45 protein-coding genes and 1 pseudogene (1 of these 46 running past the window's edge) are annotated in these 57,671 nt (G+C 33.7%); 21 read left to right on the forward strand and 25 right to left on the reverse strand.

Going from position 1 to position 57,671, the window contains the following annotated elements:
* Nucleotides 1–267: 267 nt before the first annotated feature.
* Complete coding sequence (locus ITJ86_RS15615) at nucleotides 268–1,500, reverse strand: ABC transporter permease (RefSeq protein ID WP_195872593.1); 1,233 nt, start codon at nucleotides 1,498–1,500, stop codon at nucleotides 268–270.
* A gap of 7 nt (nucleotides 1,501–1,507) precedes the next feature.
* Here ITJ86_RS15615 and ITJ86_RS15620 point away from each other — a divergent pair, with 7 nt between their 5' ends.
* Nucleotides 1,508–2,785, forward strand: a complete 1,278-nt coding sequence (locus tag ITJ86_RS15620) for an exo-beta-N-acetylmuramidase NamZ family protein (protein ID WP_195872594.1) — start codon at nucleotides 1,508–1,510, stop codon at nucleotides 2,783–2,785.
* 485 nt (nucleotides 2,786–3,270) lie between these two features.
* On the opposite strand, the gene ITJ86_RS15625 is transcribed toward ITJ86_RS15620, so the two are convergent.
* From ITJ86_RS15625 to ITJ86_RS15635, 3 genes are read right to left on the reverse strand one after another with little or no spacing between them, the layout of a single operon-like run.
* Complete coding sequence (locus ITJ86_RS15625; RefSeq protein WP_195872595.1) at nucleotides 3,271–4,113, reverse strand: sterol desaturase family protein; 843 nt, start codon at nucleotides 4,111–4,113, stop codon at nucleotides 3,271–3,273.
* 5 nt (nucleotides 4,114–4,118) lie between these two features.
* Nucleotides 4,119–5,018, reverse strand: a complete 900-nt coding sequence (locus ITJ86_RS15630; RefSeq protein ID WP_195872596.1) for a hypothetical protein — start codon at nucleotides 5,016–5,018, stop codon at nucleotides 4,119–4,121.
* 52 nt (nucleotides 5,019–5,070) lie between these two features.
* Entirely contained in the window at nucleotides 5,071–5,565 is a 495-nt protein-coding gene (locus tag ITJ86_RS15635; RefSeq protein ID WP_195872597.1) for a YkgJ family cysteine cluster protein, read from the reverse strand.
* A 71-nt stretch (nucleotides 5,566–5,636) separates the two neighbouring features.
* On the opposite strand from ITJ86_RS15635, the gene ITJ86_RS15640 reads away from it, so the two are divergent.
* Complete coding sequence (locus tag ITJ86_RS15640; protein WP_195872598.1) at nucleotides 5,637–6,335, forward strand: class I SAM-dependent methyltransferase; 699 nt, start codon at nucleotides 5,637–5,639, stop codon at nucleotides 6,333–6,335.
* 317 nt (nucleotides 6,336–6,652) lie between these two features.
* On the opposite strand, the gene ITJ86_RS15645 is transcribed toward ITJ86_RS15640, so the two are convergent.
* From ITJ86_RS15645 to ITJ86_RS15655, 3 genes are all read right to left on the reverse strand, one after another.
* On the reverse strand, nucleotides 6,653–8,269 hold the full coding sequence (locus ITJ86_RS15645; protein ID WP_195872599.1) for an amidohydrolase: 1,617 nt from the start codon (nucleotides 8,267–8,269) through the stop codon (nucleotides 6,653–6,655).
* A 208-nt stretch (nucleotides 8,270–8,477) separates the two neighbouring features.
* The gene (locus ITJ86_RS15650) at nucleotides 8,478–10,202 is read right to left on the reverse strand and encodes a TonB-dependent receptor (RefSeq protein ID WP_195872600.1); all 1,725 of its coding nucleotides are present in this window, start codon (nucleotides 10,200–10,202) and stop codon (nucleotides 8,478–8,480) included.
* Nucleotides 10,203–10,263: 61 nt separating this feature from the next.
* Entirely contained in the window at nucleotides 10,264–13,287 is a 3,024-nt protein-coding gene (locus ITJ86_RS15655; RefSeq protein ID WP_195872601.1) for a tetratricopeptide repeat protein, read from the reverse strand.
* Nucleotides 13,288–13,566: 279 nt separating this feature from the next.
* On the opposite strand from ITJ86_RS15655, the gene trpA reads away from it, so the two are divergent.
* From trpA to ITJ86_RS15680, 5 genes are all read left to right on the forward strand, one after another.
* Entirely contained in the window at nucleotides 13,567–14,337 is a 771-nt protein-coding gene (gene trpA, locus ITJ86_RS15660) for a tryptophan synthase subunit alpha (protein ID WP_195872602.1), read from the forward strand.
* A 96-nt stretch (nucleotides 14,338–14,433) separates the two neighbouring features.
* Entirely contained in the window at nucleotides 14,434–14,577 is a 144-nt protein-coding gene (locus ITJ86_RS15665) for a hypothetical protein (RefSeq protein ID WP_195872603.1), read from the forward strand.
* A 58-nt stretch (nucleotides 14,578–14,635) separates the two neighbouring features.
* Nucleotides 14,636–14,860, forward strand: coding sequence for a hypothetical protein (locus ITJ86_RS15670; RefSeq protein ID WP_195872604.1), 225 nt, complete (start codon nucleotides 14,636–14,638; stop codon nucleotides 14,858–14,860).
* Nucleotides 14,850–15,308 (forward strand): tRNA (cytidine(34)-2'-O)-methyltransferase, encoded by a 459-nt coding sequence (locus tag ITJ86_RS15675; protein ID WP_195872605.1) that lies wholly within the window; start codon nucleotides 14,850–14,852, stop codon nucleotides 15,306–15,308. The genes ITJ86_RS15670 and ITJ86_RS15675 overlap by 11 nt, the downstream gene beginning before the upstream one ends.
* A gap of 100 nt (nucleotides 15,309–15,408) precedes the next feature.
* Nucleotides 15,409–16,299, forward strand: a complete 891-nt coding sequence (locus ITJ86_RS15680; RefSeq protein ID WP_195872606.1) for a YitT family protein — start codon at nucleotides 15,409–15,411, stop codon at nucleotides 16,297–16,299.
* Nucleotides 16,300–16,336: 37 nt separating this feature from the next.
* On the opposite strand, the pseudogene ITJ86_RS15685 reads toward ITJ86_RS15680, so the two are convergent.
* From ITJ86_RS15685 to ITJ86_RS15700, 4 genes and pseudogenes are all read right to left on the reverse strand, one after another.
* Nucleotides 16,337–16,563: pseudogene (locus tag ITJ86_RS15685) on the reverse strand (VF530 family protein).
* Between the two features lie 86 nt (nucleotides 16,564–16,649).
* Nucleotides 16,650–16,862 (reverse strand): DUF6500 family protein, encoded by a 213-nt coding sequence (locus tag ITJ86_RS15690; protein WP_195872607.1) that lies wholly within the window; start codon nucleotides 16,860–16,862, stop codon nucleotides 16,650–16,652.
* Between the two features lie 3 nt (nucleotides 16,863–16,865).
* Nucleotides 16,866–18,164, reverse strand: a complete 1,299-nt coding sequence (locus ITJ86_RS15695) for a DEAD/DEAH box helicase (protein WP_195872608.1) — start codon at nucleotides 18,162–18,164, stop codon at nucleotides 16,866–16,868.
* 137 nt (nucleotides 18,165–18,301) lie between these two features.
* Entirely contained in the window at nucleotides 18,302–19,099 is a 798-nt protein-coding gene (locus ITJ86_RS15700) for a tryptophan-rich sensory protein (protein ID WP_195872609.1), read from the reverse strand.
* Between the two features lie 165 nt (nucleotides 19,100–19,264).
* On the opposite strand from ITJ86_RS15700, the gene ITJ86_RS15705 reads away from it, so the two are divergent.
* Nucleotides 19,265–19,831, forward strand: coding sequence for a hypothetical protein (locus ITJ86_RS15705; protein WP_195872610.1), 567 nt, complete (start codon nucleotides 19,265–19,267; stop codon nucleotides 19,829–19,831).
* Between the two features lie 319 nt (nucleotides 19,832–20,150).
* On the opposite strand, the gene ITJ86_RS15710 is transcribed toward ITJ86_RS15705, so the two are convergent.
* The 8 genes from ITJ86_RS15710 to ITJ86_RS15745 form a co-directional block, all read right to left on the reverse strand.
* Nucleotides 20,151–20,768, reverse strand: a complete 618-nt coding sequence (locus ITJ86_RS15710) for an SIMPL domain-containing protein (protein WP_195872611.1) — start codon at nucleotides 20,766–20,768, stop codon at nucleotides 20,151–20,153.
* Nucleotides 20,769–20,793: 25 nt separating this feature from the next.
* Complete coding sequence (locus ITJ86_RS15715) at nucleotides 20,794–21,213, reverse strand: hypothetical protein (protein ID WP_195872612.1); 420 nt, start codon at nucleotides 21,211–21,213, stop codon at nucleotides 20,794–20,796.
* Nucleotides 21,214–21,585: 372 nt separating this feature from the next.
* A complete protein-coding gene (locus tag ITJ86_RS15720) occupies nucleotides 21,586–22,227 on the reverse strand; it encodes a response regulator transcription factor (RefSeq protein ID WP_195872613.1) in 642 nt (213 codons plus the stop codon).
* A gap of 4 nt (nucleotides 22,228–22,231) precedes the next feature.
* Nucleotides 22,232–24,223 carry a tetratricopeptide repeat-containing sensor histidine kinase gene (locus ITJ86_RS15725; RefSeq protein WP_195872614.1) on the reverse strand — a complete coding sequence of 664 codons (1,992 nt, stop codon included), beginning with the start codon at nucleotides 24,221–24,223 and terminating at the stop codon, nucleotides 22,232–22,234.
* Nucleotides 24,224–24,467: 244 nt separating this feature from the next.
* On the reverse strand, nucleotides 24,468–25,187 hold the full coding sequence (locus ITJ86_RS15730; protein WP_195872615.1) for a TRAFs-binding domain-containing protein: 720 nt from the start codon (nucleotides 25,185–25,187) through the stop codon (nucleotides 24,468–24,470).
* 31 nt (nucleotides 25,188–25,218) lie between these two features.
* Nucleotides 25,219–25,977 (reverse strand): peroxide stress protein YaaA, encoded by a 759-nt coding sequence (yaaA, locus tag ITJ86_RS15735; protein WP_195872616.1) that lies wholly within the window; start codon nucleotides 25,975–25,977, stop codon nucleotides 25,219–25,221.
* Nucleotides 25,978–26,217: 240 nt separating this feature from the next.
* Complete coding sequence (locus tag ITJ86_RS15740) at nucleotides 26,218–27,252, reverse strand: RluA family pseudouridine synthase (protein ID WP_195872617.1); 1,035 nt, start codon at nucleotides 27,250–27,252, stop codon at nucleotides 26,218–26,220.
* Between the two features lie 9 nt (nucleotides 27,253–27,261).
* Nucleotides 27,262–27,810, reverse strand: a complete 549-nt coding sequence (locus ITJ86_RS15745; protein WP_195872618.1) for a PASTA domain-containing protein — start codon at nucleotides 27,808–27,810, stop codon at nucleotides 27,262–27,264.
* Between the two features lie 170 nt (nucleotides 27,811–27,980).
* Between ITJ86_RS15745 and ITJ86_RS15750 the strand changes: the two genes are divergently transcribed.
* Together ITJ86_RS15750 and coaD are read left to right on the forward strand one after the other, a co-directional pair.
* On the forward strand, nucleotides 27,981–28,958 hold the full coding sequence (locus ITJ86_RS15750; RefSeq protein WP_195872619.1) for a D-alanine--D-alanine ligase: 978 nt from the start codon (nucleotides 27,981–27,983) through the stop codon (nucleotides 28,956–28,958).
* A 63-nt stretch (nucleotides 28,959–29,021) separates the two neighbouring features.
* A complete protein-coding gene (coaD, locus tag ITJ86_RS15755; protein ID WP_195872620.1) occupies nucleotides 29,022–29,477 on the forward strand; it encodes a pantetheine-phosphate adenylyltransferase in 456 nt (151 codons plus the stop codon).
* 244 nt (nucleotides 29,478–29,721) lie between these two features.
* Here the strand turns inward: coaD and ITJ86_RS15760 are convergent, their stop codons facing one another.
* Entirely contained in the window at nucleotides 29,722–30,672 is a 951-nt protein-coding gene (locus tag ITJ86_RS15760) for a GSCFA domain-containing protein (protein WP_195872621.1), read from the reverse strand.
* A gap of 184 nt (nucleotides 30,673–30,856) precedes the next feature.
* Nucleotides 30,857–33,469 (reverse strand): alanine--tRNA ligase, encoded by a 2,613-nt coding sequence (alaS, locus tag ITJ86_RS15765; protein ID WP_195872622.1) that lies wholly within the window; start codon nucleotides 33,467–33,469, stop codon nucleotides 30,857–30,859.
* Nucleotides 33,470–33,600: 131 nt separating this feature from the next.
* Between alaS and ITJ86_RS15770 the strand changes: the two genes are divergently transcribed.
* Genes ITJ86_RS15770 through ITJ86_RS15790 form a run of 5 tightly spaced genes read left to right on the forward strand, consistent with a single transcriptional unit; the run spans nucleotide 33,601 to nucleotide 36,785 of the window.
* Complete coding sequence (locus ITJ86_RS15770; RefSeq protein ID WP_195872623.1) at nucleotides 33,601–34,572, forward strand: M23 family metallopeptidase; 972 nt, start codon at nucleotides 33,601–33,603, stop codon at nucleotides 34,570–34,572.
* A 1-nt stretch (nucleotide 34,573) separates the two neighbouring features.
* On the forward strand, nucleotides 34,574–34,903 hold the full coding sequence (locus ITJ86_RS15775; RefSeq protein WP_195872624.1) for a MerR family transcriptional regulator: 330 nt from the start codon (nucleotides 34,574–34,576) through the stop codon (nucleotides 34,901–34,903).
* A gap of 11 nt (nucleotides 34,904–34,914) precedes the next feature.
* On the forward strand, nucleotides 34,915–35,511 hold the full coding sequence (locus ITJ86_RS15780; RefSeq protein WP_195872625.1) for a LemA family protein: 597 nt from the start codon (nucleotides 34,915–34,917) through the stop codon (nucleotides 35,509–35,511).
* Nucleotides 35,512–35,523: 12 nt separating this feature from the next.
* Nucleotides 35,524–35,961 (forward strand): TPM domain-containing protein, encoded by a 438-nt coding sequence (locus tag ITJ86_RS15785; RefSeq protein WP_195872626.1) that lies wholly within the window; start codon nucleotides 35,524–35,526, stop codon nucleotides 35,959–35,961.
* Nucleotides 35,961–36,785 (forward strand): TPM domain-containing protein, encoded by an 825-nt coding sequence (locus tag ITJ86_RS15790; RefSeq protein ID WP_195872627.1) that lies wholly within the window; start codon nucleotides 35,961–35,963, stop codon nucleotides 36,783–36,785. Before ITJ86_RS15785 ends, ITJ86_RS15790 begins: the two co-directional genes overlap by 1 nt.
* Nucleotides 36,786–37,041: 256 nt before the next feature.
* Here the strand turns inward: ITJ86_RS15790 and ITJ86_RS15795 are convergent, their stop codons facing one another.
* The 3 genes from ITJ86_RS15795 to der all read right to left on the reverse strand — a co-directional run bounded on the left by ITJ86_RS15795 (nucleotide 37,042) and on the right by der (nucleotide 43,666).
* A complete protein-coding gene (locus ITJ86_RS15795) occupies nucleotides 37,042–39,822 on the reverse strand; it encodes an outer membrane beta-barrel protein (protein ID WP_195872628.1) in 2,781 nt (926 codons plus the stop codon).
* A gap of 88 nt (nucleotides 39,823–39,910) precedes the next feature.
* Nucleotides 39,911–42,346 (reverse strand): T9SS type B sorting domain-containing protein, encoded by a 2,436-nt coding sequence (locus tag ITJ86_RS15800; protein WP_195872629.1) that lies wholly within the window; start codon nucleotides 42,344–42,346, stop codon nucleotides 39,911–39,913.
* 15 nt (nucleotides 42,347–42,361) lie between these two features.
* Nucleotides 42,362–43,666 (reverse strand): ribosome biogenesis GTPase Der, encoded by a 1,305-nt coding sequence (gene der, locus ITJ86_RS15805; RefSeq protein ID WP_195872630.1) that lies wholly within the window; start codon nucleotides 43,664–43,666, stop codon nucleotides 42,362–42,364.
* A 361-nt stretch (nucleotides 43,667–44,027) separates the two neighbouring features.
* Between der and ITJ86_RS15810 the strand changes: the two genes are divergently transcribed.
* From ITJ86_RS15810 to ITJ86_RS15830, 5 genes are all read left to right on the forward strand, one after another.
* The gene (locus ITJ86_RS15810) at nucleotides 44,028–46,211 is read left to right on the forward strand and encodes a LysM peptidoglycan-binding domain-containing protein (protein ID WP_195872631.1); all 2,184 of its coding nucleotides are present in this window, start codon (nucleotides 44,028–44,030) and stop codon (nucleotides 46,209–46,211) included.
* A gap of 357 nt (nucleotides 46,212–46,568) precedes the next feature.
* On the forward strand, nucleotides 46,569–51,770 hold the full coding sequence (locus tag ITJ86_RS15815) for a gliding motility-associated C-terminal domain-containing protein (protein ID WP_195872632.1): 5,202 nt from the start codon (nucleotides 46,569–46,571) through the stop codon (nucleotides 51,768–51,770).
* A gap of 15 nt (nucleotides 51,771–51,785) precedes the next feature.
* Nucleotides 51,786–52,724, forward strand: coding sequence for a PorP/SprF family type IX secretion system membrane protein (locus ITJ86_RS15820; RefSeq protein WP_195872633.1), 939 nt, complete (start codon nucleotides 51,786–51,788; stop codon nucleotides 52,722–52,724).
* A gap of 10 nt (nucleotides 52,725–52,734) precedes the next feature.
* Nucleotides 52,735–54,618: an OmpA family protein gene (locus ITJ86_RS15825; protein ID WP_195872634.1), complete on the forward strand. Its 1,884-nt coding sequence runs from the start codon at nucleotides 52,735–52,737 to the stop codon at nucleotides 54,616–54,618.
* A gap of 26 nt (nucleotides 54,619–54,644) precedes the next feature.
* Complete coding sequence (locus ITJ86_RS15830) at nucleotides 54,645–55,145, forward strand: GTP-binding protein (protein ID WP_195872635.1); 501 nt, start codon at nucleotides 54,645–54,647, stop codon at nucleotides 55,143–55,145.
* Here ITJ86_RS15830 and era read toward each other — a convergent pair.
* On the reverse strand, nucleotides 55,136–56,017 hold the full coding sequence (era, locus tag ITJ86_RS15835; RefSeq protein ID WP_195872636.1) for a GTPase Era: 882 nt from the start codon (nucleotides 56,015–56,017) through the stop codon (nucleotides 55,136–55,138). The genes ITJ86_RS15830 and era overlap by 10 nt on opposite strands.
* A 143-nt stretch (nucleotides 56,018–56,160) precedes the next feature.
* Here era and ITJ86_RS15840 point away from each other — a divergent pair, with 143 nt between their 5' ends.
* Nucleotides 56,161–57,671: the 5' portion of a formate--tetrahydrofolate ligase gene (locus ITJ86_RS15840; protein WP_195872637.1), read on the forward strand. The gene runs 157 nt beyond the window's last position; 1,511 of the gene's 1,668 nt are visible here — the first part of the coding sequence; the start codon lies at nucleotides 56,161–56,163; its stop codon lies off the right edge, out of view.

The following is a 57,671-nucleotide window of genomic DNA, read 5'->3' on the forward strand; positions in this document are numbered from 1 at the left end:
TATAAATTAAAAAAATGCTCGCGAAGACGCAGAGACGCAAAGTTGGAATGCTAAATATTTTACGCGGAGGTGTGCGAAGTTGGCACGGAGATTCGCGGAGAGATTATTTTAAACTACAAACTGAATACTATTAATTTAAAAAATGCGTGAAAAATTGCAACGGCTAAAAAGCTCAAACAAGCATCGGTAAAAAACAAACCCCTTTTTTTCCCTTTAAGGAATAAAAATGATTTACCGACAATGAATAAAATAACTCAAAGGGGCTTTTTAATCAAATTGAATTGCCTTTACTGGTGAGATTTTAGAAATAATGACTGAAGGAATTAATAACATTAATAAACAGGCTATGAATGTCCCAATATTTAAGATAAAGATATAATCCCAACTAATGTAAACTGGTGCATTATTCACGTAATAGGTATCTGGATTTAACGGAAATAACTTAAAATATTTCTGAGCAAACAACAAACCTAAACCGATAGCATTTCCCCAAAGTAAACCTAATCCTATTAAATAAGAGGCGTTGTAGAGAAACACTTTTCTAATCGTCCAATTAGAACTTCCTAGCGCTTTAAGAATCCCAATCATGCTAGTACGCTCTAAAATTAAGACCAACAATGCCGTAATCATATTGATACCAGCAACAATAATCATAATAGCAATGATTCCGTAAGTATTATTATCAAAAATCTTAATCCATTCGAAAATGGTATAGTGTTTTCTAGTAATCGATGTGGCGTTCATCAATGATGGAACGGTTTTATAAATCTCAATAGTTTTTTCTTCTATCTGAGAAAAATCATCAATAAAAACTTCAAAACTCCCTATTTGATCTGATTCCCACTTATTAATACGTTGAATGTGTCTGATGTCTGCAATACAAAATTTTTCATCAAGCTCTTGAAATCCTGAATTGTAAACTCCTACAATTTCATAATTAATAATACGTGGTCTATCATTTAATGGGTTGCCGAATAAGGTTTGAAATGTGTCTCCTATTTTAAACCCTAAGCGATTGGCTAAATAACTGGAGATTAAAATGTCTTCGTTTCTATCTTTTGTATAATCTGGAAGTCGGCCTTCAACTAAAAATTCTTTAAAATAATCCCAATTATAATCGGCTCCTACTCCTTTTACAATGACGCCTTCAAAATCAGTTTCCGTTCTAATAATCGCAAACTTCTGGGCAACACCTTGTATGTGTTTTATTCCTTGAACATCATTAAAATTTGGATAAAACTCTTGATTTATAGAAATCGGCACTTGCGATTCATCAGAGGCATTGGTATCGTAGTTTGTAATTTCTACATGACCATTAAAAGCCACAACTTTATCTCTAATTTTTTGTTGCAAGCCAATTCCTGTGGCAATAGCAATAAGCATTACAATAATTCCAATAGCAATTGCCGCGATACCAATTTTAATTATTGGTGCCGAAACACTACTTTTATACGTTTTATTGCCTATTATGCGTTTAGCTATAAATAACTCAAAATTCACAATTATTATGCTTTTAAAGGTTTTCAAAAATACAGTTTTATTCTCTATAATTATTGGGATTTCCGCTGTAACATTTTCATGTAAAAATAGTGTTAGGCAAGACCCTGAAAACACAAAGCACGAGACTTTGGCTGTTAATGACACTTCTAACACACAACAGGACACAAGCGAAATAGATCAAACAATTACTGTTGCAGCTAATAGAACCTCACAATATTTACCCTTATTAAAAGGAAAGCGTGTTGCTGTAGTTGCTAACCAAACTAGTGTGGTATTTAAAGCTGAAGGTCATACCCATTTAGTAGATACCTTAGTGAGTTTGGATGTAAACTTAAAAAAAGTATTTGCACCAGAACACGGCTTTAGAGGCACTGCAGATGCTGGCGAATTGGTAAAAGATGGCAAAGACACTAAAACAGGTTTAGCTCTTTTATCGCTTCATGGTAGAAATAAAAAACCTTCGAAAGCACAACTTGAAGATGTAGATATTATGATTTTTGATATACAAGATGTTGGTGTCCGTTTTTACACCTATATTTCTACATTACATCATGTGATGGAAGCTTGTGCGGAACAAAATATTCCACTTATCATATTAGATCGTCCTAATCCTAATGGAAATTATATTGATGGTCCTGTTTTAGAAAAACAACACAGTTCTTTTTTAGGCATGCATCCTATTCCGTTAGTACATGGCATGACGATTGGAGAATATGCAAAAATGATTAATGGAGAATCGTGGTTAATTAACGGAATTACTTGTGATATTACTATAATTGAAATGAAAAATTACAATCATAACAGTACTTACAGTTTAGCCATAAGACCTTCTCCAAATTTACCAAACGACCAATCTATTGTGTTGTATCCAAGTTTAGGTTTGTTTGAAGGGACCAATATCAATGCTGGAAGAGGTACTGAATTTCAATTTCAGCGTTATGGAGCTCCGTTTTTAGATAAGAATCATTATTCTTTTAATTATACACCTGTAGCTAATTTTGGATCTAAACACCCAAAACATAAAAATGAAACGTGTTATGGTGTTGATTTATCTGAGGTGAACGCTGAGCGTAAATTCACTTTAAAATATGTTATCGATGCGTATAATAATGCAACCGATAAGACTAAAGTATTTAACACCAATAATTTTACTACACATGCAGGAACTGCAACATTGCAAAAACAAATTGAAGCTGGTTTAAGTGAAGCCGAAATTAAAGCAACATGGACAGATGGGATTGAATCGTTTAAATCGACACGACATAAATATTTAATCTATAATTAAGACGACAAAATGATGTTTTCACTCTTAAGAACAAGTATTTTTTGAAGTATTTAATCTGTGAATTAAACCATTTGTTTTACTCTTTCTGTTTTTCTAAGTTTTGCAAACGTCTCTTATGCCTTTAGTGTAACGCTCAATAAAAAAATGAGAAGGACAACGAGACCAATGCGTATTAAATTTTTCAAAATAGTATTAATTAAGTTTTACAAAATCTGTGCTAACTCAACAATATGTTATTAATCCCGACTAAACATAACGCGATTTTTAGTACAATTCAAAAGAACATCTACAAACTACATAAAAACCAGAGGAACTGTTTACTTTGTTAACAACACTGTTTTTCAATCATTTAAGTGAGCTTAATCGGCACACTTAAAATAATCCAACATACTTCACGTTAGTATTTCTTCTGCTTGATTTAATGCTTTGGATAAATAGAATTAAAGTTTCAGTATATAAGTGTCAAACGTTTAAAAGAAAGCCTTCTAATGCTCACTATCCGCCGAAAGTGTTTGTTTTTCATACTTTTGGAAAGGCTGTTTAAGTAGCTCTTTAATGTTTCCGTTTTTTACTTCATCTGGAAACACATCCACTCCATAGATCAATTTTTCACGATCCATATACCTATAAGTTCCTAACAACCGATCCCAAATACTAAAGATATTACCAAAGTTAGAGTCTGTATACGGTAATCTATAATGGTGATGAATTTTGTGCATATCTGGAGACACAATGACATAACTTAAGGCTTTATCTAAACCTTTTGGCATTTTAATATTAGCATGTGTTAATTGTGTAAAAATAAGCGACATCGCCTGGTAAATCATAACCAAAGCTATTGGAGTACCAACCACAAAAATACCTAATAAGGTAAACAGAAATCGAATTAAACTTTCTATTGGGTGATGTCTATTTCCAGTCGTTGTATCAACGTTATGATCCGTATGATGTACTAAATGCACCATCCAAAGTGGTTTTACTTTATGCTCGACATAATGTGCTAAATACGCACCAAAAAAATCGAGTAAAAACACACCTACTAAGACATATAACCATAACGGCATTTGTGGTAACCAATTTATGATACCAAAATCATTGGCCTTCACCCAATCTGATGACCACAACAATAAAAATGCGAGTGCAAAATTTATAATAATTGTGGTTAGTGTAAAGAACAGATTTGGAATTGCATGTCTCCATTTTTTGTATTTAAATTTAAACAGAGGAATACCACCTTCTAATAACCAAAAGAAAGTAAGTCCACCAACTAAGATAAGACTTCGATGCGATGAAGGAATAGTTTCAAAATATGTAAGAATACTTTCCAATAACTTTATGAGTTTAGATTGATAAGCAATTGCGCTTTCGTCAAATTTACTGAAGAAATTTTAGATTCCCATAATGCCGCATTGGTTTCATCTTTTATTGACTTGTATGCACTGTAATATAATAACGCTGCCAATGATTGATTATTCGTTTCGACGTTCTCAGCATCCATGCGTTTTAATTGTCTTAGCACTTTTTTTGGTCGTTTTTTTATTAAATATTGTTGAATTTCTAAAAGTGCCACTCGTTCTTCTAATACCTGTTGGTCTTTTGTTGGATTTGTTGCAATTAACTCAGAGGCTTCATCTAAATAAATTAACCCTAAATCGAGTACAGCAAGTCTAACATTTTCTTTTAAATACATAGAATAGTCGAAATACTTAGACGCTAAATAAAAGGCTGAATAAAAATCGCGTTCTATTTTATAACCTTTTAACTCTGGTGTAAGATAATCCGTATTTAAAGCGTAATTAGTAATTATTGTTGTGATGTTTTGAAAATTATCCGAATAACCTGAGACATTTAAGATATTCCCATTAACATCCATTATTTTAATACTGTCATCATTAAACTTGTCAATATACACCTGAGATCGTTTGCCGTCTATTTCTGCAAACAACTCCGCATAATTATGTTCTTTTACAATAACTGGCACAAAATATTCCCAGATTAAAGGACTTAGCGTTTCACTTTCAAACAAATTTTCTATAAAAATAGTTTTGCCACTATCATCGTTAACCAAAACACCATATGGATACTTGGTCGCTTCCTCCCAAACCATTAACACCATTTTATTTTGTGTAATAGCTAATTTTTGTGCAATATCTAGATTGGTCATCCAAGCTTGAGAATGTGATAGATTGAAAGCAAATAACAGAAATAGAATATTTACAACTAGTTTATTCATAGTTTATTTTTAATCAGTTAAGCATCAAAAATTATTCCGAAAATCAACCTATTTATAGTTGAATTCTCTTTTTCATTTCTTCAACAATATTATATGCTGCAGGACAAATAGCTACATTCTTAAGCGTTAAATTAGAGATTTGCTGAAACTTCTTTCTATCTGTATGTGGAAATTCGCTACATGCCTTTGGGCGCACATCATAAATAGAACAGTAATTATCGGCACCTAAAAATGTACAAGGTACGGATTGCAATACATAATCGTTTTCCTCATCTAAGCGCAAATAGGTTTCTATGAATTGCTGCTCTTTCATTCTAAAAAATTTTGCAATGCGATTGATATCTTTTGGTGTAAACAAAGGTCCTGTTGTTTTACAGCAATTGGCACATTCTAAACAATCTGTGCGTTCAAACTCATCTTCATGCAATTCTTGCATTAGATAATCTAACTGTTTTGGTGGTTTCTTTTTTAACTTCTTAAAAAAGGTTTTATTCTCCTTATGCTTATCTTTGGCGAGCTTTGGAAGATTATTAATTTGGTCTTGCATAACACAAATTTAATTAAAGTTCTCGATACAATTTCGATAAAAATCGAAATCAATCGGACTGACAACTGACTATGAAAAAAGATCTCTTTGGAAAAGCACTATTAGATTATCAGAATGGCAATTATTCTGAAGATATTATCACCTCGACCAATATTTCAGATGAAGATGCCTTACCGCTTCCCTATTTATTTAGAGCTTTTTCTGAAATGCCTAAGCTAGAACAAAAAGCATTAAAATTAGCCAAAGGATCTGTTTTAGATGTTGGTTGCGGATCTGGAAGTCATTCCTTATGGTTACAAAATAAAGCTCTGAAGGTGAAAGCCATAGACAGCTCTGAAGGTGCTGTAGAAGTTGCCAAAATGCGAGGTGTTTTAAATGTTGAATTGAAACCACTTTTAGAAGAAACAGAAACTTTTGACACCATTTTATTGTTAATGAATGGCACAGGGATTTTTCAAGAATTAAAAGACGTTGGAAACTATTTGAAACATTTGAAGCTGCTTTTAAATCCTGAAGGACAAATACTCATTGATTCTTCCGATATTTCTTATATGTATGAAGATGACGATGGTGGAATGTGGTTAGACCTCAACCAAGGATATCCTGGTGAGTTAGATTATTTTCTATCTTATAAAGGAGAAAAAGAAGCCCCTATGAAATGGTTATATCTCGATTTTGAAACGTTGAAAACGGCGTGTTTAACGGTTGGGTTAAAATGCGAAAAGGTTATGGATGGTGAGCATTTTGATTATTTGGCGCGGCTATATTAGGTGGTTACACTGAGTTTCTCGGAGGTTCGCAGAGATTCACGGAGAGTTTATTTGTCCATATAAAAAAAATTATGGCAGTTAAATATAAGTTCTGTTCTCGGTGTATCTCTGTGTTTTTTTACTCTGTGAATCATTGTGGAAAAACAAATTAGATAATTCATAATAATCGTATTCCAACTAACACTTTTACTGTTATTAAATAGAAAAAACAAATTTCGCGCAAAGACGCTAAGTCGCAAAGACTGAAACGCAAAAAAAGAACTCATAATTTTAATCAAAACATTGCGGCTCTACGACTTTGCGAGCTTCAAACGTTATCACTGCACCTCACCACCAACAACAGTTTTCAACACTTTAATATGAGGAATTTGCCTAGCATCGACCATCATGATGTCTTTATCTAAAATGATAAAATCGGCAAATTTTCCAACTTCAATACTTCCTTTTTCGTTTTCTTCAAAATTAGAATACGCTGCCCAAATGGTCATTCCTTTTAAAGCTTCTTCTCTACTTAATGCATTTTCCATTTGAAAACCACCTTCTGGATAGTGTTCCAAATCTTGTCTTGCCACAGCTGCGTAAAATGTTAAAAACGGACTCACCTGTTCCACCGGAAAATCAGTTCCTAAAGCGACTTTTCCATAAGCATCTAATAATTGTTTGTAAGCATAAGCTCCTTTTATGCGTTCTTCTCCTACTCTATCTTCTGCCCAATACATATCGCTAGTGGCATGTGTTGGCTGAATGGATGGCATTATATTTTTGTACAACTCAAAATCTTCATCAGATACGATTTGGGCATGTTCTACACGCCAACGTCTATCGTCTTTTCCTTCTAGTACTTTGTTATAGGTTTCTAAAACCGCTCTATTAGCAGAATCACCAATAGCATGTGTATTCATTTGAAATTCTGAATTTGCAATGCGCTCTGCTGATGTCTTTAAAGTTTCTAAATCCGTAACCAATAATCCCAAATGACCTGGTTTATCACTATATGGTTCTTTAAGCATTGCACCTCTAGAGCCTAAAGCTCCATCCGCATAAAACTTAAATGAACGCACATTTAAACGATCGGTTTTTGTAATTCCTTTATCTAAAAAGTAATCTAAATTCGCTTCAGAATGTGAAACCATCGCATAAATACGCATTTTTAAATCGCCTGTTTGCTGAAGACTATCTATAATTTCTATAGCATCTTTACCCAATCCTGCATCATCAACAGTTGTTAAACCCAAATCGAAACATAATTTTTGAGCCTCCAATAGCGCATTTGATATATCGGACCGCGTCGGTTCTGGCCAATAATTCATTACTAAACTTTCGGCATTATCAATTAAAATTCCGGTGAGTTGTCCATCTTCGACCATAACTTCACCTCCTTCAATTGTACTGTTCACTGTTACATTTCCTAAATCTAAAGCCGCCTGATTGGCTAATATAGCATGACCATCAATACGTGTTAAAGCCACTGGAGTATTAGGATATAGTTTATCTAATAGCCTTTTATTTGGGAATTGTTTGTCTTCCCAATCGTTTTGATCCCATCCTCTACCTAAAATAAAATCATTATTGTGCTCATTTTGAAAATTCAAAACACGTTTCATCATTTCCTCAAAACTTTTAGCTCCAACTAAATTGGCAACTTGCTGATTAAAACCTAAACCTAAAAAGTGACAATGTGCATCTATAAATCCTGGAACAATTGTTTTTCCATCAGCGTTGAGTGTATCCACAGTTTGATACTTATTAGCTATTTCAGATGTGGTACCAACGGCAATAATTTTCCCGTCTTTTACAGCAAATGCTTCTGCTTTACTAAAAGCATCATCTACTGTGTAAATATTGGCGTTAGTGACGATTAAGTCGGCTTGTTCCTTTTCTTTTTCACAAGAAAACGTTGTTATTAAAATTAGGATAAAAAGAAGTTTTTTCATTTTTGACATACTGTTTTTGTTAGGTCTTGGATGCTTCGACTATGCTCAGAACATACAATTTTAGCCTGATAAGTGATTGTAAAAATAAGAAAAGCGCTCCGAATTGGAACGCTTTTGAATTATAACAATCTGTGATTTCAATATTACAGTTAATTTCATTGCTCTCTCAATGACGAATTACATCATGAGATTCCCACTTTCGTGGAAACTAGAAATCAAACTGATAGGTTGCTCCGGCTAAAAGTTGAAGCCCTTGTACAGGGAAGTTTAACCAACGGTCATAATCTTGATTAGCGATATTGTTAGCTTTACCAAAGACTGAAAATTGATCGTTTATCTTATAACCAACATGCGCATTAAGATCAAAGTAACTATCTAATGACATTGTTGTTACTGTAGTATTTAATGGATTAAGTTCATCAACAAAAATTTCCTGATCCTTACGCTCGCCAACAAAGAACAAGCTTGACCCAGCAAACCATTGTTCAGAAATTTGATAATCTACGAAAAGAGATGCTGTAAGATCTGGTAAGTTCCATGCCTCAGCTTGGTTATCCGTATTATAGGCAAAAAATTCACCTTTTAAACCTAAGGTAAAATTTCTATTTACATCTACATTCAATTCACCTGCTATAGAAAAGGTCGTAACATCATCATAAGTGACGTTGAATGAATTCCCATATTGATATTCCGTTAATGGTGCATTTGAAGCCGGATTTGATTTGTACAACGCCTTATTCTGTTCTGAAGCATAATTTGCTTTTAAATTATACCCCATACTATTTGTCAGTTTTCCTTTTACACCAACAAAGGTTTTGTATTGCTGATCGGTTGGAGTAATAAATAAGGTAGGAGATACAAACGGATTTTCATTGGCAAAATCATAATAAGAATTCTGAATTAAATCGCCTTTAAGTCCTCCATAAGCAATTAATAATTCATCGACTATACGGTAAGACGCTTCAATATTTGGGTAGATAAAAAACTTACTTTCACTAAACTCTGTATCATTTAGATAAACCAATTTAACTCCTAAATCCAACGTTAAATCATCTCTAGTCATTTGGTAAGACGGTGCAAACCCTAAGGATACATTTCCATAGTTAATTTCAGCTGTATTAGCTAAATCCCTATCAAAAGTGCCGCCTATATAATCTATTGAAAGTTCTGCATTAATAATTTCAGCTTGCACAGGAAAATCGAAACTAGTTTTAGCAATTAATCTATTTTCTGCAGAATCATGATTATCTCCAAAACGTCTAAATCTAAGACTTGCGTCTTTAACTATAGCATCTTCAAAATCTATCTTACCACCAACATACAAATCATTATAGGTCTGGCCAGCATCAACCCCATCCAAATCGCTTTCTAAATAATAATCTTGAGAAACACCATACCAATTATAGGTTTGTAAATTAAACCCACCATCGACTTGCCAGGTAAAATCTCTATCGCTTTTTTTATAGTAAGCATTTAGTTTTGTTTTAGAAAAATCGTCATCTAATAGTACATTATCAATTCCTCCTTGTGAAGAATGGTGACTAAAATAACCACCTACATTTTCATCTCTACTTAACTCATGGTTAAGATACACTTCGCCCAAAATGGTTGTGTATGACCCAAAACCTACTGAAGCATAATTGTCATATAATTTCACCGCTTTAGCCCTATCTACTGTCGCTGCTTTTCCTTTCGCAGGTGTAAATGTTGACGCTACAGGAATGGAGAAAATATTATACTTAATTTCCTTTTTCTTTACCGCATTAGAATCACTCAATTTAGGGTTATCCTTAATCTTAAAGGCATCCGAAATTGTTGGTGTATATGGTTTTACAACGTTGACCGTTTGGTCTGCAATGGTGTCTTTTTCTTGAGCATAACTGAATGTTAAACTCAACGTGAAGATTGATAAGATGATATATTTAGTTTTCATGTGTATTTGTTTGATTGCAAATATTTTTACGATTCATAAGATCCCTTTTTTCAAAGGGATTCTAGTTATCGTCTGTTTCGATTGATGAATTTGTCTTAGCTTCTTCTGCTTTTATTTTGTTTAATTCCTCTGTTGCTTCGTTCACAACCTCTGTAAATTCGGGGAAATTACTAATTACACTTTCTAAAATATAAGTGGCTTGAAACGCATCTTCTAAAGCATAAAAATTCTTAGCCATAACCACCAAGCCTTTTGCGCTAAACAGTTTATAACTTCCGTAATCTTTAGCTAATTTTTGAATGGTTGTATTTGATGCTTCGTATTCTCCTGCTTTATTTTTAAAATAACCGTTATAAAATAAAGCTTCGGCAGCAACACTTCCTGTGGCTAGTTGTTCAACTTCAGCGTAAGCTGTTTTTGCTTTTGTTTCATTTCCTGTTTTAATGGCTGAACGTGCTATAATTAATTTAGCATCACTCTTTACTTTGTTATCTAATTTTGGATGGCTCAATACTTTTTCAGCATAGTTTTCTGCTTTTACGTAGTCTTCTGTTTGGTAATAAGCATTCATTAAATTAGACTGTGCATAAATGACGTTCTGCGGATAATCGGCTTCTACCTCTAGTCCTTGCAAGACAAGAATTGCGTTTTCCCAATCTGATTTACTTAAATAAATCTCACACAACTTTACTGTGGCTTGTTCTGAGTATTCCGATTTTGGTGCCTCAACGACTGTTTTGTAATGTGGTTGTGCATTATCGAACAAATTCTTTTTGTAATACAATTGTGCCAAATAGAAATGCGCTTTTAAACTGCTAATACCGTTTGGAAACTGGGATAAATATTTATTAAACTGACGAATTGCTTTATCTGTTTCATTATCTAAATATGGTTTTTCTGCCGCTAAATAGGTGGTGTTATCTAGCTCAACATCAGAAACCTCAACATAATCTAAAGTTCTTACCCAAGATGCGTACTCATCAACTTGACCTAAATCGATATAAATTAATCGAACCGTTGAAACCGCTTGAACTGCTTCACCAGAACCTGGAAAATCCGTTGCTACTTTTTTGAATTTAGTGAGCGCTCGCGAATTATCATTACTATTGTAATACACCAATCCTTGACGTAATAATGCTTTTGATGTAAACGCACTTGTTTTGTATTCGGAATTTAAACGATCATACATCTGCATGGCTTTATCGGTCTCGTTAGATTTCACATATGAATTTGCCAACTCATACATGGCATCATCTCGTAATGCCGATTTTGGATACGTATTTATAAACGATTTCAATTCCGTTATCTTATTGGAACTCTTCCCTAAATACCCTTGACTCATTGCTATTTGAAAAGCTGCATAATCTGATTCTATTTCATTAATCTGATTCGCTTTTTTGTAAGCATTAATAGCATCACTATAATTACTAGACACAAAATAACCATCAGCCAATCTTAAATAGGCATCATTCTGTCGCAACCTATCATTCGATTTATTGTTGATGAATTTTTCAAAATAACTTGAAGCGTTTGTGTAATCTTTTAACTTAAAATAGGTATAAGCCAAGTTGTAATTTAGATTTTCGTTTTCTGGTAAACTCGCCGATTCACTAAAACCATCAAATTGTTTAAAGCCTATTAAAGCATCGTTATAATTGGTTAAATTATATTCGGTTTCAGCTTTCCAAAACGTAGCTTTTGCGACAAAAACAGGGTCAATGGATTCTTTTAACGATCCATTAAAAAGCGTTAAGGCTTCGTTGTATTTATTTTCGTTATACAATTCTACAGCTCTAAAAAAAGCAACTTTTTGATATGCGGCTTTGTTCTCAAAACTGTTTTTGCCATTTAAAAGTTCTAAGGCTTCTTTATAATTCTTTGATGAAATGTAAGAATCAATTAATAACGTTTCTACTTCATCTTTATAATTTGTATCAGGATATTGATTTAAATAACCCGTTAAAACTTGAGGAACGGACTGATAAGGATTCCCAATATCATAACTAATTTTAGCATAGTTTAACCACGCATCTTCTTGAATTTTTAAATCGTAATCCATTTGCGAAGCATTTCTAAACGCATTTAAAGCTTCTTGTTTTTTGTCTAAGTTGATATAACTCTCACCCAAATGGTAATACGCATTTTGAGCCACAGGATTATTTCCTCCAATAATTTTATTAAATTCTGAAATGGCACTTTCAAAATCATTTTGCTTGTAATAGGCGTAGCCTAATTGGTAATAATCTGTATTGTTCCACTTTCGTTTTTTACCTTGGTATGCTTTTAAATATGGAATAGCTTCAGCGTATTTTTCAAGATTAAAATAACTTTCACCAATAATTTTTGACAATTCAGATTCTTCAATACCTCTCACTTTAGGCAATTGCTCTTCTGCAAGCTCAATAGCTTTTTCAAACTTTCCTAATTTAAAATTTAAATCAGCTTGATAATACGACAACTTCTCTTTATATTTTTCGTTATCGCTCACTTGATCAAAATATTCATTTGCCGTATCATAATCATCCCCTTGATACGCCATAAAACCAATATAATATTTGGCTTGTGAACCGTATTCTTTTGAATTTACAACACGGTTTAAATACTTGGTTGCCTGCTTTTCATCTTTGGTAGAATACAAGGAATACCCATAATTAAAATTGAAACGCTCCTTTTCTGCATGAGCCATATTACGTTCATCAACTCTATCGTACCACTTACGAGCATAAGCGTATTTTCCGTTGTTAAAATAATAATCAGCTACATCTAAAAATGCGGTATTTTTTTTAGTACTTGTTGGATATTCTTCCACAAATTCAGTAATAAGATGATCTGCATTATTCTGATTTAAACGTACTGCACAGTTAGCAATATAATAAGCACAGTCGGATTCTATAGTGGCGTCATTTGTATTCAACTTTACATCGTCGAATAAAGATTGTGCTGCTTTAAACTGTTTGTTATTATATAATGTTAATGCCTTTTGGTAATCCTGTAAGTCATTTGTATAGATGGCAGATTTTTGCGCCATACCAAATGAAGAAATTACAAGAAAAACGATGATTAACGGTCTTTTAAAGAACATCATTTATTAAGAGTTTTATTGATGATTTTATGTTGTGGCAAATATAATTCAATACCAAATCTATAACGGTAGAATTTGCTTATAATTATACACGGAGTTATTAAAAATAGTTGGTATTGGTCCGTACAGAAGGATTAATAGCATGAACTAACACCAAAGCGATTAGATTATTTAGATATTTTGTTGTTGCCTAACCCAAATATATCTCAGTTTTTCTGTAAATTGGCAGCTTATTTAGCATCTATAATCCTGATTAAATTTCAGGTTAATACCATATAAATTTTGAACAGAATACATCAAAAATTAAACGAAGACCACAAACTGTTATCTATATATTTCACAGCAGGTTATCCAAATATAAACGATACAGTTTCTATTATTGAAAACCTTGAAAAAAGTGGTGTAGACATGTTAGAAATAGGATTACCTTTTAGTGATCCGTTAGCAGATGGCCCAACTATACAGGCAAGTTCTACACAAGCTTTAGACAATGGAATGACCAGCGAGTTATTATTTGAACAACTCAAAGATATTCGGAAAACAGTTTCTATACCATTAATAATTATGGGTTATTTTAATCCGATGTTGCAATATGGAGTTGAAGCCTTTTGTAAAAAATGTCAAGACGTTGGTATTGATGGACTTATAATTCCTGATTTACCTGTAGATATTTATCATTCGGAATACAAATCGACTTTTGAAAAATATGGTTTAATCAATGTTTTATTAATTACTCCACAAACCTCTGAAGAGCGTATTCGTTATATAGATTCGGTATCGGATGGCTTTATTTATATGGTGAGTTCTGCAAGTGTAACAGGAGGTAGTTCTGGTTTTGGCGACGAACAAACGGCCTATTTTAAGCGAATTGCCGATTTAAAATTAAATAATCCTCAAATTGTAGGTTTTGGTATTTCAAATAATGAAACCTTTACACAAGCTACACAATATGCAAAAGGGGCTATTATTGGAAGTGCTTTTATTAAACATGTAACTAAGAATGGTATTAATGACATCAACTCGTTTATCACTTCCATTACGCCGACTTCTTAAGTAGTTTTAACATTTACCACAGGGATTTTATGAAAGCCTTGTGAAGAAAAGACCTCTTATTTTTTTATATTAAAGTGAACTAAAAAAAGAGAGATTATGGGAATTACAAAAGATAAAAAGAAATTTAAAATATCGAAAACTCAAACCACTCCAACAAATCCTTCGGGAAATGTTAATCAGAAAACAAATGCGTTTGATATTGACGAGAAAACAATAAAGAAACAACAATCTAAAAAGTAGTATTAATTCTTAAAATTAAAAAGTCTATTCATATCTTTGAATAGACTTTTTTTATACCATGAAATTACTTAACGACTGGAAATTAATACTCTTACTCTGCTTAACTTTAGGATTGGCTCCATTTTTTCCTGAGCCACATATTTGGGGTAAAATACAGTGGATTGCCGGTGGAGCAAATGGCATGGGATTTAAAGATTGGTTTGATGTGGTGTTTCATGGATTCCCATTTCTGTTGCTACTACGATTAATTATTATTAAAACAACACGTAAAAATGCCGCTTAATATTGTCCTTATTGAACCCGAAATCCCGAATAACACTGGAAACATTGGTCGGTTAGCATTAGCTTCTGGTTCTGTTTTACATTTAGTTAAACCTTTTGGATTTGAAATAGATGACAAACGCCTAAAACGTGCAGGGCTCGATTACTGGCAACACTTAGAAGTTATTTATTATGATAACATCGATGACTTTTTCTTAAAAAATCGAGATGCTAAAATGGTGTTTTTGTCTAGTCATGGCACAAAATCGCATTGGGATATCAACTTTACCGATGATCTATTTTTAGTTTTTGGCAAAGAATCCGTCGGACTACCAAAACCATTAATTGAGCAACACAAATCACAACTTTTTAAAATTCCGCTTTATAGCGAATCTATCAGAAGCATAAATTTAGCCAATGCTGTAGGTATTATAGTCTATGAAGGTCTTCGGCAAATAAAAGGTAATTGAAAGGCTACATTTAGGTTTGAAAATAAACTTCAAATAATTATTATAAATTAATCGCGTTTTAAATGGTTTTTGTAACTTTTCCAGAACAAAAACTAAACATTTGAGACACTCAAAAACGTATAATTTTTTTTCAGAATTTAGTCAAATCACATTTGGCATCGTATTAGCCAGTATCGGTTTAAAGGCTTTTTTATTACCAAATGGTTTTTTAGATGGAGGCGTTACAGGAATGGCGCTACTCGTTAACAATCTTTTTGGAATAAACATTTCATTATCACTAATTATATTCAGTTTACCATTTTTAGTTCTTGGATATTATACCGTATCTAAGCGTATTGTTATTAAATCTATCCTTAGTATTCTCGGTTTTGCTTCCTTAATTCATTTTGGGGATTATGGCACCATAACCGACGACAACCTGCTCATTTCTATATTTGGTGGTTTGTGTTTAGGTGCAGGAATTGGTATAGCGATTAGGAATGGATCGGTTTTAGATGGTTCTGAAATTTTAGGTATTTATCTCAATGATAAATTTGGATTGAGCATCGGAAAAGTTATTCTAATGTTTAATATTATATTGTTTAGTATCACAGCAATGGTAGTTTCCTTAGAAGTTGCCCTCTACTCCATTCTTACATATATTGTTACAGCTAAAGTCACCGATTTAACTATTGAAGGTTTTGAAGATTTTATAGGTGTCACCATAGTTTCTAATGATTATGCAAAAATTAAAAATGCTATTATGATGGAATTGGGTGTTGGTTTAACCACGTACAAAGGTTCTAAAGGCTTTGGAAGTACTGGTGCGCAACAAGATTTTGATATTATTCACACCATAATTAATCGTATTGACATTAAAAAAATGCATCGCATTATAGAAGACATTGACGAAAATGCTTTTATTGTAGAATTTGATGTCAACAATGTTAAAGGCGGAGTTTTACGACATTATTTAGACAAGAAAAAAGGTAAAACTTTGGGTAGAATTTAATCGAATGTTCAAATTCACCTGTTTGTTCAGCTGAAAACTAATTCTTATTCTTTTTTAGATAATCTAGATACATATGCTCTACCTTAGTTCTAGCCCATGGTGTACGTCTTAAAAACTTTAAGCTAGATTTCACAGAAGGATCGTGCGTAAAACAGCGAATGTTGATTTGATACCCATATATTCCCATCCATAGTGCGCTTGTAATTCAGTTATAATCTGTTCTAACTTTACTCCGTGAAGTGGGTTATTGGGTTGTGATGACATAATTCTGTAATTCCTATGAAAGCAAGAATATAATACTATTTATTTTTATAATGGACTCCTGCCAACGCAGGAATGACAACAAACTACTAATGTTGAACTAATTCCTTAATCTTAATAGCCTTTTCAAAATGATCTAATTGATGGGTTTCAATCCACCAGGTTGCGGCTTCCATTAATAACTCTGGATTATCATTTTTGTTTTTAAAAAACGCATAAAATGAGATGCCAACTTTGGTTCCTTTTTGAGCGATCTTTTTATCGCAAACCTCAATTATTTTATGTTTTAAAGCTGTAGTCATTATCTAACGTCTATTATCCGTATTCCGATTTCGGTTACGATTTCGATTTCTACTTTTATTTCGGTCTGAATTTGAGTTTTTAGACTTTCCAGAGTTTCTGCTATTAGAATTTCTGCCACGACCTTTGTTTCTATTCTGTCCAGGTTTTATGGGTTCTGTTGACGCATTTGGATCTGGCTCAAAACCTTCAACAATTTCCATTTCAATTTTTTCGCCAATTAACTTTTCTATACCTCTTAAATAGGCCGTTTCGTCTGCACTAACCAAAGATATCGCTTGCCCTTCGGCTCCTGCTCTACCTGTTCTACCAATTCTATGAACGTAATCTTCAGATATGTTCGGCAATTCAAAATTAACAACGTGTGGTAATAACGGAATATCTAAACCTCTAGCTGCAATATCTGTAGCTACTAAAACTCTAACAGTACCGTTTTTAAATCCGGCTAATGCTTTTGTTCGTGCTCCTTGACTTTTATTACCATGTATAGCTGCAGCTGTAATACCTGCGCTAATCATTTTTTTACAAAGCTTGTTGGCTCCATGTTTCGTTCTTGTAAAGACTAGAACCTGTTGCCATTCACCTTCAGAAATTAACTTTATTATTAATCCTGTTTTTTTTCCTTTTGCAACTCTATACACCTTTTGCTCAATAACCTCAACAGCTGTATTTTCTGGTGTGGCTTCAACTTGAGTTGGATTATTAAGAATTGAATACGCCAATTTCTTAATGTCTTTAGAGAATGTTGCCGAAAACATAAGATTCTGTCGCTTATTTGGCATTAGTTTCATCACACGTTCAATATCGCGTAAAAACCCCATATCTAGCATACGATCAGCTTCATCTAAAACAAATATTTCAACATGTTTTAAGGATAATACACCTTGATTTTCTAAATCGATTAGACGTCCTGGAGTGGCCACTAAAACATCGACTCCTTGACTTAATTTATTAACCTGTGGTTTTTGATTGACTCCACCAAAAATTACAGTACTTCTTATATTTAAGAACTCACTATACTCTTTTACATTCGCAAAAACTTGCGCTGCTAACTCCCGTGTTGGAGTTAAGATTAAGGCTCTAATTGGTCTGTGCCTTTGTGCTGTATTATTAGACAACAAGTGTAGCAATGGTAATGTAAAGCCTGCTGTTTTACCTGTTCCTGTTTGTGCTGATGCTAACACATCTTTTCCTTCTAAAACTGGAGGAATGGCTTTGGCTTGAATTGGTGATGGAGTTTCGTATCCTTTTTTTTGGATAGCTTTTAGTAAAGGCTCAGATAAGCCCAATGATTTAAATGACATAAATAAAGTTTATGAAGCAAACTCTATAATTGACTATTCCTTATTTGAAATCGTATTTAGGTCACTCCTTTAATTTGCTGCGAAGTTACAGCTATTTTAAGCCTGACTCTAAAAAAATGCCTATTATATTCTAAACCTTATGAATTCTTCTGTTCTTGAAGCTTAACAAATGGATTCGTGTCACGGTTTTTAAAAGCATGTATAGAACTACTAATTATTAATATCGCCGCACCTATAAAGGCGATATACATTATAGTGTCGTTAGTTAATTTATTAGCATTTCCTATACCAATTAAAGCCCAAGCCCCTACAAGGGCAAACTCTCTCATATTACGTTTCCAGGTCATCACTACATTAATAACCACTGCAATTATTATTAGTATTATTGCCCATGTTACATTAGACAAGCCAAAACCATCCCAACCCATTTTCACTAAATACGTCGATACATTAGCAATACTCGCCACAGTTACCCAACCCGAATATATCACGAAAGGCCACCAAACAAAAGCAATAATGGGTAATGGCTCATCGTCTAATTCCATTCTGTTGTTGACTACAATCTTTAATAATGAAAACAGTAATAAGAAAATAAAAATACAAGACACGCCTGTATATTCATAAATCCATGCAAATACCCAAAGTGAATTAAATAAACAAGTCAGCATAAACCACCAACCTGTTTTTAAAACAAAATCATCATTTTTAACTTTTACAAACAGACTTCTACCTTGATAAATTACGAAGCCTAATAGCATAACGTAAATGAGTCCCCAAATCGCAAACGTGTACCCTGCAGGTGTAAACAACGATCTATAACTATTAGACACCTCACCAATTGTTGTGTTATTTAAAAGGCCAGTATTAGAAAGGTAATTAATAACTATAGTAAAAATTAATGCTATAGTATTGCCAACTTGTAGTGTTTTTTTCATGATTACATTTTTCGTCAATTTAAAATTTAAGATGCATTAGATTAACTGATCCTCTTTATTCTTTAACCTAAATACAAATAAGATACTGTTTTTTTAAATATTATTTAACTTCAATAATTAAAGTATCTTAGCCCTTAGAAAAAACACTCATTTAGAACATTAATTATGAAGACATTACTCTATGTATTACTTATATTACCTGTAACACTCATAGCTCAAGAACAAACCAATTCAGAACACTTTTGGGAACAGCTAGAAGCACATTGTGGCAATGCCTACGAAGGTGAGATTATAGAAGGAGGAAAAGAAGGAGACGGATTTGTGGGTGAAAAATTGGTGATGCATGTACGATCCTGTGAAACGAACACCCTTAGAATTCCGTTTTTTGTTGGCGAAAACAAATCTCGTACTTGGGTTTTAAAAATGAATGATGATAAAATAATTAGTCTTAAACACGACCATAGACATGAAGACGGATCGGAAGAAGATTTAACCCAATATGGAGGCATAAGTTCTAATCATGGTTTAGCAAACCTTCAAATGTTTCCTGCAGATGAGCATACTTCAGAAATATTACCTCCTGCGTCTACTAATATTTGGTGGTTTACAATAGATGAAACGAGCTTAACATATAATCTTCGTCGTCTTGGAACTGATCGTTTATTCACCGTGCGTTTCGATTTAACTAAACCTATTGAAACACCTAGTGCCCCGTGGGGAACTGAGGACTAAAAGGAAAATACGCATAGAAAATAAAGACTCCTCATAAAACGTAAAAACACAATGTCGTTCTAAAATATTAGACACCAAACTCTAAGCCTCAATATTTACGACTTAAAAAAACAAAAAAGCACCTCTTTACTTACATAAAGAGGTGCTTAGTTTTAAAAAATATCACTGTTCTGTTTATAGTCGTTCTAATGGTTTTAGGGTCCACTTTCTTCTCAACTGAACTTTCAAACATTTTGAGTTTTTGAGCTTCTTCATTAAAAACACAACAGAAAAGCGAATACTGATAGTATTACTATTTGATTAACTTAAAGGTTTTTATTTACTTTAATTCAAAGGTCACTGTTACAATATGAGTTTGCGATGTTGAAGTCCCATAACTTTGCATATACTGTTCACTTGTATTTTGATCTACTATCGTTACAATTTCACCAATAGTTTTATCTATTTTTTTAGCTAAAGCTTCCGCTTTTTCCTCAGCATTATCTATGGCTTTTTTTGAAAGATCCACTAACTGTTCTTTAGATAATATATGAGCATCTATATCCGTGTTTGCAATAGACATTCCTGCAGATTTTAGCCGTGTTATTTTCCTAACCTCTTCTTTATTTGAAGTTTTTATATAATAGTATTCCGACGCTCTATTTGACGAATACGACGTCATAAACTCATAGTATGCATTTCTTTTAAACCTGCTAAAATCTATACCGATTGCTTTTAATTGTTTAATGTAATTTTGCCTGGCTTCAGCCAAAGAAGCAACCTCAACTTCTGTTTGACCTTCGTACACGAATATAGGTTGTAAGCTTATTAAAATTGTATAACTACTATTTCCTAAAGCGGCCTGTGTTTCCCCAACTACTGTAACGGTATTTCTGTGTTCTTGGGCAATTAACGGCACTGAAAATATCAATGCCATTAAAAAAATAATTTTTTTCATAATAATCTGATTTTATCGTTTTTGTTTAAAAGAATAAGATTGAAGCAACAATCATCCAACCTCCTACAAATAAGCCTACAACACCAAGCTTACCTTGTTTTGGTGCTAACTTCTCTCTAAGCACAATCGCTTTTTCCTTAGCGGCTGCATTTTTAGACAAAAAGAATTTGTTAATTAGGCTGAATCCTAACATGAATCCTAAAACAGCTTCAACAATACTTCCTGCTAATAAAGTTACCCACCAAATTGGGAATGTTGTCAACCAACCTAAGTTTAATATTGAAAAGATAATTCCCCAAACACCATAAAAGCAAAAAATGATTCCGATCCAACCTTGGTATGGTTCTATTTTTTCTAAGAGTTCTTTTGCATTAGGTTTTTTTGATAATAATAAAGATGGTACTGCAATGATGCTTAATAAGATTAATGTAATTCCGAAAGTCATAATGTGTTTTTTGATGGTTAATTTATATTTGTTATTTAATAATTGAAACACCTTTCCTTTTTTTTGGTGCCTCTCATATTCTAATACAAATTTAGACCGGTAAGCTTATCTGTATAACCCCTTTTATAGTAAAAACGAATACCCTGATAACAGGGTGATTACTACTAAAACTATTATTATCAATATCCTACATCTGCACTATGAGACTATTATTTATCAATAACACGATCTTTATATTAAGAAGACTAAAACAGATGCCATGTTTTAAAGCAGAAATGAATTTGCTTTGGGTTTAGCACAACGCATGAGAACAAAAAAGGGCTCTATAAAAATAGAGCCCTTAACGATTATGAGTATTATAGTTGAAACAAACTAAGACACATACCCTTTTTTTATGGCGTATTTAGTTAATCCTGCGAGGTTTCTAACGTTTAACTTTGTAATCAGGTTTTTTCTATAACTTTCAATGGTATGCTTGCTAAGAAAAAGCTTGTCTGCGATTTCTTGTGTAGTAAACTCTTCCGCGATAAGCGAAATCACCTCTACTTCTCGTTTTGTTAGTTTGATTTCCTTTTCCTTATTCTTTTCAAATTTATTTTGAAGGTAGATATCCTTAATTTCTTTAGAGAAATACTTTTCACCACCTAAAATCGTTTCAATAGCTCTTAAGAATTCTTCTTTTTGTGCATTTTTCTGTAGATAACCATCCACATTGTTTTCTATGAGGTCATCAATGATTTTTGCTGAGTTGTGCATACTCACCACTAATGTCTTTATATTTCTATCCGTTTTCTTTATCCACTTATTTAGAGCAATACCATCAACTTCTGGCATTGTAACATCAGTAATAACGAGGTCTATTTGTTCTTCGGTATTTATTGAAATATATTTTTTAACATGTCCGCCATGCTTCGCTGTAAATAGAATATTGTAATCGCTTTCAGTATCTAGAATACTTAGTAAACCGTCTAAAAACATTTTATGATCGTCGGCTATAATGAGGTTATACTTCATTTATTTATGATTTTAGTGGAATTTCTATATTAATGTTAGTCCCTCTATCGGGTTTAGAGTCGATATGTAATACACCATTATGAGTGTCTACCCTGTTCTTTATATTGGTTAATCCTATGCCTAAAGTCGTCATGGATACATCAAAGCCAACACCATCATCTTCATAAACAAAAAACAGACATTCGTTTAAAAGATCTAACTGCATGTCTATAGTGGTTGCTTTGGCGTACTTAATTGTATTGGTTGTTAATTCTTGAAAAATTGAAAATAACTCATTTTGTAAAATTTTACTTAAGGCGTTAATTTTCTCTTCGTCATAAAAAGAGACGTTTATGGTAAGTTCACTAGACGCTTCAACGGTATTAATGTATTCTTTAATTAAAAATATAAAATCGTTTTCTCTGATTTTTTTAGGCAATAAATTATGCGACAAATCTCTTACCTGTTCGTAAGTGTCATCTAATTGACTATAAATTAATTTTAGTTTATCTGGCTGATTGTAAAGTTGACTGAATTGTAATTTTATAGCTGCTAAATTGCCTCCTACACTATCGTGCATTTCTTGAGCAATCTTTTTACGCTCTTGATCTTGACCTCTAATTGATGCTTTAATTAACTTTAATTCTTGGTCTTTTTTTAATGAAATTACCTGTTGCTCATTTATCTCTTTCTCTTTTAAATTAACTAAACTTTGCGCTTGTAGTTTTTGATAATAAATAATTAAAAGTCCAACAATAGGAATTAATAAAATGAAGAAAGCGATAAGAACAATATATTTAATAGTCTTCTCTCTATCTAGCTCTAATGCCTTTAAAGTTTCTTTTTCTTTCAGTAATGCAATTTCATTTTTACGTTTTTCTACGCCATTTTGTAATTGTAATACCTGGTTTTCATTCTGTTTTGCAATTATTGCTTCTTGAAGTTTATACTTTTCTATATCTGCCTCCTTATTCTTAATATTTAAAGTTTTATTAAGGTTTTCTATCTGTAATTGTTTTATAGTTTTTTCCTTTTCAAGGGTTTTAAATTTTACTTCTAAACTATTAATCTCCTTTTCTTTTTGAGAATTCTCGATAGAATCTTTGATTTTGTAATAGTGTTTGCCATAATTATAAGCACTACGATAATCACCTTTTCTTTTAGAGAGTTTTTCTAACATTAGATAACTATTCATCTCAATATCTAAATTGCCCAAGTTTATCGCTTTAATTAAAGCATTAGAGAATATTAAAAGGGCTTCACTATCTCTTTTTTCATTGTATAGTATCGTCCCAATTTTTCCTAAAACAATAAGTTCTAAATTATAGGATCTATTTTCTGTGCTGATCTTTTTTGCCTCATCGTAAAATGAAAGCGCTTTATCCATATCTCCAATACTTAAGTAGTTATCACCAATATTGATAATTACATTTACTAAAGCCTGTTTTCTATGCGTATTTTTCTCGCACATTTCTCTTGCTTTTTGTAAATATGTATTGGATAATTTATATTTAGATTGCGACGAATAGATTGATCCTAAATTGATATAACTTCCTAAAATAAGTTCTTCATCATTAGAATTTTTAATACATTTCTCTAAAAGGTCTAAAGCTTCTTCAGTTTTACCTAATGTAATATATGTACTTGCCAAACCATGTAAATGCGTATAGTACAGATTGGTTTCATTATGTTTTTCACTTAATTCGGCTCCTTTAATATGCCATTTTTTACTTTCTTGATATAAGCCTTTGTTTGTGTTATTTAGCGCAAGTAATTGATAAGATAATATGGTCAACCTTACCCCTAAGGAGTCATTAACATTCTTTTTACTTTTTAGAGCTTGATGGGTATAATATATAGACGAGTCTATTGCAACATATTTATTATGGTAGTAAGCCAATAATAAATTGGTATTAGTTATTGCCTTCTTGGATTTAAAAGTTCGTAACGAATGGAGAGCTTCTTTATATGCTTTGGTATCATCCCCATTATTGAAATAGTAAAAAAGTTGATCCACCTTTTTGTCTTCAGTATCAATAGTAGCCGTAGTTTGGGCCTTACAAATTGACGTATAGCACAAAAAAAGAAAAACAAAAATGTTATGGGGCTTAATAAACATGTACAAATTTAGGGATAGTAGAACTTGTATTCATCCCAGAAAACAGGGATTTATGAACTTTATGAACTTCTAGTTAAAATAAAAAAAACTATATATCATAACACATGGTGGCTAATAAGTATAAGATTAGTAATAAAGCAAACTATAACTTAGCCAACAACTGCTCCACCTCAACAATAGTTGCTCCGTAAAGTTTTCGGTTTGTTTTTGTTAAACGTTTAGACTCTATAGAGATTTCAGTTAGCAATTCCTTTCCTTCCGAAGTTCTATTGTTTTCTATATAAAATTTAGCGAGTGCCAAACGTTCTGCATAATTAGAATATGGTCTGTCTATTTGTTTTAATTGGGCTTCAGCTTCGTTGGTTTTACCCAATTCATTTAAAGCTAAACCATAACAAAATTGTTGTTTTGATCCTTTAAATTCTGATGTGTCTTTTATTTGTTCCGCATGTTCAATAACGCCATTATAATCCTTTAATTGAAAATAACACAGTATAAGATTTTGACGCGCATACAAATCATCTTGAACCTTATCCTCTAAAGTTTTCTTGTAGTTTGCAATAGCATTAGGAAAGTCTTTATTCATAAAATACGCATCGGCTAACTCAATTCTATTGGTGTACGTATCTACAAACTCAATCTTACTTTCTAAAGCTTTGATTTTTTTTGTTGGATTAAGAACTGTTGTAATTTCTTCTTGAATTTTTTCGGCATCATCCTTATTATACACTTGCGTAATAATGTATATCGCTGAACCAATCGCAGGAATAAAGAATATGAGAAAATACCAATAATAAGGCTTTCTGTTTTTATAAGCATGATACAAACAATACACCTGAACCGCTATAAGTAAGTAATACATAAATTAATTTTTTAGTGACTGTAAGTCTCTTTTATCTCGTAAAAACCAATTCGTTTTCTGAAGATAATTCTTCACTAAAACCATAATTTTCGTAATTAAACCCTTTAATATCATCTAATGTTTTTGCATCAGTATCAATGATATACCTTGCCATTAATCCTCTTGCTAACTTTGCGAATATGGCAATTATTTTATATTTGTCGTTTTTAAATTCTTTAAAAGCTACGTTTATCACAGGCACTTTTAATGCTTTGGTATCTATAGCCTTAAAATATTCGTTACTTGCTAAATTGAGAAAAATCTCACCATCTTCTAATTCGTCATTTAAAGCTTTTGTAACTTTCTTCTTCCAAAACTCATACAGGTTTTTATTTTTACCAACTGGCATTTTTGTACCCATTTCAAGGCGGTATGGCTGCATTAAGTCTAAGGGTTTTAATACACCATATAATCCTGAAAGAATCCTAACCGTATCTTGAACCTTATCTATTTTTTTGGTATCAATAGTATAAGCATCCAAACCTCTGTACACATCACCACTAAATGCATAAATGGCTTGCCTTGCATTATCTTTTGTAAATGGTAATTCCCAATCTTGATTACGCTCATAATTTAATTGACTTAAATTATCTGAAATATGCATCAGTTTCCCTAAGCTTTTAACTGATTTCTTTTTCAATACTTTATTTAAACGCTCTGCTTCGTCTAAAAAAACACCTTCCGTTGTTTTAGAAGTTGGTAATTTAGTGTCGTAATCTAAAGATTTTGCTGGTGATAGTACTAGTTTCATACAAATGCCCACGAAAGTGGGTATCTTATTAAGGTTACAGATGCTCAAAAAAATGGGCATCTCATAAATGGTTAAACAAATTTTCTTTCTCAATGGTAAAAATACGATGTAAAAGAAAGAGTTTCAAATATTAGTGAGTACTAATCTTGATAGTGTTATAACCGATAACTATTTTGATGTGAAGCTTGAACAGAAAGACGTGTAATTCTTAATATTACAAGACACTAAATGTAACTGTAATTAGTCAACATGCTTAGCATACTGTCTCCACTTTTCTATGCATTGTGTCATATCTTCAGGAATTTCAGATTGAAACTGCATAAACTCACCTGTCGTTGGATGTACAAACCCTAAAGTTTTAGCATGCAAGGCTTGTCTAGGTAAAATCTTAAAACAGTTATCTACAAACTGCTTATATTTTGTAAATGTAGTTCCTTTTAAAATGCGTTCTCCTCCGTAGCGTTCGTCATTAAAAAGCGTGTGTCCTATGTGTTTCATATGGACACGGATTTGGTGTGTACGACCAGTTTCGAGCTTACAGCTCACCAAAGTAACATATCCTAAACGTTCTAAAACTTTATAATGTGTTACAGCTGGTTTTCCTTGTTCTCCGTCATCATCTAAGAACACGGTATTTTGTAATCTGTTTTTAGGGTGACGACCAATATTACCTTCAATCGTACCTTCCTCTTCTTCAACATTTCCCCAAACAAGTGCTACATATTCGCGCTCAGATGTTTTCTTTGCAAACTGATTAGACAAATGTGCCATGGCTTGTTCGGTTTTTGCAACCACTAACAATCCACTGGTATCTTTATCAATTCTATGCACTAAACCTGGACGTTCGCTTGAGTTATTTGGTAGGTTTTCAAAGTGAAAAATAAGTCCATTAATCAAAGTTCCAGAATAATTTCCATGTCCTGGATGTACCACCATTCCTGCAGGTTTATTGACCACAAGTAAATCGTCATCTTCGTAAACAATATCTATTGGTAAATCTTCTGCAATAAGCAAATTTTCATGAGGTGGATGCTCAAACTTAACCGTAATATAATCGTTTGGCTTAACTTTATAATTCGATTTTACGGGCACATCATTGACAAAAATACTGCCTTCTTTTGCTGCCGCTTGAATTTTATTTCGTGTGGCATTTTCAATAAAATTCATTAAATATTTATCGATACGAAGTGGTTGTTGACCTGCAACAACTCTAAACGCGTGATGCTCGTATAACTCGTTTTCTTCTTGGTCTGAATTTTCAGGAATATTTGGCATTATCTTAAATTATAGTTTACCGTTACCTAAAACCAAGTCTATCTTAGATGTTAAGGGCAATAATGTTCCAGGCTTTAACGATTCACCTTTATGTGACATCGAGATAACCCCTTCGCCAATGGCGTCTTTATACGTTATTTTACCTATTTCAAACTCTAAGGCTTCTAATTGAGGTTTGGCTTGTCTAAAAGTGCGCTTTAAAATATTTGGCACTTCAACTTTACGGTAACCAGAAGGGTTTAAGATTAAGTATATTTTTCTATTTTCCTTAACATGCGATCCAGCAGTTGGGTTTTGCTCTATCACAGAATATTTAGGATATTTTGGATTATAATTAGCAGAATCTTGTATTTCCATCGCCAAATCATGATCTTTTAATTCAATATTAACCGTTTCTAACGATTTCCCTTTTAAATCAGGGACGACTACAAATTCGCCATGATTAGTTGTTGAATCTAACCATTTCAAGGCTAGAAAACATAATACTACTACAGCTACAACGGCAATCGCCAATTGTTTAAAAAATACTTTACTGGTAAGAAACTTTACAAAACTCATATGCAAATAATTGTTGACAAAACTAAGAAATAATAACGACACAAAAATAAAATACGTATGATTTAGAGAATTAGATTCTTGAAAATAATTGATACTTTTACACAATCGCTTTTTAAATTAAAAAACGGCCTTTTTTTAGGTACAGATTCTGAAATAAGTTCAGCATAAAGATGAAGAAAAATATTGCAATTATAATGGGAGGCTATTCTAGTGAATATGAAATTTCCCTTATGAGTGGTAATTTGGTTTACAACACGTTAGATAAAGAAATCTATAACACTTATCGCATCCATATTTTCGAAAACAAATGGGTTTTTGTTAACGATATGGAAGAAGAGTTTCCTGTTGATAAAAATAACTTTTCGGTTTTAGTAAATGAAACTAAAATAGAATTCGATTGTGTTTTTAATGCCATTCATGGTTCGCCAGGTGAAGATGGCTATATGCAAGCTTATTTTGAATTGATAGACATGCCGCAAACAAGTTGTTCCATGTATCAAGCTGCATTAACTTTTAATAAGCGTGATTTATTATCTGCACTAAAGCCTTACGGTATTAAAACTGCCGAAAGTTATTACCTGAATCTTGGAGATTGTATTGATGAAGATGCCATCGTTGCTAAAGTGGGCTTGCCATGTTTTGTAAAAGCCAATAGAGCTGGTAGCAGTTTTGGAATTTCTAAAGTATATAAAAAAGACGGTTTAAAAGTTGCCGTAGAAAAATCCTTTAAAGAAGATAGCGAAATAATTATTGAACAGTATTTAGATGGTGTTGAAGTTTCTGTTGGTGTTATTTTATACAAAGGGGAAACACTGGTGTTACCAATAACCGAAATTGTATCTGAGAACGATTTCTTTGACTATGAAGCTAAATATCTAGGTAAATCGCAGGAAATTACACCAGCTAGAATTTCTGAAGATTATGCGACTAAAGTAAGAAGTGCTGCAAAAAAAATATACGAAAACCTTGGTATGAAAGGCTTTACCAGAAGTGAATTTATATTTAAAAATGACGAACCTTATTTGCTTGAAGTAAATACAGTACCAGGTCTTACCGAAGAAAGCATTTTACCAAAGCAAGCCAAAGAAGCTAATATTCCTTTGAAGGATTTATTTGGAAATGCTATTGAAGAAGCTTTGAATAAATAATAATTATATTTGAATCTATAAAAGTTTCCAAAAATTTATGACGGAAACCGCAAAACCTTTTTGATGAAAAGAGCACTTTTTCCTGGATCCTTTGACCCAATTACTAATGGGCACTTCGATATTATAAAACGTGGTATAAAACTGTTTGATGAAGTTGTTGTTGCCATAGGCATCAATGCGGATAAAAACTACATGTTTTCTTTAGAGGAACGAAAACGGTTTATTGAAGAAGCGTTTAAAGATCAACCTAAAGTAAAGGTGGTAACATACAAAGGTTTAACCATTGATTTTTGTAAAGAAATTGATTCAAAATTTATACTCAGAGGTTTGCGTAATCCTGCTGATTTTGAATTTGAAAAAGCCATTGCTCACACCAATAGAAGACTATCTAAAATTGAAACTGTATTTTTATTAACTGCAGCAAAAACATCATTTATTTCATCATCTATTGTTCGCGATGTTATTAGAAACAACGGAGATTATACCGTTTTGGTTCCAGACAGTGTTAGAGTGAAGTAATCATTGATTCACCTATTTTAAAGTACAAAAATTTCAGTTTTACAGCTCGTAAACATATTGAATAATTACAACTACTTAACCTTCAGATTAAGGATTGTAAGTTGTAGTACCACTTGTTGATTAATCGCTAGCATTGTACGAATATGCATTCGTAAAATCGTCTAAAAACGCAGCACTACGCGTATTAACATAGCTTAAAATCACATCTTAACTTAATTGTTAGCTACACTTTTTTTAAAAACTATTAAAAAGCAATATGCGGAAATTCAGCCTGAAGTTTTGCTTTTTTATCCGCTAACTTTTGAAGAAATTTTTCATGCGCTTCAGATGCTGAATTAAACGGTTTATGTTGAAGTCCTTTCTGAATGGTTTCAACCTCATCCATAGTTACAGAAGCTGATTCTGAAACCCATACCCTCTGAAACTTTTCCCAGATATACCTAATAGCAGTTTGATTTGGGTGAATCATATCCGCTGCGTAAAAACGATAATCACGAAGCTCGTCCATTTGTATTTCGTAAGACGGAAAATAATAGTTTTGATGTCTTGGCTCAACAACATTGTGAATGGCTGAAATTAAATGTGCTTTACTCTGCATATTTTCAACAAAACCATCTTTAATATGTCTAATAGGTGAAACTGTAAAAAGGCAACTCAGTTTAGGGTTCACACTTTTTAATAAGGCAATTATAGCACGAAGTGATTCGGTAATAGTGTCTACAGAAAGTAACTCTTTTAAAAATTGTTTTTGCGGAACTTTATGGCAATTGGCAACTATTGTATCTATCGCTTTTTCTCTATAAACCCAAGCTGTTCCTAAGGTAATTATAACATGAGTTGCTTCACTAATGTTTTGCTTTGTTGCTGTAATTTGATCATTTAAATTAAGCAACACCTCTTCTTTTGAAGCCGAACTTAACTGAGAATGCGCTTCAAAACAATGCCATTGTTCATTTTGAAAAAAAATATCCTTCTCTGTATATTCCTTTTTGTTTATGGCATTTGTAATTAAGCTTTCTATTGCCAAAGGTTGAAATAAAACACCGAAAGGATTAACCTCAGATTGAAACTTAAAATAACTAAACTTCTCACCTATATTTTCAGAAAAGCACGAACCCAATAACACCACTTTAGAGTTATAATCTATTTGATTGTGTTGTTGTGGTTTTAGTGGTATTTGTGTTTGTAGTTTCATGGTTTATTTTACACAGAGATTCGCTAAGTCTCACGAAGTTTCACAGAGAAACATGAGCCTATGAATACACATTATTCTTCAAAGTTACTAATTGATTTAAATTCAAAAACAGCACAAAAACTATAACCTTATTCTCTGTGAGTCTCTGCGTTTCTCCTCTGCGAATCTCTGAGTAATTTCTATACTATAAATACCCCTTAGCAGCCTCCAAAGCAGCCTCAATACCCTTAGGATTCTTTCCTCCTGCCGTAGCAAAGAACGGTTGTCCTCCACCTCCACCTTGGATGTGTTTTCCGAGTTCTCTTACTATTGTTCCTGCATTTAAGTTTTTACTAGCAACTAATTCCTTAGAAATATAACAAGACAAAATTGCTTTTCCATTATTTTCAGCTCCAAATAATAAGAACAGATTATCAAATTGGCTTCCTAATTCAAAACAAACATCTTTAATTCCTGAAGCATCTAAATCTAATTTTTTAGCTAAAAATTGAATGCCGTTTATTTCCGTTAATTCACTTTTAAGTTCTCCTTTTATGTTTTTCGCTTTATCCTTTAAAAGCCCTTCAATCTGCTTTTTTAAATCATTATTTTCCGCTTGTAGCTGCTCTAATGCTTTTACAGGTTCTTTAGCATTATTCAATAAGCCTTTCATTTCTAAGAAAGCTGAGTTGTTTTCAGAAAAATAATCTCTAACAGATTTATTTGTAATAGCTTCTATTCGTCTTATTCCCGCTGCAACAGCTCCCTCGGATATAATTTTAAAATGCCAGATATCAGCGGTGTTTTTCACATGAATTCCACCACATAATTCTATAGACTTTCCAAAACGAATCGTTCTTACTGTATCTCCATATTTCTCACCAAACAATGCCATGGCTCCTTCTTCAACAGCTTTTTCCATCGGAATATTTCGTTGTTCTTCTAATGGTAAATGCCCTTCTATTCTTGAATTTACAAAATCTTCTATTTCTTGTAATTGCTCATTAGTGACTTTAGAAAAATGTGAAAAATCGAATCGCAATGACTTTGGTTTTACCAACGATCCTTTTTGCTCAACATGCTCTCCTAGAACTGCTCGTAATGCTTGATGCAACAAATGCGTTGCTGTATGATTGCTCGACGATAATGCTCTATGTTCACTACTTACAACAGCCTTAAAACTATCATTAATATGGTCTGGTAATTCTTTTGCTAAATGAATAATAACATTATTCTCCTTTTTAGTATCTAAAATATAGACCACATCTCCTTGATTATCTTGAAGAAATCCCTTGTCTCCAATCTGGCCTCCTCCTTCAGGATAAAATGGTGTTAAGTTAAATACAAGCTGATACATTTCACCATCTTTTTTAGACGTAACTTTTCGGTATCTAGCAATTTTCACATTAGCTTCTTGCGTATCGTAACCAATGAATTCTTGAACGTCGTCTTCAAATAAAACCGTCCAATCTTCGGTAGATGTTTCACTTGCTGAACGCGATCTGTCTTTTTGCTTTTGAAGATGATCTTTAAAGCCTTTTTCGTCTAATTTTAAATGCTTTTCAGATAAAATTAAAGCGGTTAGATCTATCGGAAAACCGTAAGTATCATACAATTCAAAAGCTTTTTCACCAGAAACCGTATCGCCTTTTGTATCTTCAACAATACGATTCAGCAAAACCAAACCTTGATCTAATGTTCTTAAAAATGACGCTTCTTCTTCTTTAATGACGTTCTCAATCAACACTTTTTGTGCTCTTACTTCTGGGAATGCATCACCCATTTTTTTGCTCAACACATCAACCAAACGATAAATAAATGGCTCTTTTTTATCTAAAAATGTGAACCCATAACGAATTGCTCTTCGCAAGATTCTACGAATTACATAACCTGCACCTGTATTACTTGGTAATTGACCATCGGCAATTGAAAATGCTACGGCACGTACATGATCCGAAATTACTCGGATTGCGATATCAATGTCCTCAATATTGCCATATTTTTTATCGGTAATAGTTTCAATTTCACGAATAATCGGTGTAAAAACGTCAGTATCATAATTAGATTGCACACCTTGCAACACCATACATAAACGCTCAAATCCCATTCCTGTATCAATATGCTTATTTGGCAGTTCGTCTAAAGACCCATTTGCTTTTCGGTTGAATTCCATAAAAACCAAATTCCATACTTCAACCACATGCGGATGATCCATGTTTATTAATGTCTTTCCATCAACCTTTGCTTTTTCGTCTTCAGATCTTATATCTACATGGATTTCACTACAAGGACCACAAGGGCCTTGATCTCCCATTTCCCAAAAATTATCCTTTTTATTGCCTTTTAAAATGCGGTCTTCAGAAATATATTGTTTCCAAATATCGTAAGCTTCAGTATCCATTTTAAGGTTGTCGTCATCATCACTCCCCTCAAAAACAGTAACGTACAGTATCTCTTTATCTATTTTATAAACTTCGGTTAGCAATTCCCAAGCCCATGCAATTGCTTCCTTTTTAAAGTAATCTCCAAAACTCCAGTTTCCCAACATTTCAAACAAGGTGTGATGATAAGTATCATAACCAACCTCTTCTAAATCATTATGTTTACCAGAAACACGTAAACATTTTTGCGAATCTGTAATTCTATTCTTCTTTGGGTCTGAATTCCCTAAAAAATATTCTTTAAAAGGCACCATACCAGCATTAACAAACATTAATGTTGGATCATTCTTTAATACCATTGGTGCAGAAGGAACAATAAGGTGTTGTTTTTCTTCAAAAAAGTTTAAAAATTTAGATCTTATATCTTGAGACTTCATATATAAAAATTAGAGCTTGTTTCTATTAAATTAGCGCAAATGCAAAACATTTTTTTATCTTTGAACGTTACACTAGTTTAAGCCACTTACTTTATAGGCTTATTAGCTGCAAAAATAGCATAAATTCGAACATGGCTAAAGTAAAATATTATTATGATTCTGAAACGCTTTCTTATCGCAAAATACAGCGTAAGAAATCTACAACCTTTAAATATGTAGCTGCGTTTTTAACTGCTGCTGCTCTATTTGGGTTTTTAGCAGTTTTCATTGCTAGCCAATATATTCAGTCGCCAAAAGAACGCCAGTTAGCAAGAGAATTGCAAAATATGGAGCTGCAATACGAATTGATAAACAAGCGTATGGATGATGCCATTGCAGCACTAGAAAATGTTGAAGAACGCGACAACGCAATTTACAGACTTTATTTTGAAGCCAACCCAATACCAACCGAACAACGAAGAGCAGGTTTTGGTGGTATTAATCGTTATAAAAAATTTGAAGGCTTTGATAACACCAAATTAATTGCAGAAAGTAATAAACGCTTAGATATTTTAGAAAAAGCTATTGTAGTACAGTCTAAATCTTTAGATGAAATAGCAAAATTAGCGGAAGACAAAGAAAAATTCTTAGAAGCCATACCAGCTATTCAACCAATTAGCAATGAGAATATGACGCGTATGGCATCTGGCTATGGTTACAGAACTGACCCATTTACAAAGGTTAGAAAATTTCATTACGGAATGGATTTTACAGCTCCTCGTGGTACACCAATATATGCTTCAGGTGATGGAGTTATAAAACGTGCGGACAGCAGATCTACAGGTTACGGAAATCACATTCGTATAGATCATGGCTATGGTTATATTTCATTATATGCCCACATGTATAAATTTAATGTTAAAGTCAATCAACGCGTTAAGCGTGGCGATTTAATTGGTTATGTTGGTAGCACAGGGCGTTCTGAAGCTCCACATTTACATTATGAAATCTTTAAAGATGGTGAACGTATAAATCCTATCAATTTTTACTACGGTAATTTATCTGCTGAAGAATACGATATATTGCTTAGAAAAGCATCATTAGAAAACCAATCTCTCGATTAAGATGCATATAAATCTACCAGAAAAACGATATTACGGGATTGGCGAAGTGGCCAAAGCCTTTAAAGTTAATGCTTCGTTAATTCGGTTTTGGGAAAAGGAATTTGACGTTTTAAAGCCAAAGAAAAACGCTAAAGGCAATAGAAAATTCACACCAGAAGATATTAAGAACCTTAAATTCATTTACCACCTAGTAAAAGAAAGAGGATTTACACTTGAAGGTGCAAAAACACATCTTAAAGAAGAAAAAAAACAAGCTTTAGAAAAATTTGAAATCATCGAAAAGCTAGAAAGCATTAAAGCACAACTCAACAAAATTAAAACACAACTTTAAAACTAACTATCATGAAAAAATGGCTAATTCCTGTAATCGTAATTGCAATCATTGGATTCGGTTTTTATTCTTGGGGGAAAAACTTCAATAATACAGCGGTCACACTTAACGAAAACGTAAAAGAAGCTTGGGGAAATGTTCAGACGTCTTACCAAAGACGAAACGATTTAATTGGAAATTTAGTAAACACAGTAAAAGGTGCTGCTGATTTTGAAAAAAACACTTTAGAAGCTGTTATTAAAGCAAGGTCTGAAGCTACAAAAACAACCATTGATCCATCTAATATTACACCAGAACAATTATCACAATTCAACCAAGCACAAGGAGGTTTAAGTAGTGCATTGTCTCGTTTATTAGTCACTGTAGAACGCTACCCTGAACTAAAAGCCAATCAAAATTTCTTAAAATTACAAGACGAATTAACAAGTACGGAAAACACGATTCAAACAGCAAGAACGCGATATAACGAACAAATAAAACCTTATAATGTTCATGTGAATACGTTTCCAAATACAATTTTAGCTGGTTTTTTAAATTTTGATGAGAAACCATATTTTGATTCTGAAGCTGGAGCTGAAAAACCAGTGGATGTAGAATTTGATTTTTAATACCCACTAACCATGTCTAAACTGGAAGATTTTCTAAGTGAAGCAGATGAAAAGGAGATTGTAGAAGCGATTCAGGTTGCTGAAAGTAAAACCTCTGGCGAAATTCGTGTGCATATTGAACAAAATTGCGAGAGCGATGTTTACGAACATGCCTTAGAAGTTTTTCATTATTTAAAAATGGATAATACCGCACAACGCAATGGTGTATTAATCTATATTGCTGTTGAGAATAAATCTTTTGTAATATGTGGAGACCAAGGCATTAACAATATTGTTGGTGCTGATTTTTGGAATTCTACACGCGATAAAATTGCAGCACAATTCAAATCTAAGAACTTTAAACAGGGAATTATTGATGGTGTAATGGAATCTGGCAAATCATTATCAAAACACTTTCCTTGGCAACACAATGATACCAACGAATTGGACAACACGATTTCAAAAAGCTAATGAATAGGATCAAACGTTTCATATTAACTCTTTCTTTTGGCTTTATAATAAGCTTTAGTTTTACTGCGAATGCACAATATAACATTCCTGATAAACCCGATTTTATTCCAGCCGTAATAGACAGTACCAAGGTTCTTAAGCAACATGAATTTGATAACCTATCTCGAAAATTAGAAAGGTACAGTGATAGCACATCAACGGAAGTTATTGTCGTTATAATTCCAACAACCAAAGGTGAAAATATTGGTTTATTAGCTCCAAAATGGGGACAAAAATGGGGCATTGGGCAAGCAAAAGAAGACAATGGAGTTTTTATATTACTTGCTAGAGTTGATCGTGAAATATGGATTTCACCTGGTTATGGTGTGGAAGATAGACTTACAGCTGGAATTGTAGGAGAACTGACCAGAAATGTCATTATTCCAGAATTTAAAAAAGGGGATTATTACCAAGGTTTAGACAAAGGAACTGACGCTATATTTGACGTACTGAGTGGTGCTTATAAAAATAACAGACCGCAATCCTCAGGAGGAATGCCCATAGAGGTAATCATCTTTTTAGTTATCATTTTTATCATTTTTATCATTGCTATTTCCAAAACTCGTGGTGGAGGCCATGGTGGAAATAGAGGAAATCGCTCAGGAAGCGGAAGTCTTCTTGAAGCCATAATTTTAAGTAATATGGGTCGAGGAAGCTACTCTCGCGGTTCATCTTCTGGTGGTTTTGGCGGCAGCTCTGGAGGAGGCTTCGGAGGAGGAGGCGGTTTCGGAGGCTTTGGTGGCGGAGGTGGTTTCTCTGGTGGAGGAGCTGGCGGAAGCTGGTAATCGTCAACTTATACTCTCAGTGTTCAGTACTCAGTACTCAGTACTCAGTGTTCAGTGTTCTGTACTTAGTGTTCGGTGTTCGGTGTTCGGTAAAATAAAATGGTTCTTAGTATCGCCTTCTTTAATTGAACACACAAGAATAAACGACAATCAATTAACGTAATTTTTTAATAAGGTTAGTAGTTTCCTATTACCTACAAACTGATTCTACCTAATTCCTTACACCTAATACCTCAACCTCATCACCTATTCTAGATTAATCAAAAATGATAAAATCTCCATCTCCTGTTTCTCCTTTACTTCCTAAGCTATTAAACTTATAACTTAAGCTCAGCATAAAATACTGTCTTAAAACTGTACTTTGTTTATCTTCAATATAATCTTGAGTAGCGATACGCACAGCATTGGTGTTTTGATTTAATAAATCGTATACCTTTAATGTTACAATAGCTTTATCATTAAACATACTATAGGCTAAGGTTGAGTTCCAAAACCAAGCACTTTTTTGAAAACCATCAGCAACATTAGGGTTATAATTAAAACTGATATCATTTCTCCATTCTAAGTTTTTAGGTAAAAATGTTGCAGTTCGTAATCCGGCATTATGGCTTGTAAATTCACGATCGTCAAAAGCCTCAATATCATAGGCAGTATTAGTATAACTTACCTGATAATACGGTTTAAATTCTAATACTTTCTTCCATATAAAATCGATACCAAGTCTTGGTGAAATTCTATCAGACTTACTCGCGTATTTAACATCGTTATTAAAATTAATTCTTTCTGATGTATTATAACTTGCCCTCAACTTTAGTTTAACAGTTCTTAATGTATCAATCTTAAAATCTTTACTATAGTTTACCCAAGACCCAATATTATAATTACCATCTATATTAACATAAGTTGTTGTTCGTTTAAGAGTTTCTTCATCTATAGTAGTTTTAGACACCACTTGATTATCTGTAAGACTAGCATTAATACCAACATAAAAACCCGTACGTTTTTGCCAATCAAACCCATTATATCCAAGATAAAGACCATGGTTATTTGAAGGTTCTAAATCAGGATTACCAATGATGGTTTGAAGTGGGTTTGACACGTCTTCATACGCTTGAAGTTGCCGTAATCCTGGCGGTTGATTCTCTAACCAATAATTAACATTTATAGAAGATTTTGGACTAAACGTATAGCCTACATAAGAATTCACTTCTAAATTTTCAAAATTCCGTTCAACATTAAATTCTGGTCGTAAAACATCTTGATTTTTTAAAGTTCTAATATTATAACCTAAATCGAAACTCGTAGAAAACTTCTCACCTCTATACGACAATCCAACCGATGGAATACTTCTATAATCCGTGTATTGAAAATCCGTACTTAAATCCGTATTAAAATCTGTAAAATCCTGATCTAAAGTGTTAAAATCGAAAGTACTTTTTCTGTTATTGTCTTTATCTTTAGCATATTCATAATCTAAATTCAAGAAGAATTTTTTAGTTATGATTGGCAGTCTGTAGGATAATTTTGTTGAAATACCATAACTGTTATTTTCTCCCTCTGTAAACTGATTTCTATCTATGTTTTCTGGATTGCTTCCAAAAACCTCCGTATTTGAATTTAAAAAGTCATCACTTTCCTGTTGATTGATTCGTGTTTCTAACTCAGCCTTAATAAAAGCTCCTCGACTCCCTAATTTTTTGGTTACACTAATTTCATTAGAGAATCGTTTTACATAGCGCTCTACATTTGAGTTAACATTAGATTGATTTGTAAGCAACATATCTTCATCTAAAGTTTCTTCGTTACTAGAATACAGTGTTCTCGATTTAGAATAACCAAAGGAAGGTTCAATGTTAATTTGAAAGGTTGAATCCGTTTCAATTTCAAATTCCAAGTTAAAAGAATGATTATCAGTATCATTTTCTGATCTAGAATTTGAGTTTGTAAAATATCTTGAATCCGATAGAATAGTTTCGCGTTCAGATGATGATTCATTTTCAGAATTACTCGACGTGAAAAAATAATCTGCTGCCACATCTGTTTTTTCTCCAATAACATCAGCATAGTTAGCACCTGCATTTTGAGATGTTGTAATGCCTTCTCCTCCTCCAAAAGAACGACCGTCAATAGTAAAAGATCCATTACTATTAAAAGAAGCACTGCTACCTTGTCCAAACATTTTTGAAATCTCACCAAAACTAAATCCTGGTGTGTTTGTATTATTTCCTCCTGCGAGCACACTAATTCTTCGGTCATTATCAAACAGATTTACCATGCCTGCAAGTTCATAGCGCTCATCAGTTCCCGCACCTGCAGATACACGACCAAAAACACCTTTATTATTTTCTTCTTTGATGGTTAGATTTATGGTTTTGTTTTCCTTGTCTCCTTCTTCACCTGTAAAAGCTTCGGATTTAGTTTTAGTATCTACAACCTGAATCTTCTCAATAATATCCTTGGTTAAATTCTTAGTGGTAATCGTAGGATCATCCCCAAAAAAAGGCTTTCCGTTAACCAATATTTTATTTACGGGCTTGCCATTTACTGTAATACCTCCTTCTTCATCGACTTCCACTCCTGGTAATTGTTTTAATAAATCTTCAACATTGGCATCTTTTTTAGTTTTAAACGATTTTACGTTAAATTCTAAAGTGTCCTTTTTAATAGTTATTGGCGCTGTAGATTTTACCAAAACTTCACCAAGTTGGTTATCTAAAGACAGGCTTATTGTCTCTAAATTTATCACCTCTTTGTCTATTGGTATCTTTTTAAAATACGTTTTATAACCCACATAAGACACATAGAAATTTAAGTCTTTATCGTATGTTGAATTTTCAATTTTAAACTTTCCGTCTTTGTCTGAAATGGTATAAGTAACAACTGAACTGTCTTTAACACGCTCTAAATAAACGGTTGCAGATTCTAATGGCTGTTGAGAATCTTCAGCTTTTAGAGTTCCAATTATTTCGAATGATTTTTCTTGAGAAAATGACTGTAATGCAAATAAGAATGCAAAAACTATGGCTAGTTTTTTCATGTTGCTTGACTGATTGATTGATGAATAGCTGATTTAAAAACGCAAGTACGCGAGAAATCGTATGAAAACTCTTAAAATATTTATAAAATTAGCGTTTAAGCGTAAAATGGCCATTAAATGTTCTACCATCTATGAACTCAGCAGCAAACCAATAATCGTCAGTTGGCAATAATTTTCCGTTGTGTGTACCATCCCAATACTGGTTCGTAGAATTTATAATCCCAACAAGTTTTCCGTAGCGATTAAATATCTCGACACGAACAGTACCCGACAAATCTGAGTTAAAACCTGTAATTTGCCATATATCGTTTACAGTATCTCCATTAGGTGTGAAGAATTTTGGAAAACCTAAGACAGAAATATCTCTTGATACACTACCGCAATCTGCTTTAATATCTTTTACATATACAGTATGAATGCCTGCAGGTACATTTTCAAAAGTACTTGACGTTTGATAAATTCCGTCTTCATCGTCTAATGTATAAACATAATCTCCTTCACCCGATACAAGAACAGAAATAGTATTGTTTTCCGACAAATCGCTAACATCAATAGTTTCAAAAGTTGCTGTTTCTGATGGTAATACTGAAATTGTTCTCCTATTAGTACAACCAAAAGGTTTTGTTACGTCTACGGTATATGTTCCTGGTTGGTTAACTTCAATAGTCATTGTTGTTTCTCCTGTAGACCAATTGTAGTAAAAGTTATTTGGAGCTTCATTAATAATTCCACCATCTAAGGTTATAGTTTCCGGAAAACTATTTAAACAATAATACAAAACATCTTCGGTAACTATGTTAGGCAACGGTTCTACATTTAAAGTAACCTCAGCGATACTATAACAACTTCCATTTTGTTCTAGTCGTGCAAAAATGGTTTGATTATAAGGTTCCGTATTCGTGAAATTAGTATTCAATTGATTGTCTTGAAGCAAGGCATCACTATGTGTTTCATAATACCCAATAACAATCACATCTGATTCCAACGAATTTAAAATTTGACTTTCGGCAAGTGCTAAATCAAAGCTAACCAAACCTGTCTCGTTAACATTATCACACTCTGCTAACACCGTATAATTTGAAATATTTTCGTTTACTGATAATAAGATTTCTGCTATTGCACTACAGTTAGTGGCGCTATTCACAACTTGCGCATAAACAACTTGATTATTGGTAATATTGGTATAATTACCACTTATGGGAACAGATAAATTTATTGTTTCATAAAAATTGACATCTATATCGTTCAAACTTCCATTTACAATAACATCGTTATACGCATTTAGATTAAAATTAGAAATACCATCCATTACCTCATCTTCACATTGGCTGATGGTGATATCATTTACACTAGGTATCGTATTTATAGTTACTGTAAAAGGAAACCGTTCCGTATTCGTCGGACAACCTTGAACAACTGGCAGCAACCAATATGTTGTGGTCGTATTAATAGTTACATCGTAATCTAGTCCTACATGAATTGGTGTTGTAGACGTTGGTGTTTCAAACCACCACACATCTGAAGTTGAAACTTCTGCCGTTATGGTAAAAGGATCTGTTCCACATACTGCGATAGCATTATTTAAAATTCTTGGCATTAAAATCGTGCTACTGGCAGAAAGGTTTATTTCAGATTCATTTGGCATTCCTCCATATTCAACGATATAACCTTGAGGATGGTAAGGACTGTAAATATCAGCGGCTCCTGTATTCGCCAAATCATTCCATGCACCAACATTCCCAATAGATGAATCTGTTATATGTGCATAATCCTCATTACCTACATTATTAGGTTCATTATTATTCCAAAAAGAAAATTCATCATTTGGAGGACCTCCATTAACGCCACCTTCCCAAAACACCATTCCAGCCTCTGGACCTGTAACCCATTTCCAAATGCCTTCAGTTTCGGCATCTGAACCTCCAATCCATCCAGTACCTGCGCTTTGCTCTCCGGCTAATTGTGATTCCTCTTCAGATGTTAATGTTGCTAAATATCCTTGCAAACCAAAATAGGTTTGACTTTCGGCTGCATCTCTCGCTTCTGTCCAAGTTATGCCTGGATCGGACACATAAAAATAATAATGTCCTGTACTTGGCAAATAATTTGCATCACCTAAATTGATTGAAAACTGTCTATCTTGAGTAAAGTTGGTTTGAGTTGTTTTAAAAACCACATTTCCAACAGCATTATCAAACTCAGCAAAAGTTGCTGGACCAGACAAGGTTAAAAGTCCTTCTGCTGCATTCCAACTTGAGGTAACATTAGGATTTACTCCAATTAATTCTAAAGTGTCTTGTCCGTTTTGATAACCTTCAGAAATTTGTACAAAAACTTCTGAAAGTGATGTATCACCGGGATTGGGATCTGTAATAGCTACAGATGTTACAATTGGCATTTGTGATTCAGGGCAATATACTTGCTCACCTGTAACACTTATTTCTGGAGGGAAATTCTGGGACAACCCATAGAAATGACATAACCAAAGGCATGAGATAAAAATAACGTACTTAATTCTATTCATATAAAATTAAAACTACTATTTTTTTCTCATATAAACACTTATTGGAACACCATTAAAATCGAATTCATCGCGGAGCTTATTTTCTAAAAAACGTTTATAAGGATCTTTAACATACTGTGGTAAATTACAGAAAAATGCAAATTGAGGTTGCGGAGTTGGCAACTGCATAATGTACTTTATTTTCACAAATTTACCCTTATTTGCAGGTGGTGGATATTGCTCAATAATGGGTAATAATGTTTCGTTGAGCACACTTGTTTTAATTCGTTTCGTTCTATTCTGATAGACCTCAACAGCTGTTTCAATAGCTTTAAAAATACGTTGCTTATTTAAAACTGAAATAAAAACAATTGGTACGTCTGTGAATGGAGCAATTTCTCGTCTAATATGCTGTTCAAATTCTTTAGCTGTTTTAGTGTCTTTATCAACTAAATCCCATTTATTAACTAGAATTACAATTCCTTTTCTGTTTCGTTCGGCTAGCCAGAATATATTCTGAACCTGTCCATCAAACCCACGAGTTGCGTCTAAAACCACTAAACACACATCGCAATGCTCAATTGCTCTTACACTACGCATAACAGAATAAAACTCTAAATCGTCCTTAACTTTGGTTTTACGTCGAATACCAGCCGTATCTACTAAATTAAACTCGAAACCAAAACGGTTATATTTTGTATCAATAGAATCGCGTGTTGTACCTGCCACATCAGTTACGATATATCGATCTTCACCAATTAAAGCATTAATAAACGAAGATTTCCCTGCATTAGGTCTTCCGACCACAGCAAATCGAGGCAACTCATCTTCTTCTACGTCTTCTTTTTCTGGCAAAGCTTCAACAACAGCATCTAATAAATCGCCTGTTCCACTTCCGTTTATACTTGCAATTGCAAAATAATCGCCTAAACCAAGTGAGTAAAACTCAACAGCATCTTCTAAACGTTTATTATTATCCACCTTATTAACGACTAAAAAGACAGGCTTTGTTACTTTTCTTAACAATTGAGCAACGTCTTCATCCATTCCTGTAACTCCATCTTCAACATCTACCATAAAAATTATAGCATCTGCTTCGTCAATAGCTAATTCTACTTGTTTATCTATTTCCGCTTCAAAAACGTCATCACTACCAACAACATAACCACCTGTGTCAATTAAAGAAAACTCTCTTCCATTCCAGTCTGTTTTGCCATAATGACGATCTCTTGTAACACCACTAACAGCATCAACAATAGCTTCACGTCTTTTAATTAAACGATTAAAAAATGTCGATTTCCCTACATTAGGACGACCTACTACAGCTACAATATTGCTCATTGTTTTTTATTTAAGGCTACAAAGATACTATATCCTTGCGTGTTATAGCGAACTATTATAGACTTTTCACCTTATAAGTCAAAATCAGTTTATCCCTAAATAACAATAACAAAAATCAACATAGCATATTGTTAACATCCTGTTGATAACAAGTAAAAAAATAGCGTATGTAGCGTTAATTTTTAGTATTTTTAATGCGTGTATCAAATAGGATTTTATTTACATTTTTTGCGCGTTTTTAATTAAGTTTTTTTTTGAGAATAGCCCCCTTTCTTATGGACTTATATTATTTTTAAAACCTCAAAAGAAGCCTATACAACTACTTAATTTACAATTTTTTACAATTAAATTTCAAAAGGGAATGGGGAAATATTTTACGCTAATCTTAGTTTTGGTTTTATGCTCTAAACTTAGTGTAGCTCAACAAAGCTATACCGAACATACCATTCAAAAAGGGGAAAGCGTTTATAAAATTTCTAGACAGTATGGAGTCCATGTAAACGCCATTTTTGAACTTAACCCAGGTTCTAGAGATGTCATTTATGCTGGCAATGTCTTACGAATTCCAAATTCAAGCAATACAACTGGGACGTCTAGCAATACTGTAATTACCGAAAACAAAATAAGTAATTATATTGTAAAACGTGGTGAAACAAAAATTGGTTTATCTCGACGCTTTGGTGTTAGTATTACAATGTTAGAGCAACAAAACCCACATATTGTGAGTATGCTTCAAGCAGATCATGTGATAAACGTGGACAAAAGTATTGAAGAAATCAAACCAGTCGCCAAAGAGGGTGAGCACTACGTTGTAAAAGGTGAAACGCTATGGGGAATTGCTAGAGAAAATGGTATTAGCGTCGCTCAATTAGAAGCTGCAAATTCAGATAGATTATCCGAGTTTTTACAAATTGGACAAACGTTAATTATTCCAGATAAAGTTTCTATAGACACCTCTTCTGATGAATACATTGTACAACGCGGAGACACTAAGTTTAGTTTAGCTAAGCGTTTTAACATGAGTATTTCAGAACTTGAATCAAAAAATCCACACACTGTTCCAATGCTTATGGCTGGCCATAGGTTAAAAATAAATGATAGTGAGATAGGTTTTGACCCTGAAGCCCCCTCTGATGCAATTGAGGTGACTGAGATGACTGAGGTAACAGACGTTACGGAAACAAAACCCGATTCTTCATTAAGCACAACCAATTATAAGAATTATGTCATAGAACCAAAAGAGACGCTTTTTAGTTTATCACAAAAAGCAGGTATGACTATTGAAGAACTCACAAACTTAAACCCAAAACTATTAACTGCTGTTATTGCTGGTGATATAATTAAAATGCCAATTGGTGTTTCTGGCACTACTGTTAACACATCTTCTTCAGCTGGCACTAACGACACTACGGATACAGTTGCAACAGCAGATTCTAACAATGAGGATTCAACAACAAAAATCTACTCGAATAAAAATGAAGTCCTGTTCGCCAATTTAGATACAGAAACTTCAAATGGCATTTATTTTTACACCCCTTTTTCTAGACAAGAATTAAGTTCGCCAGAAGAACGGCAAAAAATGATTAGCATCAATTCCGAGTTTCAAAAGTATATCGATTTTTTCCAAGGGTCTCAAGTTGCTATTGATTCTGCAAAAGCGCTTAACTTAAATTTTGATGTTACGTTAATAAAGAAAAACATAGCAAAATCGAACATAACGATTGAAAGTCCACACAACAAAAACGCTATTTTAGTACCTTTTTCGGATACGAGTACAACCTTTCCAAGTATTGATTCTAATGCACCAATATCTATTATCGACATTGAGTCTAACATTGAATCAAGTGATAGTATTACTGTTTATAAATCTATTCCTTCTGAAACGACTCAAATCACTAAAACCTTAAATTATTTAGCTCAAAAAAACTCAAATGTTATTGTAATTAGTGATCTTGATGAAGCTAGACACAAGGATTTAATTTCGAATGCATTACCCGAAGCAAAATTCTTAAAAGTTGATAATGCAGGATTTTTCAAATCTGATGCCTTAGAAAAAGTGCTGAACAAAAACAGACTAAACCACATTGTTTTTGACAGTGACAAAACGATTGTACTCCTTAATACAACTACGGCTTTAATGGGTAAATTATCAAATCATAATATTCAATTGGTAATGTTAGAGTCGTCGTTATTACCAAAACAAAGTGAAGTTTCAGATATGAGATACCGAATTTTACAACTTATCTTTCCTTCCACATCAAATCCACAAAACAAAATAGATATTACAGATTTTGAAAACAAATACGAAGATCTATATAGTGCTAAACCAACACGACATGCCATTTTAGGTTTCAATGTCACTTTTGATATTTTATTAAGAATTTCTCAAGATTCATCACCTGACAATTTATTAAACACAACACGTTCAGAACAACCACACCTCAAATTCGATTATCAAAAAACAACCGACAAAACCTTTTTAAATACCGGAATATATTTGATGCAATACAATTCTAATGAAGGTATGACAGAACTGCAACAATAAGTTTAAACAACGTATTTACATTAATAATGAATTAAAAAGAACTAAAATTAGTTACAATTTCAAAAATTTAATTATACGAATTGAGAGCTATATATGTATGAGTTAATAGATTAAAAAGCAAACTACCGAATAATTATAGGGTTCTAAAAATTGCAAAACACCCATATATAGTACATTTGCTCCAATAAAAAAACTACAAAACTGTATGTTTTAATTTTGCTATCTATAGGCTATTTACATATATTTGTTTTCCCTCTATCTCTCAATCAAGCAAGTAAATAATTATAAAAAACGAACTTGCTGTTCTTAAATACATGGCGTTGATTTCAACAAAAGCAATTATATTAAATTTTTTTAATGAAAGCCAAACAGTACAGTTTTAAAGGAGATCCTATACGATTAGCATTTCTACTTATTACAGTTTATTGTGGATTTACTGCAGTTAACGCACAATGTCCAACAGTTACCAACAGTACACAGTATCTATGCGATACGGAATCTGTTCTCGTTGGCGATTTAGAAGCCATCGATAATGGAGGTGGTATTGTATGGTATGATTCTCCAACCTCAACGGTTCCATTATCAAATTCAGACAGTTTAATTAGTGGTGAAGATTATTATGCCGATGATAGTTCTGGAGCTTGTGGCACTAGAGCTAGAGTAGACATTACAATTTCTGGACCACCAGAAGGCGAAAATTTTCAAGGAGTTTGTTTAGATGACCCTTCGCTTGCAACAGTAAGCGATTTAGAGGCCATTGGAAACGATGTTCAATGGTATTTATCATCTTCTGGTGGCACACCATTAAATGAGGATGATGTCTTAATGGATAACACCATTTATTACGCAGATCAAGCAAGTTTAGATGGAAGCTGTAGAACATCGAGACTATCGGTTTTAGTACTTGTTGGAGCTACACCAATTCCAACAGGAGATATGATTCAAAGATTCTGTGTCACGCCAGAATTCACTCCAACCATAGGCGATTTAGAAGCAAGTGGAAACAATAATTGGTATATCTCCTTATTTTCAGCATTAGAGTTACCTCCTTCCACACCTTTAATAGATGGACAAACGTATTATGCTACAACTACAGATCCCCCTTGTGAAAGTACAGGACGACTTTCTGTTTTAGTTGTTTTAGATATAGCGCCAAATGCTGGTGAAGATAGCACCTTAGATTTATGTGATAATACGAGTACAACAGTCGATTTATTTTCAGAACTTGAAGGTACACCGGATACTGGAGGAACCTGGACTCCTGCATTAAATAGTGGAACAGGAATTTTTGATCCTAATAGTGATGCAGAAGGAATTTACACCTATACCGTAAGTTCTAATAATAGCTGTCCAGATGATTCTGCAACGGTTACAGTAACCTATTTTCCGGCACCCAATCCTGGTACCGATGCTAGTTTAGACTTATGTAGTAATAGCGACACTGTAGATTTATTTCTAAGCTTAGGTGGCACACCCGAAACAGGAGGTGTTTGGTCGCCATCACTTGCAAGTGGTACAGGTGAATTTAATCCTAGCGTAGATGCAGAAGGTATTTATACATATACCGTTAGTGGCACGCCTCCTTGTTTAGATACTACAGCAACAGTAACTGTATCTGTCGCACCGTTTAATAATGCTGGTGAAGATGGCAGTATTGATCTTTGCGATGATAACACAACTATAGATTTATTTGATAGTTTAGGCGGAACACCTGATATTGGAGGTGTTTGGTCCCCAGCATTAAATAGTGGAACTGGAGTTTTTGACCCTACCATAGATAGTCCTGGTGCATACACGTATTCGTTTTCAGGAAATACTCCATGTCCTGACGAATCTGCAACGGTTACGGTAATTGTAAATCCGTTGCCAAATGCTGGTTCAAATGGTGTCGTAGAAATTTGTGATAATGATTCAACGGCAATAGATTTATTCAATAGTCTTGGAGGCACTCCCGAAACTGGTGGAACCTGGTCGCCAGCCCTAACAAGTGGTACAGGAGTTTTTGACCCTGTAGTTGATACCCCTGGAATATACACCTATACACTTACTGGTACTGCACCTTGTCCTGATGCATCAGCAAATGTAAATGTTATTATCATACCTGAACCTGATGCTGGTTTAGATGCGACAGTTGATATCTGTAGTAATAATGGAACATTAGACTTATTTAATTATCTTGGAGGCACTCCCGAAACTGGAGGAACCTGGTCGCCAGCCCTAGCAAGTGGCACAGGAATTTATGACCCTTTAATAGATACAAGTGACACATATACATACACAGTTACAGGCACAACTCCATGTGCAGATGTAACCGCCACAATTTCAATAAATGTAACTCCTTTTTTAGACGCAGGAATAGATGGGTCTGTTACAGTTTGTACAGATGATGGCTCTGTAGATCTTTTTGATAGCCTTGGTGGTTCACCTCAGGCCGGTGGAACTTGGTCACCAACATTAACTAGTGGAACGGGAGTTTTTGATCCACTTGTAGATTCTGGTGGCACGTATACATACTCAACATCAGGAACTGATCCTTGTTCAGATGATATAGCTATTGTTGAAGTAACCGTAGAGCAATCACCTGATGCAGGTAATGATAACACAATACTTCTATGTAGTCTTTTAAATACTGTTGATTTATTTGAAAGCTTAAATGGCACACCTCAACCAGGAGGAACTTGGTCACCTTCACTTTCAAGCGGAACAGCGATTTTTGATCCAAATAGTGATGCTGATGGCGTTTATACCTATACCATAAACTCAATATGCGGTGATGTTTCGGCAAGTGTATCAGTTACTACTATTGATGCTAATACTGCTGGTTTTAATGGTAGTGTTGAAATTTGTAGTACCGACACAACCCTTATAAACTTATTTGATAGTCTAGGCGGAATGCCAGACACTGGTGGTACTTGGTCACCAGCTCTTGCTAGTGGAACTGGAATTTTTGACCCAACATTAGATGCCGCGAACACTTACACCTATACTGTTCTAAATAGTGAAACCCTTTGTCCTGACGATTCTGCTTCTGTGATTGTTACAATTTTACCTGAACCAAATGCAGGAAATGATGGCACACTCAATTTATGTGACTCATCAAATACAGTAGATTTATTCAACAGTTTAGCCGGAACTCCAGAAGCTGGTGGTACGTGGTCACCTGCGCTAAACAGTGGATCTGGAGTTTTAGACCCGAATATAGATTCTGAAGGGCTGTATACATATACCGTAAGCAATTCGTGTGGCACTAGTTCTGCAACAGTTGATGTTTCTTTTTCTGATTCAAATGATGCTGGTACTGATGGCTCAATTGAGCTTTGTAGTTCGGAAACAACCGTTGATTTATTTAATAGTTTAGGTGGCACTCCTGATGTTGGTGGAACGTGGTCGCCTGCTCTTTCAAGTGGAACAGGTCTTTTTGATCCTAGTAGTGATGCTGCTGGTTCATATACGTATACGGTTTCTAGCACTGACGCAGCTTGTCCTGATGCAACGGCAACCGTTATAGTCACAGTTTTACAAACACCAAATGCAGGAAATGATGGTACACTCAATTTATGTGACTCAATAAATACAGTAGATTTATTTAACAGTTTAGCCGGAACTCCAGAAGCTGGTGGTACGTGGTCACCTGCGCTAAATAGTGGATCTGGAGTTTTAGACCCAAATATAGATTCTGAAGGGCTGTATACATATACCGTAAGCAATTCGTGTGGCACTAGCTCGGCAACAGTTGATGTTTCTTTTTCAGACACGAACGATGCAGGCTCTGATGGTTCAATTGAGCTTTGTAGTTCGGATACACCCGTTGATTTATTTAATAGTCTAGGTGGCACTCCTGATGTTGGTGGAACGTGGTCGCCTGCTCTTTCAAGTGGAACTGGTCTTTTTGATCCTAGTAGTGATGCTTCTGGCTCATATACGTATACGGTTTCTAGCACTGACGCTGCTTGTCCTGATGCAACGGCAACCGTTATAGTCTCAGTTTTACAAACACCAAATGCAGGAAGTGATGGTACACTCAATTTATGTGACTCAACAAATACAGTAGATTTATTTAACAGTTTAGCCGGAACTCCAGAAGCTGGTGGTACCTGGTCACCTGCACTAAATAGTGGATCTGGAATTTTAGACCCTAATATAGATCCTCAAGGCAACTACACATACACCGTAAGTAATTTGTGTGGCACTAGCTCGGCAACAGTTGATGTTTCTTTTTCAGACACGAACGATGCAGGCTCTGATGGTACAATTGAGTTTTGTAGTTCGGATACATCCGTCGATTTATTTAATAGTTTAGGTGGCACTCCTGATGTTGGTGGTACTTGGTCGCCTGCACTAACCAGTGGAACAGGGCTATTTGATCCTAGCATAGATGCTGCTGGCTCATATACGTATACGGTTTCTAGCACTGGCACTGCTTGTCCGGAGGCAACAGCTACTGTTACCGTTACAATATTAGCAGAACCAAATGCTGGAATCGACGATACGCTTAACTTATGTATAGACCAAACAGACCCAGTAGATCTTTTTGATAGTTTAGGTGGTACTCCAGACGTCGGTGGTACCTGGTCACCTGCACTAACCAGTGGTACAGGAGTTTTTGATCCAACTATAGATACCGCTGGTATTTACACGTATTCTGTAACTTCAGCAGAGTGTGGTATCACTAATTCTGCTAGTGTAACTGTTACTATTATTGACCTTCCTGATATTACAGGTCTAACAATGTCAATAGATAATAATCTTTTATGTGCTGGTTATCAGGATGCCATTATAGATATCACAGGCGCCAACCAACTACCCGACGGAGACTACTCTATTGTATACGAACTCACAGAAGCTAATAACTCAGTAAATACAATAGCCATTTCAATTACAGGAGGAAATGCAACTTTTACAATTCCTCAGGAATTATTACCAAATTCAGGTTTAACTATTGTAACACTTACACAATTATTTGTTTTAGGACAAAATTGTAGTGCAATTACAGACACTATAGAGCCAATTAAAATATTAGTTGAAGAACTTCCTACACCAGAGATTATTGATAATGGTTCTGAATTTTGTTTGGGAGACAATCCTACAATAACAGACTTAACTAACAACATAATTGATGACGGTATAGTTATTTGGTATGATGCACCTACGGACGGCACTCCTTATGATGATACGGAAGCATTACAAGATGGCACTATTTATTATGGAGCCCTTACTTCAGAATTTGGTTGCGAAAGTAATATTCGATTAGAACTCACAGTAAGCTTAATTTCTTGTATTGGAGAACTTTTAATACCTGATGGTTTTTCACCAAATGACGATGGAATTAATGACGTTTTCGATATTTTATGGTTAGATGAGTTATACCCTAATTTTAAGTTAAGTGTTTTTAATAGATACGGTAATATTCTATATGAAGGAGATATTAATTCACCTAAATGGAATGGAACCTCTAAAAATAATGACACTGAACTTCCGGCTGGAGTCTATTTTTACATATTAGAATTTAATGATGGTGAACGTGAACCACAACAAGGACGAGTCTATCTGAATAGATAATTATGACATATTAAAATGAAAAGTAAATTAATAACATATAGCATTGCGATTATAATTCTATTTTTAGGGTTCTCATCATATGCGCAACAAGATCCGCAATACACGCAATATATGTATAATATGAGTGTTATAAACCCTGCTTACGCTACAGATGATGAGACTACTATGAGCGTTGGTTTACTTTATCGTTCACAATGGGCACAATCGGTAGGAGCTCCTGTAACCGGTTCTTTCTTTGCACATTCTAAAATCACAGATCGTTTAGAGGGAGGTATTTCTTTTGTTCATGATGAAATTGGTGATGTCGTCAAACAATCTGGCGCATTTGCAGATATTGCATATGTCCTTCCTGTTGGCAAGACTTCAAAATTATCTTTTGGAATTAAAGCTGGAGCCACTTTTTACAGTACCAATTTTGATGGTTTTGTGTATTCAGATCCACTCCCAGATCCAGCCTTTGCAGAAAACATTAATAGAACCTTCCCTAATGTTGGAGCTGGTCTATACTATTTTTCAGAAACATATTATTTAGGTTTATCAGCACCTAATTTATTACAGTCAAAACACCTACAAGAAGACAGTGGCATTGTTTCTGAAGCAGCAGAAAACATTCATATGTTTTTCACTGGTGGTTATGTATTTAACCTTGGTGACAATTTTAAATTTAAACCTGCCTTCATGGCGAAATATGTTAATAATGCACCGCTTTCTATAGATGCAACAGCCAACGTTTTAATGTATGACAAAGTGGAGTTTGGATTGGGATATCGTTATGATGATTCGGTTACTGGTATGATTAATTTTTCTATGACGTCAGCAGTTCGCATTGGCTATGCTTACGACCATACAATCTCTAATTTAGGACGATTTAATTCTGGTTCGCACGAATTATTTTTATTGTTTAACATCGGAAGACTCGGAAAAGGTTACGATAAATCCCCTAGATTTTTCTAATTGAAAACACATGAAAACGTTTAAACTATATATACTATTAACGGCTTTAACAACAGGAGTGCTGTGTTTCTCTCAGTCCGTAAGCAAAGCGAATAACCTTTATGAAAACAGAGCTTATGTTGAAGCTGCAGAGATTTTTTCTAGCCTTCCCAAAACAGTCGATAATTTAGAAAAATTAGGAGATTGTTACTACTTTAATTCTGAATTTGAAAAAGCTTACAAAGCCTACAAGCAAGTGTATGATTTAAAAATTAATACCGATTTAACCGAGGATTTCTATTTCAAATATTTTCAAGTTTTAAAAGGCATCAAAAATTATGAAAAAGCTGATGAAGTTTCTACGCGTCACTTGAAGGATACCATAAACACACCAGAATTAAAAGCTTTGCTAAAACGTATTGTACCGTATAAATACGAATTAAATAATCTTACAAAAGACGTTGGAGGTTCTAGTTTTGGAGTTGGTCTTCGTGATGATAAAATTGTTTTTGCATCTACTAAAAACATAGAAAACCCGAATTATAAATGGAATGACAAACCGTATTTAGATTTATACGAAGGTGTTGTATCTAAAGGAGATGACATCACTTTAGATAGCATTCAACCGCTAAGCGATGAAATTAATTCTGTAAAACAACATGAAAGTAACGCCATCTTTACAAAAGATGGTGAGACCATGTACTTTTCTAGAAACCTAAAAAAACGAATCGATTTAGATTCAACAAAAATCGCTGTAGTTAGTATTTTTAAAGCAGAGCTTATTGACGGTGAATGGGCCAATATTGAACCCGTTTCATTTGCTAGTGAAACCTATTCTACAATGCATCCGGCATTAAACGATGATGAAACTCGCTTATATTTTTCTAGTGATATGCCTAATACTTTAGGATCATTTGATATTTTTTATGTCGATGTTTTCGCAGATAACTCATTTGGAACACCGATTAATTTAGGTGAAAACATCAATACCATTCGTAGAGAACAGTTCCCATTTATTGCCAAGGATAGTACATTGTACTTTTCATCAAACGGAAAACATGGCTTTGGAGGTTTAGATCTTTTTGCTAGTCGTGCAAAAAACAATGAATTCTTAGAAGCGCTCAATTTAGGAGAAACTATAAATAGTGAAAAAGATGATTTTGCTTTTGTGGTTGTAGATTCCATAAACACAGGGTATGTGTCCTCTAATCGCTCTGGTTTAGATAATATCTACACGTTTAAACGCATCGAAAACGAAAGAACTTATTTTATTGAAGGATTAGTTACCGATAAAGTAACTGGCGAAATTTTACCTAATACAACCGTAACTTTATTTGATAAAGATGGCAATGTGGTTGCAGAACAACGCGTTGGAGAAGATGGAAGATATAAACTTCCAACACAACCAAGTCAAAATTACTCTGTTGAAGGTTTTCAGCCTAAATATATTCCTCAGGTTGAATTTTTTGATACTAATGACAAAGGTAATATTGAATTTAATATTGAGTTAGAAATTGAGTCTTATAAAGATGCAGAAGAAATTGTTACTGATGATGATGAAGGAAATACTTTTATAGAATTAGAAAACATATATTTCGATTTTGCTAAATGGGATATAAAACCACAGGCAGCAAGAACCTTAGATGTATTGGTAGCCTTACTTACAAAATATCCGAGAATGGAAATTCAGTTAGGAGCACATACAGACTCTAGAGCGAGTTATGAGTTTAATATGGATCTTTCTGAAAAAAGAGCACGTGCAACTTTAGAATATCTTGTAGAAAATGGCATATCGAGAGCACGATTAACTTCAAAAGGTTATGGCGAATCGAAACCAATAGTTCCTTGTCGTGATAATTGTACTGAAACGGAACATTCTATTAACAGACGTTGTGAGTTTTTAATATTAAAATAAACACCTGTCACCTACTCTATTATAAGATGTCTCTCTCAAATGAAATAGTATTACGACCGCGCTTTAAATTTGAAGTAGCAACTGATAACGAAACGTTACTCAAGACCTTTGAAGCATCAAAATTAAGTCAGAAAGATTTTATCGTTTCTAGAATTGATGATCATATTTTTATAAAAATTCCTAAAAAAGATCAGCATTTTTGGTCGCCTCAATTACATTTAGAAATTAACGAAGACGGTAGTAATAAAGCCATAGTTCATGGTTTATTTGGCCCCAACCCAACCGTATGGACTATGTTTATGTTTTTACATTTTATAGTTGCCGCTTTGTTTTTTGGCTTTGGTGTTTGGGCCTATACCAATGCATCATTAGGTAACTCATATGCCATTCAAATATTTCTTACCCTTCTAATGGTGATACTATGGTTTGCATTGTATGTTTCAGGACGGTTAGGCCGCTATAAAGGCAAGCCTGAAATGCATAAACTACATGATTTTATGAATGATATCCTTAAGAGTTATCGTTGATTGTAACCAAACCGTTTTAACTGGTTCTGATTGCTTCTCCAGTTTTTATTCACTTTTACGTACAGTTCTAAATGCACTTGTTTACCAAAGAATTTTTCTAAATCTTTTCTAGCTTCAACGCCAACACGTTTTAGTGCAGATCCTTTATGGCCAATAATAATTCCTTTTTGAGTTTCACGCTCTACCATAATTACTGAACGCATTCTTATTATGTCCTCTTCTTCAAAAAACTCTTCTGTATCAACTTCTACAGCATACGGAATTTCCTTTTTGTAATGCATTAAGATTTTTTCTCTAATAGCTTCGTTTACAAAAAAGCGTTCTGGTTTATCTGTTAATTGATCTTTTGGATAGAATGCTGGTGACTCTGGTAATAATTCTATAATTCTATCAAATACATTTTGAACATTAAATCCTTCAGTTGCAGAAATAGGAAAAAATTCAGCATTTGGCACTTTACTTTGCCATAGCTCTGATTGCTCCTCTAATTGTTCTTGGTTAGAGGTATCAATTTTGTTTAGCAATAACAAAACAGGAATCTTTGAGTTGGTGATTTTTTTAAAAAAAGCGTCGTCTTTTAATTCTTTCTCACCAATTTCAACCATATAAATTAGTACATCTGCATCTTCAAAAGCCGATTTTACAAAATCCATCATAGACTCTTGTAGTTGATACGCTGGTTTTATAATTCCTGGTGTATCACTTAGTATCACCTGAAAATCTTCACCATTCACAATACCTAAGATACGATGTCTGGTAGTTTGTGCCTTCGATGTGATTATGGATAGCTTTTCACCAATAAAAGCATTCATCAACGTGGATTTTCCAACATTGGGATTACCTATAATATTTACAAAACCTGCTTTGTGCATCTTTAAAAATTTACTGCAAAGTTACAACCTTTAACGCATTAAGTAATAAAAGAGTTGAAATACAATTTTATACATGATAAAAATCACCATTTAAGCCTTATAATTCGTCTAAATTTGAGAAGTAATAATTTATATTTTCTATTATGACAGATCTTCAAATTGCAAAAAAGGTAACACTAAAACCGATTACAGCCATCGCAGAAAAATTTGGAATTAACCCTAATCTTTTAGAAATGTATGGAAAAAATAAAGCTAAAATTCCTCTGTCTTGTATCGATGAATCTAAAGCCGATAAAAGCAATCTTATTTTAGTATCTGCAATTTCACCTACTCCAGCTGGTGAAGGAAAAACAACAATATCTATCGGATTGTCTGAAGCACTGAATAAACTAAACAAAAAAACAACCGTAGTTCTTAGAGAGCCCTCTTTAGGCCCTGTCTTTGGAATAAAAGGTGGAGCAACAGGAGGTGGTTTTGCACAAGTTTTACCATTAGAAGATATTAATTTGCATTTTACAGGTGATTTTTCAGCCATAGAAAAAGCGAATAATTTATTGGCTGCTATAATTGACAATAATATTCAGAGTAAAACAAACTCCTTAGGTATAGACCCAAGAACGGTGACATGGAAACGTGTCTTTGATGTGAATGATAGAGCTTTAAGAAAAATTGTTATTGGTTTAGGAGGTACGACTTCAGGTATTCCTAGAGAGACTGGTTTTGATATAACAGCAGCTTCAGAAATTATGGCAATTCTTTGTATTGCTACGGATTTAAACGATTTAAAAGAGCGTCTTGGAAATATATTTATAGGTTATACATTTACAAATAAGCCTATTTATGCTAAAGATTTAAAAGTTGCAGGTGCAATGGCTGCCCTATTGCAACATGCTATCAAACCTAATTTGGTGCAAACTATGGAAGGAAATCCTGCAATTATTCATGGAGGTCCTTTTGCGAATATAGCTCAAGGTACCAACTCGGTAATAGGAACATTAATGGGAATGACATTTTCAGAATACACAATTACAGAAGCTGGTTTTGGCTGTGATTTAGGCGCTGAAAAATTCTTAGACATTAAATGCCAAAGTGCAGATCTCTCACCAAAAGCTGTGGTATTAACAACAACTATCAGAGCTTTAAAATATCATGGTGGCGCAGATTTAAAATCACTAAAAATCGAAGATTTAGAAGCCCTAGAACAAGGACTTCCCAATTTAGAAAAACACATAGAAAACATAGAGCAGTTTGGTTTAACTCCTGTAATTGCCATCAATAAATTTGAATCGGATAGCCTAGAGGAAATTCAACTCATAAAAGATTTTTCTAGAAGTAAAAATATTAGAGTTGCCGTTGCTGATGTTTGGGCTAAAGGCGGAGAAGGTGCTATTGAACTTGCACAACAAATCGTAGAAGTTGTTAATGATATTACCGTACAATTTAAACCGCTTTATAATTGGGAAAACAGTGTAGAGTTTAAGATCGAAACTATAGCTCAAAAAATTTATGGAGCAGATTATGTAGAGTATACTTCTAATGCTAAACGACAACTTAAACGCATTAAAAATCTTGGTTTAGATAAATTAGCCATCTGTGTCGCAAAAACCGAAAAATCATTATCAGACAACCCTAAACTTTTAGGTCGTCCTAAAGA

This window comes from Winogradskyella marina, assembly GCF_015645385.1.
Lineage (GTDB): Bacteria > Bacteroidota > Bacteroidia > Flavobacteriales > Flavobacteriaceae > Winogradskyella > Winogradskyella marina.

Coding starts and splice junctions, on each gene's coding strand:
- ITJ86_RS15620 (WP_195872594.1), top strand. CDS start 1,508: ATGCTTTTAAAGGTTTTCAAAAATACAGTTTTATTCTCTATAATTATT.
- ITJ86_RS15630 (WP_195872596.1), bottom strand. CDS start 5,018: ATGAATAAACTAGTTGTAAATATTCTATTTCTGTTATTTGCTTTCAAT.
- ITJ86_RS15635 (WP_195872597.1), bottom strand. CDS start 5,565: ATGCAAGACCAAATTAATAATCTTCCAAAGCTCGCCAAAGATAAGCAT.
- ITJ86_RS15640 (WP_195872598.1), top strand. CDS start 5,637: ATGAAAAAAGATCTCTTTGGAAAAGCACTATTAGATTATCAGAATGGC.
- ITJ86_RS15645 (WP_195872599.1), bottom strand. CDS start 8,269: ATGAAAAAACTTCTTTTTATCCTAATTTTAATAACAACGTTTTCTTGT.
- ITJ86_RS15650 (WP_195872600.1), bottom strand. CDS start 10,202: ATGAAAACTAAATATATCATCTTATCAATCTTCACGTTGAGTTTAACA.
- ITJ86_RS15655 (WP_195872601.1), bottom strand. CDS start 13,287: ATGATGTTCTTTAAAAGACCGTTAATCATCGTTTTTCTTGTAATTTCT.
- ITJ86_RS15665 (WP_195872603.1), top strand. CDS start 14,434: ATGGGAATTACAAAAGATAAAAAGAAATTTAAAATATCGAAAACTCAA.
- ITJ86_RS15670 (WP_195872604.1), top strand. CDS start 14,636: ATGAAATTACTTAACGACTGGAAATTAATACTCTTACTCTGCTTAACT.
- ITJ86_RS15675 (WP_195872605.1), top strand. CDS start 14,850: ATGCCGCTTAATATTGTCCTTATTGAACCCGAAATCCCGAATAACACT.
- ITJ86_RS15690 (WP_195872607.1), bottom strand. CDS start 16,862: ATGACTACAGCTTTAAAACATAAAATAATTGAGGTTTGCGATAAAAAG.
- ITJ86_RS15695 (WP_195872608.1), bottom strand. CDS start 18,164: ATGTCATTTAAATCATTGGGCTTATCTGAGCCTTTACTAAAAGCTATC.
- ITJ86_RS15700 (WP_195872609.1), bottom strand. CDS start 19,099: ATGAAAAAAACACTACAAGTTGGCAATACTATAGCATTAATTTTTACT.
- ITJ86_RS15705 (WP_195872610.1), top strand. CDS start 19,265: ATGAAGACATTACTCTATGTATTACTTATATTACCTGTAACACTCATA.
- ITJ86_RS15710 (WP_195872611.1), bottom strand. CDS start 20,768: ATGAAAAAAATTATTTTTTTAATGGCATTGATATTTTCAGTGCCGTTA.
- ITJ86_RS15715 (WP_195872612.1), bottom strand. CDS start 21,213: ATGACTTTCGGAATTACATTAATCTTATTAAGCATCATTGCAGTACCA.
- ITJ86_RS15720 (WP_195872613.1), bottom strand. CDS start 22,227: ATGAAGTATAACCTCATTATAGCCGACGATCATAAAATGTTTTTAGAC.
- ITJ86_RS15730 (WP_195872615.1), bottom strand. CDS start 25,187: ATGTATTACTTACTTATAGCGGTTCAGGTGTATTGTTTGTATCATGCT.
- yaaA (WP_195872616.1), bottom strand. CDS start 25,977: ATGAAACTAGTACTATCACCAGCAAAATCTTTAGATTACGACACTAAA.
- ITJ86_RS15740 (WP_195872617.1), bottom strand. CDS start 27,252: ATGCCAAATATTCCTGAAAATTCAGACCAAGAAGAAAACGAGTTATAC.
- ITJ86_RS15745 (WP_195872618.1), bottom strand. CDS start 27,810: ATGAGTTTTGTAAAGTTTCTTACCAGTAAAGTATTTTTTAAACAATTG.
- ITJ86_RS15750 (WP_195872619.1), top strand. CDS start 27,981: ATGAAGAAAAATATTGCAATTATAATGGGAGGCTATTCTAGTGAATAT.
- coaD (WP_195872620.1), top strand. CDS start 29,022: ATGAAAAGAGCACTTTTTCCTGGATCCTTTGACCCAATTACTAATGGG.
- ITJ86_RS15760 (WP_195872621.1), bottom strand. CDS start 30,672: ATGAAACTACAAACACAAATACCACTAAAACCACAACAACACAATCAA.
- alaS (WP_195872622.1), bottom strand. CDS start 33,469: ATGAAGTCTCAAGATATAAGATCTAAATTTTTAAACTTTTTTGAAGAA.
- ITJ86_RS15770 (WP_195872623.1), top strand. CDS start 33,601: ATGGCTAAAGTAAAATATTATTATGATTCTGAAACGCTTTCTTATCGC.
- ITJ86_RS15775 (WP_195872624.1), top strand. CDS start 34,574: ATGCATATAAATCTACCAGAAAAACGATATTACGGGATTGGCGAAGTG.
- ITJ86_RS15780 (WP_195872625.1), top strand. CDS start 34,915: ATGAAAAAATGGCTAATTCCTGTAATCGTAATTGCAATCATTGGATTC.
- ITJ86_RS15785 (WP_195872626.1), top strand. CDS start 35,524: ATGTCTAAACTGGAAGATTTTCTAAGTGAAGCAGATGAAAAGGAGATT.
- ITJ86_RS15790 (WP_195872627.1), top strand. CDS start 35,961: ATGAATAGGATCAAACGTTTCATATTAACTCTTTCTTTTGGCTTTATA.
- ITJ86_RS15795 (WP_195872628.1), bottom strand. CDS start 39,822: ATGAAAAAACTAGCCATAGTTTTTGCATTCTTATTTGCATTACAGTCA.
- ITJ86_RS15800 (WP_195872629.1), bottom strand. CDS start 42,346: ATGAATAGAATTAAGTACGTTATTTTTATCTCATGCCTTTGGTTATGT.
- der (WP_195872630.1), bottom strand. CDS start 43,666: ATGAGCAATATTGTAGCTGTAGTAGGTCGTCCTAATGTAGGGAAATCG.
- ITJ86_RS15810 (WP_195872631.1), top strand. CDS start 44,028: ATGGGGAAATATTTTACGCTAATCTTAGTTTTGGTTTTATGCTCTAAA.
- ITJ86_RS15815 (WP_195872632.1), top strand. CDS start 46,569: ATGAAAGCCAAACAGTACAGTTTTAAAGGAGATCCTATACGATTAGCA.
- ITJ86_RS15820 (WP_195872633.1), top strand. CDS start 51,786: ATGAAAAGTAAATTAATAACATATAGCATTGCGATTATAATTCTATTT.
- ITJ86_RS15825 (WP_195872634.1), top strand. CDS start 52,735: ATGAAAACGTTTAAACTATATATACTATTAACGGCTTTAACAACAGGA.
- ITJ86_RS15830 (WP_195872635.1), top strand. CDS start 54,645: ATGTCTCTCTCAAATGAAATAGTATTACGACCGCGCTTTAAATTTGAA.
- era (WP_195872636.1), bottom strand. CDS start 56,017: ATGCACAAAGCAGGTTTTGTAAATATTATAGGTAATCCCAATGTTGGA.